Source organism: Allobosea eneae, assembly GCF_042657265.1.
Lineage (GTDB): Bacteria > Pseudomonadota > Alphaproteobacteria > Rhizobiales > Beijerinckiaceae > Allobosea > Allobosea eneae.
Genome location: NZ_JBHSLW010000013.1, coordinates 223,273 through 276,532, shown reverse-complemented (window position 1 = coordinate 276,532; position 53,260 = coordinate 223,273). Strand labels below are relative to the sequence as shown.

General features: G+C 66.0%; 47 protein-coding genes and 1 tRNA gene (1 of these 48 cut by a window edge). 22 read left to right on the top strand and 26 right to left on the bottom strand.

Annotation, left to right across the window (positions count from 1 at the left end; translation table 11 throughout):
* Positions 1–48 precede the first annotated feature (48 nt).
* From ACFPOB_RS12490 to ACFPOB_RS12480, 3 genes are all read left to right on the top strand, one after another.
* Positions 49–420, top strand: coding sequence for a carbohydrate ABC transporter permease (locus ACFPOB_RS12490; protein ID WP_377798733.1), 372 nt, complete (start codon positions 49–51; stop codon positions 418–420).
* Between the two features lie 41 nt (positions 421–461).
* On the top strand, positions 462–1,250 hold the full coding sequence (locus ACFPOB_RS12485; RefSeq protein ID WP_377798732.1) for a carbohydrate ABC transporter permease: 789 nt from the start codon (positions 462–464) through the stop codon (positions 1,248–1,250).
* A gap of 363 nt (positions 1,251–1,613) precedes the next feature.
* Positions 1,614–2,435, top strand: a complete 822-nt coding sequence (locus ACFPOB_RS12480) for a hypothetical protein (RefSeq protein ID WP_377798730.1) — start codon at positions 1,614–1,616, stop codon at positions 2,433–2,435.
* A gap of 152 nt (positions 2,436–2,587) precedes the next feature.
* On the opposite strand, the gene ACFPOB_RS12475 is transcribed toward ACFPOB_RS12480, so the two are convergent.
* Positions 2,588–3,001 carry a cupin domain-containing protein gene (locus tag ACFPOB_RS12475; RefSeq protein ID WP_377798728.1) on the bottom strand — a complete coding sequence of 138 codons (414 nt, stop codon included), beginning with the start codon at positions 2,999–3,001 and terminating at the stop codon, positions 2,588–2,590.
* A gap of 93 nt (positions 3,002–3,094) precedes the next feature.
* On the opposite strand from ACFPOB_RS12475, the gene ACFPOB_RS12470 reads away from it, so the two are divergent.
* Positions 3,095–3,997 (top strand): LysR family transcriptional regulator, encoded by a 903-nt coding sequence (locus ACFPOB_RS12470; protein ID WP_377798726.1) that lies wholly within the window; start codon positions 3,095–3,097, stop codon positions 3,995–3,997.
* Between the two features lie 399 nt (positions 3,998–4,396).
* On the opposite strand, the gene ACFPOB_RS12465 is transcribed toward ACFPOB_RS12470, so the two are convergent.
* The 4 genes from ACFPOB_RS12465 to ACFPOB_RS12450 all read right to left on the bottom strand — a co-directional run bounded on the left by ACFPOB_RS12465 (position 4,397) and on the right by ACFPOB_RS12450 (position 7,765).
* The gene (locus ACFPOB_RS12465) at positions 4,397–4,522 is read right to left on the bottom strand and encodes a hypothetical protein (protein WP_377798750.1); all 126 of its coding nucleotides are present in this window, start codon (positions 4,520–4,522) and stop codon (positions 4,397–4,399) included.
* A 6-nt stretch (positions 4,523–4,528) separates the two neighbouring features.
* Positions 4,529–5,041: a tripartite tricarboxylate transporter TctB family protein gene (locus tag ACFPOB_RS12460; protein ID WP_377798725.1), complete on the bottom strand. Its 513-nt coding sequence runs from the start codon at positions 5,039–5,041 to the stop codon at positions 4,529–4,531.
* A 100-nt stretch (positions 5,042–5,141) separates the two neighbouring features.
* Positions 5,142–6,164 carry a Bug family tripartite tricarboxylate transporter substrate binding protein gene (locus tag ACFPOB_RS12455; RefSeq protein WP_377798723.1) on the bottom strand — a complete coding sequence of 341 codons (1,023 nt, stop codon included), beginning with the start codon at positions 6,162–6,164 and terminating at the stop codon, positions 5,142–5,144.
* Between the two features lie 86 nt (positions 6,165–6,250).
* Entirely contained in the window at positions 6,251–7,765 is a 1,515-nt protein-coding gene (locus ACFPOB_RS12450) for a tripartite tricarboxylate transporter permease (RefSeq protein ID WP_377798721.1), read from the bottom strand.
* A gap of 266 nt (positions 7,766–8,031) precedes the next feature.
* Here ACFPOB_RS12450 and ACFPOB_RS12445 point away from each other — a divergent pair, with 266 nt between their 5' ends.
* From ACFPOB_RS12445 to ACFPOB_RS12415, 7 genes are all read left to right on the top strand, one after another.
* Positions 8,032–8,718, top strand: coding sequence for a GntR family transcriptional regulator (locus tag ACFPOB_RS12445; RefSeq protein ID WP_092154672.1), 687 nt, complete (start codon positions 8,032–8,034; stop codon positions 8,716–8,718).
* A 62-nt stretch (positions 8,719–8,780) separates the two neighbouring features.
* On the top strand, positions 8,781–10,517 hold the full coding sequence (gene oxc, locus ACFPOB_RS12440; protein WP_377798719.1) for an oxalyl-CoA decarboxylase: 1,737 nt from the start codon (positions 8,781–8,783) through the stop codon (positions 10,515–10,517).
* Between the two features lie 14 nt (positions 10,518–10,531).
* Positions 10,532–11,806 (top strand): formyl-CoA transferase, encoded by a 1,275-nt coding sequence (gene frc, locus ACFPOB_RS12435; RefSeq protein ID WP_092154677.1) that lies wholly within the window; start codon positions 10,532–10,534, stop codon positions 11,804–11,806.
* Between the two features lie 547 nt (positions 11,807–12,353).
* Entirely contained in the window at positions 12,354–14,528 is a 2,175-nt protein-coding gene (locus ACFPOB_RS12430) for an acetate--CoA ligase family protein (protein ID WP_377798716.1), read from the top strand.
* A 292-nt stretch (positions 14,529–14,820) separates the two neighbouring features.
* Positions 14,821–16,017: an ADP-forming succinate--CoA ligase subunit beta gene (sucC, locus tag ACFPOB_RS12425; RefSeq protein ID WP_377798715.1), complete on the top strand. Its 1,197-nt coding sequence runs from the start codon at positions 14,821–14,823 to the stop codon at positions 16,015–16,017.
* A 123-nt stretch (positions 16,018–16,140) separates the two neighbouring features.
* Positions 16,141–17,070: a succinate--CoA ligase subunit alpha gene (sucD, locus tag ACFPOB_RS12420; protein WP_377798713.1), complete on the top strand. Its 930-nt coding sequence runs from the start codon at positions 16,141–16,143 to the stop codon at positions 17,068–17,070.
* A 147-nt stretch (positions 17,071–17,217) separates the two neighbouring features.
* Positions 17,218–17,973 carry a GntR family transcriptional regulator gene (locus tag ACFPOB_RS12415; protein ID WP_092154683.1) on the top strand — a complete coding sequence of 252 codons (756 nt, stop codon included), beginning with the start codon at positions 17,218–17,220 and terminating at the stop codon, positions 17,971–17,973.
* 8 nt (positions 17,974–17,981) lie between these two features.
* Here the strand turns inward: ACFPOB_RS12415 and ACFPOB_RS12410 are convergent, their stop codons facing one another.
* Genes ACFPOB_RS12410 through gcl form a run of 5 tightly spaced genes read right to left on the bottom strand, consistent with a single transcriptional unit; the run spans position 17,982 to position 23,426 of the window.
* Positions 17,982–18,812 carry a fumarylacetoacetate hydrolase family protein gene (locus tag ACFPOB_RS12410; protein ID WP_377798712.1) on the bottom strand — a complete coding sequence of 277 codons (831 nt, stop codon included), beginning with the start codon at positions 18,810–18,812 and terminating at the stop codon, positions 17,982–17,984.
* A gap of 16 nt (positions 18,813–18,828) precedes the next feature.
* The gene (locus ACFPOB_RS12405; RefSeq protein WP_377798710.1) at positions 18,829–19,884 is read right to left on the bottom strand and encodes a 2-dehydropantoate 2-reductase; all 1,056 of its coding nucleotides are present in this window, start codon (positions 19,882–19,884) and stop codon (positions 18,829–18,831) included.
* Between the two features lie 20 nt (positions 19,885–19,904).
* Complete coding sequence (locus tag ACFPOB_RS12400; RefSeq protein WP_377798709.1) at positions 19,905–20,795, bottom strand: 2-hydroxy-3-oxopropionate reductase; 891 nt, start codon at positions 20,793–20,795, stop codon at positions 19,905–19,907.
* A gap of 42 nt (positions 20,796–20,837) precedes the next feature.
* Positions 20,838–21,623 carry a hydroxypyruvate isomerase gene (hyi, locus tag ACFPOB_RS12395; RefSeq protein WP_377798707.1) on the bottom strand — a complete coding sequence of 262 codons (786 nt, stop codon included), beginning with the start codon at positions 21,621–21,623 and terminating at the stop codon, positions 20,838–20,840.
* Positions 21,624–21,653: 30 nt separating this feature from the next.
* Positions 21,654–23,426 carry a glyoxylate carboligase gene (gene gcl / locus ACFPOB_RS12390; protein WP_377798705.1) on the bottom strand — a complete coding sequence of 591 codons (1,773 nt, stop codon included), beginning with the start codon at positions 23,424–23,426 and terminating at the stop codon, positions 21,654–21,656.
* Between the two features lie 241 nt (positions 23,427–23,667).
* Here gcl and bhcR point away from each other — a divergent pair, with 241 nt between their 5' ends.
* A complete protein-coding gene (gene bhcR / locus ACFPOB_RS12385; protein WP_377798703.1) occupies positions 23,668–24,498 on the top strand; it encodes an HTH-type transcriptional regulator BhcR in 831 nt (276 codons plus the stop codon).
* Here the strand turns inward: bhcR and sucD (ACFPOB_RS12380) are convergent.
* From sucD (ACFPOB_RS12380) to ACFPOB_RS12345, 8 genes are all read right to left on the bottom strand, one after another.
* Positions 24,495–25,376, bottom strand: coding sequence for a succinate--CoA ligase subunit alpha (gene sucD / locus ACFPOB_RS12380; protein ID WP_377798702.1), 882 nt, complete (start codon positions 25,374–25,376; stop codon positions 24,495–24,497). The two genes, bhcR and sucD (ACFPOB_RS12380), sit on opposite strands and share 4 nt — an antisense overlap.
* A 3-nt stretch (positions 25,377–25,379) precedes the next feature.
* Positions 25,380–26,549, bottom strand: a complete 1,170-nt coding sequence (gene sucC, locus ACFPOB_RS12375) for an ADP-forming succinate--CoA ligase subunit beta (RefSeq protein WP_377798700.1) — start codon at positions 26,547–26,549, stop codon at positions 25,380–25,382.
* A 572-nt stretch (positions 26,550–27,121) separates the two neighbouring features.
* Positions 27,122–27,973: an ATP-binding cassette domain-containing protein gene (locus tag ACFPOB_RS12370; RefSeq protein ID WP_377798749.1), complete on the bottom strand. Its 852-nt coding sequence runs from the start codon at positions 27,971–27,973 to the stop codon at positions 27,122–27,124.
* Positions 27,973–29,052 (bottom strand): DUF2218 domain-containing protein, encoded by a 1,080-nt coding sequence (locus ACFPOB_RS12365; RefSeq protein WP_377798698.1) that lies wholly within the window; start codon positions 29,050–29,052, stop codon positions 27,973–27,975. The genes ACFPOB_RS12370 and ACFPOB_RS12365 overlap by 1 nt, the downstream gene beginning before the upstream one ends.
* Positions 29,045–31,042 (bottom strand): Fe(3+)-hydroxamate ABC transporter permease FhuB, encoded by a 1,998-nt coding sequence (gene fhuB / locus ACFPOB_RS12360; protein ID WP_377798696.1) that lies wholly within the window; start codon positions 31,040–31,042, stop codon positions 29,045–29,047. Before fhuB ends, ACFPOB_RS12365 begins: the two co-directional genes overlap by 8 nt.
* Complete coding sequence (locus ACFPOB_RS12355) at positions 31,035–31,919, bottom strand: ABC transporter substrate-binding protein (protein ID WP_377798695.1); 885 nt, start codon at positions 31,917–31,919, stop codon at positions 31,035–31,037. The genes fhuB and ACFPOB_RS12355 overlap by 8 nt, the downstream gene beginning before the upstream one ends.
* Positions 31,920–31,992: 73 nt before the next feature.
* Positions 31,993–34,209: a TonB-dependent siderophore receptor gene (locus ACFPOB_RS12350; protein WP_377798693.1), complete on the bottom strand. Its 2,217-nt coding sequence runs from the start codon at positions 34,207–34,209 to the stop codon at positions 31,993–31,995.
* A 58-nt stretch (positions 34,210–34,267) separates the two neighbouring features.
* Positions 34,268–34,408 (bottom strand): hypothetical protein, encoded by a 141-nt coding sequence (locus tag ACFPOB_RS12345; protein WP_377798691.1) that lies wholly within the window; start codon positions 34,406–34,408, stop codon positions 34,268–34,270.
* 30 nt (positions 34,409–34,438) lie between these two features.
* Between ACFPOB_RS12345 and ACFPOB_RS12340 the strand changes: the two genes are divergently transcribed.
* A complete protein-coding gene (locus ACFPOB_RS12340) occupies positions 34,439–35,323 on the top strand; it encodes an AraC family transcriptional regulator (RefSeq protein WP_377798690.1) in 885 nt (294 codons plus the stop codon).
* A gap of 108 nt (positions 35,324–35,431) precedes the next feature.
* On the opposite strand, the gene ACFPOB_RS12335 is transcribed toward ACFPOB_RS12340, so the two are convergent.
* The 4 genes from ACFPOB_RS12335 to ACFPOB_RS12320 form a co-directional block, all read right to left on the bottom strand.
* Positions 35,432–35,507 (bottom strand) — tRNA-Thr (locus ACFPOB_RS12335).
* 119 nt (positions 35,508–35,626) lie between these two features.
* A complete protein-coding gene (locus ACFPOB_RS12330; protein ID WP_377798688.1) occupies positions 35,627–36,571 on the bottom strand; it encodes a prephenate/arogenate dehydrogenase family protein in 945 nt (314 codons plus the stop codon).
* Positions 36,568–37,677 carry a histidinol-phosphate transaminase gene (hisC, locus tag ACFPOB_RS12325; protein ID WP_377798686.1) on the bottom strand — a complete coding sequence of 370 codons (1,110 nt, stop codon included), beginning with the start codon at positions 37,675–37,677 and terminating at the stop codon, positions 36,568–36,570. The genes ACFPOB_RS12330 and hisC overlap by 4 nt, the downstream gene beginning before the upstream one ends.
* A gap of 23 nt (positions 37,678–37,700) precedes the next feature.
* Entirely contained in the window at positions 37,701–38,534 is an 834-nt protein-coding gene (locus ACFPOB_RS12320) for a chorismate mutase (RefSeq protein ID WP_377798684.1), read from the bottom strand.
* A gap of 313 nt (positions 38,535–38,847) precedes the next feature.
* On the opposite strand from ACFPOB_RS12320, the gene metX reads away from it, so the two are divergent.
* On the top strand, positions 38,848–40,026 hold the full coding sequence (metX, locus tag ACFPOB_RS12315; RefSeq protein WP_377798682.1) for a homoserine O-acetyltransferase MetX: 1,179 nt from the start codon (positions 38,848–38,850) through the stop codon (positions 40,024–40,026).
* Positions 40,027–40,028: 2 nt separating this feature from the next.
* Positions 40,029–40,652: a methionine biosynthesis protein MetW gene (gene metW, locus ACFPOB_RS12310; RefSeq protein ID WP_377798680.1), complete on the top strand. Its 624-nt coding sequence runs from the start codon at positions 40,029–40,031 to the stop codon at positions 40,650–40,652.
* Between the two features lie 124 nt (positions 40,653–40,776).
* Here the strand turns inward: metW and ACFPOB_RS12305 are convergent, their stop codons facing one another.
* Entirely contained in the window at positions 40,777–42,615 is a 1,839-nt protein-coding gene (locus ACFPOB_RS12305) for a glycoside hydrolase family 15 protein (RefSeq protein WP_377798678.1), read from the bottom strand.
* Positions 42,616–42,629: 14 nt separating this feature from the next.
* Positions 42,630–43,427, bottom strand: coding sequence for a trehalose-phosphatase (gene otsB / locus ACFPOB_RS12300; RefSeq protein ID WP_377798676.1), 798 nt, complete (start codon positions 43,425–43,427; stop codon positions 42,630–42,632).
* Between the two features lie 208 nt (positions 43,428–43,635).
* Here otsB and ACFPOB_RS12295 point away from each other — a divergent pair, with 208 nt between their 5' ends.
* From ACFPOB_RS12295 to ACFPOB_RS12270, 6 genes are all read left to right on the top strand, one after another.
* Positions 43,636–45,192 (top strand): alpha,alpha-trehalose-phosphate synthase (UDP-forming), encoded by a 1,557-nt coding sequence (locus ACFPOB_RS12295; protein WP_377798748.1) that lies wholly within the window; start codon positions 43,636–43,638, stop codon positions 45,190–45,192.
* A 120-nt stretch (positions 45,193–45,312) separates the two neighbouring features.
* A complete protein-coding gene (gene ptsP, locus ACFPOB_RS12290) occupies positions 45,313–47,580 on the top strand; it encodes a phosphoenolpyruvate--protein phosphotransferase (protein WP_377798674.1) in 2,268 nt (755 codons plus the stop codon).
* A 60-nt stretch (positions 47,581–47,640) separates the two neighbouring features.
* Positions 47,641–48,726 (top strand): peptide chain release factor 1, encoded by a 1,086-nt coding sequence (gene prfA / locus ACFPOB_RS12285; RefSeq protein WP_377798672.1) that lies wholly within the window; start codon positions 47,641–47,643, stop codon positions 48,724–48,726.
* Between the two features lie 61 nt (positions 48,727–48,787).
* On the top strand, positions 48,788–49,033 hold the full coding sequence (locus ACFPOB_RS12280) for a hypothetical protein (protein WP_377798671.1): 246 nt from the start codon (positions 48,788–48,790) through the stop codon (positions 49,031–49,033).
* Positions 49,034–49,061: 28 nt separating this feature from the next.
* Positions 49,062–49,946: a peptide chain release factor N(5)-glutamine methyltransferase gene (gene prmC, locus ACFPOB_RS12275; RefSeq protein ID WP_377798670.1), complete on the top strand. Its 885-nt coding sequence runs from the start codon at positions 49,062–49,064 to the stop codon at positions 49,944–49,946.
* 392 nt (positions 49,947–50,338) lie between these two features.
* A complete protein-coding gene (locus ACFPOB_RS12270; protein ID WP_377798669.1) occupies positions 50,339–51,379 on the top strand; it encodes a DUF4167 domain-containing protein in 1,041 nt (346 codons plus the stop codon).
* A gap of 54 nt (positions 51,380–51,433) precedes the next feature.
* Here the strand turns inward: ACFPOB_RS12270 and ACFPOB_RS12265 are convergent, their stop codons facing one another.
* Positions 51,434–52,222, bottom strand: coding sequence for an MOSC domain-containing protein (locus tag ACFPOB_RS12265; protein ID WP_377798668.1), 789 nt, complete (start codon positions 52,220–52,222; stop codon positions 51,434–51,436).
* A gap of 104 nt (positions 52,223–52,326) precedes the next feature.
* Positions 52,327–52,701, bottom strand: coding sequence for a DUF2293 domain-containing protein (locus tag ACFPOB_RS12260; protein ID WP_377798667.1), 375 nt, complete (start codon positions 52,699–52,701; stop codon positions 52,327–52,329).
* 138 nt (positions 52,702–52,839) lie between these two features.
* Between ACFPOB_RS12260 and clpB the strand changes: the two genes are divergently transcribed.
* Positions 52,840–53,260, top strand: the start of a protein-coding gene (gene clpB, locus ACFPOB_RS12255; RefSeq protein WP_377798665.1) for an ATP-dependent chaperone ClpB. 2,201 nt of this gene lie beyond the right edge of the window; 421 of the gene's 2,622 nt are visible here — the first part of the coding sequence; it begins with the start codon at positions 52,840–52,842; the stop codon falls past the right edge of the window.

Below are 53,260 nucleotides of genomic sequence, written 5' to 3'. Positions count from 1 at the left end.
CGATGATCTGCTCTTCCGTGAATCGTGAGGGGCGCATCGTCCGTCTCCGTGAGTGACGGACTCTACTCAAATCTGGAGGAAGATCAGGGTCTCAGGTCAGATGCCGCCGCCGTGGATGGAGCCGACGGACCGCTCGCCCGCTTCGGTCTCGTCACGATGCCGCTGCTTGGGCCAGTTGGCATGTTCGTGCTGATCGTACTGGCGGTCAGAGCCTTCGAGACGTTCGACACCGTGAAGGTCCTGACGCAGGGAGGGCCCGGACAAGCATCGGAAATGCTGCTTCACACGCTCTATGTGGAGAGCTTCGAATTCTTGCGAACCGGGTACGGTGCGGCGATCGGAGTCGTCTTCCTCGTTATCGTCACCACGCTGACGTTGACGCAAGCGAAGATTTTCGACAAGCGAGTGCATTACCAATGACACGCAGATACATACCGCTTGCGGCAGCTGGGCGTCACCTGATGCTTTTCACAACGGCATTTCTCATCTCGATACCGTTTTTATGGATGGTGTCGTTGTCGTTGAAACCGCCAGGCGAGGTATTTCGAAGCGGCTTCTCGTTTCTTCCTGAACAGTGGCATGCTTTCGAGAACTATCGAGCCGCTCTCACCTCGGTGCCCTTGCCGCGCTTCCTTCTCAATGGCGTCCTGATCTGCTCGACGATTCTGGTCTGCCAGATCGCGGTCTGCGCGCCGGCCGCCTACGCGCTCGCCAAGCTGGAGTTTCGCGGGCGCCAGGCCATGTTCGTGCTGGTCCTCGTCGCCCTGCTCATTCCGCACCAGGTTTTGGCGCTGCCATTGTTCGTTCTCTGCTGGCAACTCGGAATCCTCAATTCGTTCGCTGCGCTCGTTCTACCGTTCGTCGTCTCGCCTTTCGGCATCTTTCTTTTTCGTCAGTTCTTCCGCTCCATTCCCGATGATATCATCCACGCCGCCCGGCTCGATGGATTCTCCGAAATCGCCATCGTGTTCCGTATCATGCTGCCTATGGCTTGGCCGGCCGCCCTGTCCTTCGGGATCTTGTCGGTTGTGTCGCATTGGAATGATCTGTTCTGGCCCTTGATCGCCGTCCGCGACCAACATCTGATGCCGCCGACACTTGGCGTGATCGCATTTCGCAATGAGGAATCTGGCAACGATCTGGGGCCGTTGATGGCTGGAGCCACGCTCGTTGTGGCGCCGCTGGTGCTCGCGTTCCTCGCCGCGCAAAAGTGGTTCGTCGAAGGTCTCACCGCCGGGGGGGTCAAGTGAAACTCGTTGTAACTAACGCCATGCAACAGGCTTTCGAGTCGCTCTCTCGAGGGAGCGCGGATCGAAACAGCGCCGCCGGTGCGCCGATTTGCTGCCGGCTCGTTCCTACGTTCAGCCATTTTAGAAATCATGCCAATATTTCAATTACATAGGAGTTCGCAGTTCTATCCTGAATGGCGCGCCACTTTGATTTTATCATGACATGATGCGCCGGTCTTGGTCACAGACGGGTCATTTCTGCGCTGCGATGGGACCGACAGAAAACGCCCCGCGCTAGTCTCCAAGCCACTCTCCGGCTCTTGGGCGACTTTTTGATGTTGCTGAGTATTGCGAGATTTGACAGCTCCGTCCGAGGACATTGCGATGATGAATCTCTTGCCGACGCTTTCCACGCATGACTTGGACAGGGAACTGAAGAAGCCAGAAAGGCTCCGCCTCCATCCGTCGCGTGGGGCCACCGATGCTTATGGCATCGAGATTCTCGGGGCTCCGTTTGACCACATAAATCGAAATGCCCGCATCGTAATCGTTGGAGTGACGCCCGGTCCAACCCAGGCGCGACGCAGCTATGACGCCGTGCGGGCAGCCGCCGTCAAGGGAATTGACCCCCAAGCCGATCTTGAAAGAATAAAGGCCGAGGCATCATTTCGCGGCAACGTAATAGAACCAAATCTAAAGTCACTCTTGGAACATGGCGGCTTGGCCGAAAGCGCCGGCATCGAGGACATCGACAACCTTTGGACCAAAGAAGCGTCCAAGGTCCATTTCACCTCAACCATCCGATACCCGACCTTCATCAACGGTAAGCTGTTCAACAACCAAATCGACTCTCTCGAACATCCGGAACTCAGGAAGTACGTGGAAACCTATCTCGCCGAGGAACTTGCTAGCGTACCAACCGATGCCGACATCGTGGCGCTTGGCCAAAAAGGCCCGAGGATCGTCCGCCACGCAGCCCGCGCCGCAGGGATCGACTCAAGACGCGTTGTGGCACTTCCTCATCCGTCAGGCAGTGCGACTGGTGCAGTGCGCGATTTCTTATCGAAAAATAAGACGAGAAGCGTCCGGCCCTGCCGCTGCATGCTTTGTGATCGCACCCGCATCCCCAAAGGATGGGACCTATCCAGCCGTTTTGAGATGCACGATTTGGTTCACGGAACGGGCAGCTCGCAAAGGGCGGGTTAGTTGCGTCTCGAATTACAGAGGACCGGCAATGACATAGCGGTGCCCAGTTTCATCCTCTCCGGTGCGCCAATCTTAACCGTCTGTCTTTCGTTTGGTTTTCTTCTCCGCGACGAACCAGGCTGAGAATCCTATGCCAGCAAATGGACGCCGGTTCAGCGCGGATGGGCCGGATCGGCGAACGGCTCATCGGGCTCGCAGACATAGAACAGCGCCATACGTGCCGGCACATCACCCTTGTTGCGGCCCGTCATGTTGACCACCGCAGGCTCGACGAAGACCTGGCCTGCCTCGATATCGACCGGATCGCGGCCATCGAGTTCAAGCGTGAAGGTTCCCTCGAGCATATAGACGGTCACCGGATGACGATGTGAATGGTAAGGCGTAACATCGCCCGGCAGCAGGGTGGCGAACAGAACCCTGATTTCCTGATCCTGCGCTACCGGCATCCCTTGCACTGTCTCGCGGTACAGCGGCGTGAGCTTTGCCATTCCACTGTCCTGCACGCTGCGTGTGACGCCGACCGTTAGGGCGGCCGTCATGGTTTCAACATCCGATTTCTCGTACATGGCTTTTCTCCCGCTGCTCTTTCGGGAAGGCTAGGGCGTTCCATGTCCTGGCGGCAGCAGCGAGTCTGCAAAAGCCTCGCGCAAAAGTGCATAATGGCCGCCATGTTCGACTGGAGCGATCTGCGCCACCTGATTGCCGTGTCACGGTTCGGCAGCACGCTTGCTGCAGCAAAGGCGCTTGGCGTCAATCAGTCGACTGTCCATCGCAGACTGTTGGAGCTTGAGCGGCGCATCGGTCTCGGCCTCGTGAAGCGGCAGCCGGCGGGATACCGCCTGACCGAGTTGGGCGAAGCACTGATCGGCGACGTCGCAGCCGTCGAAGTCGCCGTCGCACAGCTCGAACGAAAGATCGGCGCGCTGAAGCTCGACCTGACAGGAACCATTCGCCTGACCTGCCCGGAACCGGTGATGCCGCGCATTGCCGCATCGGGCCTGCTCGACCGTTTCCATGCCGGCTATCCCGGCCTTTCCGTGGAATTCGTCACCAGCGATCGCTATCTGGACCTGACCAAGGGCGAGGCCGATGTCGCCTTCCGCTCCGGCGAGCCTGTCGATGACAGCCTCGTGGGCCGCAAGATCTGCGATTCGGTATGGGCCATCTACGCAAGCCGGAACTACATTCAGCAGCACGGCCGGCCCCGGAGCATCCCAGACCTGTCTGCACATGCACTGATCGGGTTCGACGGCATCATGCAGAATCACCGCGTCGCCAAATGGCTGCCTACGGCGGTTCCGGACGCCCACATTGTCAGCCGCAGTTCCAGCATGCTGGGCGTCGTATCATCGGTGAAGGCCGGCATCGGCGTCGCGCCGCTGCCGACGACGCTCGGCGATGCCGAGGACACGCTCGTTCAAGTGCTGCCGCCGGTCCCCGAACTGACCCGAAGCTGGTATCTGCTCACCCCGCCCGACCTGCGCAGGACGCCGCGCATCGCCGCCTTTGTCGATTGTGTGCTGGACGACGTCCCGGCGCTGCGCCAAGCGCTCATCGGATAGGACTTACTGATGCAGGAATTCATATGGCAGACACATTGACATAGCGGCGCCCAGTTTCGTCCCCTCCGGCGCGCAAAAATTCCCTGCAATACGCCAGGCGACATGAAGCTGCGGCAGAAGATCCCCGGCCGACGCCCGAAGTTCATGATACTTGGTCGAAGGAGGCACGGATGAAGCTTTCGGTCATTCTGCTGGCGCTACGATCGGCTTGATCATGGGGAGCGCCGGCGAGGTTCGCGCCGTGGTCTACTGCCAGTACGTCAACGACCCTGTCGGCTGCATTGCCGCTCCCGCGTCGTCCTACGCCCTAGGCCGGTCGCCCGCGCCGCAGCCACTCGCGGCATTGGCGCGCCGGGGGTGGGCGTGCGGCCGGGAACCCGATGAACCGTGCTGGGCCGGTCAATTGCGCCGGACGACGCTGAGATCGGCCCTGATCAGGCTGGCACTGACCGCGAAGCCTTCGCCGCCGGCCGGCCCCTCCGCGACGCAGCGCCGGAGGGCCGCCTCGAACAGTTCGCGCAGCATAGACGGTCAATAGCCGAGCGCCGTCTCCAGCGGCCCCTTCGGCAGCGGCACCAGGAACCAAACCTCGAACATCATGAAATTGACGATCGCAATGCCGAGCGAGACCGCCAGAGCCTTCCACACCGCGAACTTGCCGAAGAACACCATGAAGGCGCCGATATAGATCGCGGCAGAAACGTAGATGCCGATATAGTTCGTCGCCAGCACGAAGACGACGGCCGGAACGAAGATCGCCGCCATGCGCTTGATGCCCGGAACAGTGGTCGCAACCTTCTCGCCCTCTGCCGTGTCCGGCAGCGCATGGGCCAGATTGATCAGCGAGGCGATGCCCATCGCCATGACGATGTAGAACGGGAACAGGCCGGGTTGCGGCCCCTCGTTCGGCTTCCAGGAAATGCCGAGGCGCAGGCTGTCGGTCATCACGATCGCCGCGACGATCAGGAAGAAGATCGCGACCGCGATGTCCAGTGTGCGATGGCTGACGAGCGGGCGTTCTTCGGCTTCTTCGTTGCTGCTCATTGTCTTGCTCCTGGCTGGCTTGTGTTCCCGGCGCGTCGGCTTCATGACGGTTGGCTGATCGGAGCGCGATCCCTGGCGCCGCGCTCCGCTGCTCTCGGGCTCACTGGGTCGCGAGGAAGCCGGCCTTTTTCATCAAGTCGGAATGCAGCGCCTCCGCAGTGGTCAGCCACTTTTCGAAATCGGGGCCGGTCATGAAGGTCTGGTTGAAGGCGCCCTTTTCCATGAACTCCTTCCAGTCCGGCGTTCCCATCACCTTCTTGAGCAGATCGACATAGAAGGCGACCTGCTCGGGCTTGGCGTTCTTGGTGGTGAAGATGCCGCGCAGCATCTGGTACTCGACCGGCAAACCCGATTCCTTGCAGGTCGGAATGTCGCTCCAGGCTTCCTTCTCGGTGACCTTGGCGGTGTAGGTCGAGCGCTGCGCATCGAAGATGCAGAGCGGACGCAGTTGGCCAGCACGCCATTGGCCGACGGCCTCGATCGGGTTGTTCACGGTCGAGTCGACATGGTTGCCGACGAGTTGAACCGCGACCTGACCGCCGCCGGCATAGGGCACGTAGGTGAACTTCTTACCGCCTGTCTGCTGCTCGACCGCCGCCGTGACGATCTGGTCTTCCTGCTTCGAACCGGTGCCGCCCATCTTGAAGGCCCGGTCGTCGCCGGCTTTCACCGCGTCGATATAGTCCTTCGTCGTCTTGTAAGGCTTCTCGCTGTTCGTCCACAGGATGAACTGGTCGAGCGCCAGCATCGCGACCGGCTTCATGTCCTTCCAGTTGAAGGGCGAGCCGGTGCCGAGCGGCGTCGTGAAGACGTTCGACAGGGTGATGGTGATCTTGTGCGGATCGTTGGCGCTGGCCTTCATCTCCAGGAAGCCTTCGGCGCCGGCACCGCCCGCCTTGTTGATCACGATCAGCGGCTGCTTCATCAGGCTGTGCTTCTGGACGACGCCCTGGATGAAGCGCGCCATCTGGTCGGCACCGCCGCCGGTACCCGCTGGGATGACCAGCGTCACGGGCTTGCTCGGTTCCCATTTCTGCTGCGCCAGGGCTGGCGCGGTCAGGCAGGCGCTCGCCGCCAGCGCTATCGCAATTGTCCTTGCCTTAGACACTCCCGTCCGGATCATCACGCTTCCTCCCTTGAGGCGGCTTTGGTGCCGCGTTGGTAAAGTCATGAAGGCGAATAGCTTGCGGAAACCGGCCCGCGCGGGTCTCAGGCTGCGCGGGCGACGGCGTTGTTGCTCGAGAGTTTGGTGCGCAGCGCCTGCAGGGCCGGCCAGAACGCCATCAGCAGGCCGAGCGTCATGATCCCGCCACAGAGCCAGTTCGACCAGAACACGCCGACATTGCCCTGCGAGACCAGCATGGCCTGGCGGAAGGAGCTCTCCGCCTGGTCGCCGAGCACCGGCGCCAGCACGAGCGGCGGCAGCGGATAGCGCAGCTTGTTGAACAGGTAGCCCATCACGCCGAAGACCAGCATCATCCAGACATCGAACATCGCGTTGTTCACGGTGAAGGCACCGATGGCACACACGAAGACGATAGCCGGCGCGATGATCGAGAAAGGCACGCGCAGGATCGCGGCGAAAAAGGGCACGCAGGTCAGCACCATGATGAGGCCGACGACGTTGCCGAGATACATCGAGGCGATCAGGCCCCAGACGAAATCCTTCTGCTCGACGAAGAGCAGCGGGCCGGGCTGCAGACCCCAGATCAGCAGGCCGCCGAGCAGCACCGCCGCGGTCGGCGAGCCCGGGATGCCGAGCGTCAGCATCGGCAGCAGCGCGCTCGTGCCGGCGGCGTGGGCGGCGGTCTCCGGCGCCACCACGCCCTCGAGCTCGCCCTTGCCGAAATTGTCGCCCCGCTTCGATAAGCGCTTGGCGATGCCGTAGCCCATGAAGGAGGCCGGTGTCGCGCCGCCGGGCGTGATGCCCATCCAGCAACCCACGATGCAGCTGCGCAGAAAGGTCAGCCACATCCCCGGCAGCTGCTTCCAGGTGCGGATGACCGCGTCCATGCGCAGCTTTGCGGCGGCGCCGTTGAACTTCAGCCCGTCCTCCATCGAGCAGAGGATCTCGCCGATGCCGAACAGGCCGATGACGGCGACGAGGAACTTGAAGCCGTTCAGCAGCTCGTCCTGCCCGAAGGTCATCCGGAGGGTGCCGGTCACGCCGTCGAGCCCGACGGAGGCGAGCGCGAAGCCGAGACACATCGAGGCGATCGTCTTGAACGGCGAGCCCCGGCCCATGCCGATGAAGCTGGCGAAGGTGAGGAACTGCACCGCGAAGAACTCGGCTGGACCGAATTTCAAGGCGAATTTCGCGACCACCGGCGCCAGGAAGGTGATCAGGCAGACGGCGAAGATGGCGCCGACGAAGGAGGCCGTGAAGGCGCCGACCAGCGCCTCGTCGGCCTTGCCGTTCTGCGCCATCGGGTGCCCATCGAAGGTCGTCGCCACCGACCAGGGCTCGCCGGGAATGTTGAACAGGATCGAGGTGATGGCGCCGCCGAACAGCGCGCCCCAGTAGATGCTGGTCAGCAGGATGATCGCCGAGGTCGGCGGCATGGTGAAGGTCAAAGGCAGGAGAATGGCGACGCCGTTTGCACCGCCGAGCCCCGGCAGAACGCCGATGACGACGCCGAGCGTGATGCCGATGACCATGAGCAGGATGTGATAGGCGCTGAGAGCAACGGCGAATCCGCCGAACAGGGCGTTCAGTTCATCCATAGCGCTTCGTCCCCATAAAATGGCCTTGTTCAGGGACCGCGCAATGACCAACGCAGAGCTGACTGGCCTTGTTTGAGTTAGCCTAGGATGAAACTGTTTGGCATGCAATATGCCATATTTGGATGCGGCGCAGCATAATAATTGCTGGGTTTCGGCCGTTGCGCCACCATTTCTTTCATTATATGGTATGCCAGAAACCACCGGACTGGGACGCATCCTGTGTCCGGGCGAGGCTCGGGTAAGGCAGAACGGAAATCAACGTCGCAATGATCAAGGCACAGCTTGAAATTCAGCCGATCGAGGAGGTGCAGAGCCTCAAGAGCCGCACCTATGAGGCGCTGAAGGCCGCGATCGGCGCGATGAAGATCTATGACGCCGGCGCCGAGCTGCGGCTCGACGAGCGCGCGCTCTCGCTCCAGTTCGGCGTCAGCCGGACGCCGCTGCGCGAGGCGCTGGCCCAGCTCGAGCAGGAAGGCCTGGTCAGGATCGCGCCCCGACGCGGCATCTTCATCGTGCGCAAAACCAAGGCCGAGATCCTCGAGATGATCACGGTCTGGGCCGCCCTCGAAAGCATGGCCGCCCGGCTCGCCACCGAAGTCGCCTCGGACGAGGAGATCGCCGGGCTGCACACCCTCGTCGACACCTTCGACAGCGACGCGCTCGAAGGGCATGTGGGCGAGTACTCCGACGCCAATATCCGCTTTCACGCGGCGATCATCGCCCTCTCGGGCTGCAAGCTCATCGCGGAGATCACCAACGGCCTGTTCACGCATGTGCGCGGCATCCGCCAGCGCACGATCTTCGAGAAGGACCGGGCCAGGCGCTCGATCGTCGATCACAAGGAGATCATCGAGGCCCTGGAGACCCGCAACGGCGAGCGCGCCGAGCGCCTCGTGCGTGAGCACACGCTCAAGCTGCGCCAGCACGTCGAACAATTCGTCCAGCTCGACTGAGCCGGACCAAGACCAACAAAGAAGAATTATCGACAACAAACATCCATCTAGGGAGAAGCGGGATGTCCGCAGTTGTACAAAGCATCTCTTCTGCCGCGCCGGAAGCTGAGCGCGAGCTGACCGACGGCTTCAACCTCATCATCGATGCGTTGAAGCTCAACGGCCTCGACACGATCTATGGCGTGCCGGGCATCCCGATCACCGATTTCGGCCGCATGGCGCAGGCGGCGGGCATTCGCGTGCTGTCGTTTCGCCACGAACAGAATGCCGGTTACGCCGCCTCGATCGCTGGCTTCCTCACCAAGAAGCCCGGCATCTGCCTCACCGTCTCGGCACCCGGGTTCCTCAACGGCCTGACCGCGCTCGCGCACGCGACCACGAACTGCTTCCCGATGATCCTGATCTCCGGCTCGTCGGAGCGTGAGATCGTCGATCTGCAGCAGGGCGACTATGAGGAGATGGACCAGCTCGCCGTCGCCAAGCCGCTGTGCAAGGCGGCGTTCCGCATCCTGCACGCGCAGGATATCGGCATCGGTCTGGCGCGCGCGATCCGGGCCGCGGTCTCCGGCCGGCCCGGCGGCGTCTATCTCGACCTGCCGGCCAAGCTGTTCGGCCAGGTGATGGACGCCGAGGAAGGCCGCAAGTCGCTGGTCAAGGTGATCGATGCCGCGCCGGCCCAGCTGCCGGCGCCGGACTCGGTCAAGCGCGCGCTCGACGTGCTAAAGGGGGCCAAGCGCCCGCTGATCATCCTCGGCAAGGGCGCGGCCTATGCCCAGGCCGACGACGAGATCCGCCAGTTCGTCGAAAGGAGCGGTATTCCCTTCCTGCCGATGAGCATGGCCAAGGGCCTGCTGCCGGATCTGCATCCGCAATGCGCCGGCGCGGCGCGCTCGACGGTGCTGAAGGATTCCGACGTCGTCATGCTGATCGGCGCTCGGCTCAACTGGCTGCTGTCGCACGGCAAGGGCAAGAGCTGGGGCGATCAGCCGAAGAAGTTCATCCAGATCGACATCGAGCCGAAGGAGATGGACTCCAATGTCGAGATCGTCGCCCCCGTGGTCGGCGATATCGGCTCCTGCGTCTCCGCGCTGCTCGCGGGCATGGGCGGCGCCTGGCCGGTGCCGCCGGCCGACTGGACCGCGGCCGTCGCCAGGAAGCGCGACGAGAACGTCGCCAAGATGGCGCCGCGCCTGATGAACAACAACGTGCCGATGGACTATCACGGTGCGCTCGGTGTGCTGCGTACGATCATCGCGGAGCGGCCTGACGCCATCCTGATCAATGAAGGCGCCAACACGCTCGACCTCGCGCGCGGCGTCATCGACATGCATCAGCCGCGCAAGCGTCTCGATGTCGGCACCTGGGGCGTGATGGGCATCGGCATGGGCTATGCCATCGCCGCCGCTGTCGAGACCGGCAAGCCCGTGCTCGCCGTCGAAGGCGATTCGGCCTTCGGCTTCTCCGGCATGGAGGTCGAGACGATCTGCCGGTACAACCTGCCGGTCTGCGTCGTCATCTTCAACAACAACGGCATCTATCGCGGCACCGACGTCAACACGGCTGGCGACGATCCGGCCACGACCGTCTTCGTCAAGGATGCCCGCTACGACCGCATGATGGAGGCGTTCGGCGGCGTCGGCGTCAACGCGGTCTCGCCCGACGAACTGAAGCGCGCCGTCAACGCCGCGATGGACAGCGGCAAGCCCACCCTGATCAACGCGGTGATCGACCCGACCGCTGGCAGCGAAAGCGGCCGCATCGGCAATCTCAATCCGCAAAGCGCACTCAAGAAGAAGTAAGGGAGGACTCAACAATGAAAGCGCTCGAAGGCGTCAAGATTCTCGATTTCACCCATGTCCAGTCAGGCCCGACCTGCACGCAGCTTCTCGCCTGGTTCGGCGCCGACGTGATCAAGGTCGAGCGTCCCGGCAGCGGCGACATTACGCGCGGCCAGCTCTGCGACGTGCCGGATGCCGACAGCCTCTATTTTACGATGCTGAACCACAACAAGCGTTCGATCACGCTCGACACCAAGAACCCCAAGGGCATGGAAGTGCTCTGGGAGATGGTGAAGGTCTGCGACGTCCTCGTCGAGAACTTCGCCCCCGGCGTGCTCGACCGCATGGGCCTGACCTGGGAGAAGATCCACGCCACCAATCCCCGGCTGATCGTCGCCTCGGTCAAGGGCTTCGGCCCCGGTCCCTATGAGGACTGCAAGGTCTACGAGAACGTCGCGCAATGCGCCGGCGGCGCCGCCTCGACCACCGGCTTCCGCGACGGCGTGCCGCTCGTCACCGGCGCCCAGATCGGCGATTCCGGCACCGGGCTGCATCTGGCGCTCGGCATCGTCACGGCGCTCTATCACCGCACCCATTCCGGCCTCGGCCAGAAGGTCGACTGCGCGATGCAGGACGGCGTGCTCAATCTCTGCCGCGTCAAGCTGCGCGACCAGCAGCGCCTCGAGCACGGCCCGCTGAAGGAATACAGCCAGTTCGGCGAGGGCGTGCCCTTCGGCGACGCCGTGCCGCGCGCCGGCAATGATTCCGGCGGCGGCCAGCCCGGCCGCATCCTCAAGTGCAAGGGCTGGGAGACCGACCCCAACGCCTACATCTACTTCATCACCCAGGCGCCTGTCTGGGAGAAGATCTGCGACGTCATCGGCGAGCCGGGCTGGAAGACCGATCCGAACTACGCCAAGCCGCCGGCTCGCCTGCCTCGGCTGAACGAGATCTTCGGGCGGATCGAGCAGTGGACCATGACCAAGACCAAGTTCGAGGCCATGGACCTCCTCAACGAATACGACATCCCCTGCGGGCCGATCCTGTCGATGAAGGAGATCGCCGAGGAGAAGTCGCTGCGCGACACCGGCACCGTGGTCGAGGTCGACCATCCCAAGCGCGGCAAGTACCTCTCGGTCGGCAATCCGATCAAGCTCTCCAACAGCCCGACCGTCGTGAAGCGCTCGCCGCTGCTCGGCGAGCACACCGACGAGGTGCTGCGCGACGTTCTGAAATTCGACGAGGCACGGATCGCCGCGATCACCGAGTCCGGCGCCACCGGCGCGCTGACCCGCGAGGCGGCGGAATAGCTCCCTCCGAGCCCTCGATGGCGACTATGGGCGGCGCTTTGGCAACGAGGTGCCGCCTCTTTTTCATGCGCGCATGGTTTCGCACCGAGAGCGAACGGTGCGGTGACCGCGCGGGAATTGACGCCCTCCATCAGGGCGACCCCCGAGGGCGCGTGGCAGAGCCTGGTGCAGCGGTCGGAATTGTTCGGCCGAAGCCGGTTCGCACCGGTTGCTGTAACAGATTGGCCTTCTCGTTCGAACCCTAGGCCGAGCCGACGCCCGCTTGCTGCGCCGTCATCCCGGCACTCGCGGCGAACCGGGAGGGCTTATTCGACAGATTCTGAGGTGCTATCACTGGCATTCATAATGCCAATTTATGACGCGTGGCAGAGTCGATTCGCATTGTCGGGCCCAATCCGTCGCTTCTCGTCACTAATCCCCTCTTGACAGTTGCGCTAATTGGCATGCCAAATACCAAACAAGAACCTCGGCCGGGCGGAACGCACCGAAGCACACGGGCAGCCCGCCGAAGGATCAGCAAATAAGATTCCACGGGAGGAAGCGCATCATGAATCACGCAGCCCTCAAGATGAATCCGCGCGAAACAGACGTCGACCAGGCAACGGTTCGCAAGGTCCTGGATGGCGTCAAGGCCGATGGCCGCACCAGTCTGACGGCTCCCGAAGCCAAGCTGGTCTGCGACGCCTACGACATCCCGCTGCCCAAGGAAGGCCTAGCCAAATCGGCCGATGAGGCCGCCAGGCTCGCCGGCGGCATGGGCTATCCCGTCGTCATGAAGATCGTGTCCGCCGACATCCTGCACAAGACCGATGCCGGCGGCGTGATCGTCGGCGTCAAGAGCGATGACGAGGCGCGCCGAGCCCATGACACCATCCTGGCCAATGCCAGGAAGTACAAGGCCGACGCCAAGATCGAGGGCATCCAGGTCCAGCAGATGCTGCCCACGGGCGCGACCGAGACGCTGATCGGCGCGATCACCGACCCCTCCTTCGGCAAGCTCGTCGCCTTCGGTCTCGGCGGCGTGCTCGTCGAGGTGCTGAAGGACCTGACCTTCCGCCTCGCTCCGGTCAACGAGGCGCAGGCGCTCGACATGATCGGCTCGATCAAGGCCAAGGAGATGCTCGACGGCGTGCGCGGTGGCGAAGCCGTCGACCGCGGCGCGCTCGCCTCGATCCTCGTCCAGGTCTCGGCGCTGCTCGACGATTTCCCGGAGATCGAGGAACTCGACCTCAACCCGGTCTTCGCGACCAAGTCCGGCGCGACCGCGGTCGACGCCCGCATCGTCTGCAATTTCGAGGCGCGCAAGGAACGCTTCCGCCCGGATCAGGATGAGATCGTCAGGGCGATGAACCGCATTTTCCACCCGAAGGCGGTGGCGGTGATCGGCGCCTCGAACGAGGCCGGCAAGATCGGCAATTCGGTGATGAAGAACCTGATCAATGGCGGCTACAAGGGCACAATCGTGCCCGTGCACCCGAAGGCCGACACGATCGAGGGCATCAAGGCCTACAAGTCGATCCTCGACTATGACGGCGAGGTCGATGTAGCTGTCTTCGCGGTGCCGGCCAAGCTCTGCAATGGCGCCATGGACGAGGTCGGCCGCAAGGGCGTGCCCGGCGCGGTGATGATCCCCTCGGGCTTTGCAGAGTCGGGCGAACCCGAGCTGCAGGAAGAGCTGCTGGCGACCGCCCGCAAGTACAATGTCCGGATCATGGGGCCGAACATCTACGGCTTCTATTATACGCCGGAAAACCTCTGTGCGACCTTCTGCACGGCCTTCGACGTCAAGGGCAAGGCGGCCCTGTCCTCGCAGTCCGGCGGCGTCGGCATGTCGATCATCGGTTTTGCCCGCTCGACCAAGATGGGCGTCTCCTCGATCGTCGGCCTCGGCAACAAGTCGGATCTCGACGAGGACGACCTCTTGACCTTCTTCGAGCAGGATCCAAACACCTCGGTGATCGCGATGCATTGCGAGGACCTGAAGGACGGCCGCGCCTTCTCCGAGGTCGCCGAGCGCGTCTCGAAGAAGAAGCCGGTGATCGTGCTCAAGGCCGGACGCACCGCCTACGGCGCCAAGGCTGCCGCCTCGCACACCGGCGCGCTCGCCGGCAACGACAAGATCTATGACGACATCCTCAAGGCGTCCGGCGTCATCCGCGCGCCCTCGCTGCGCGGCATGCTCGAATATGCCCGCGGCGTGCAGGTCCTGCCGGCGCCGAAGGGCGAGAACGTCCTGATCATCACCGGCGCCGGCGGCTCCGGCGTGCTGCTCTCGGACGCCTGCTTCGACAACGGCCTGACGCTGATGAAGATGCCGGAGGATCTCGACGCGGCGTTCCGCAAGTTCATCCCGCCCTTCGGCGCCGCCGGAAACCCGGTCGACATCACCGGCGGCGAGCCGCCGCTGACCTACCAGAACACGGTCCGGCTCGGCCTCAATGACGAGCGCATCCATGCGCTGATCCTCGGCTACTGGCACACGATCGTGACCCCGCCCCTGGTCTTCGCCGACAAGATGATCGAGGTCGTGACCGAGGCGCGCGCCAAGGGCATCGACAAGCCGATCGTCGCCTCGCTGGTCGGCGATGTCGAGGTCGAGAAGGCCTGCGAGAAGCTCTACGACCACGGCATCGTCGCCTATCCGTACACCACGGAGACGCCGGTCGAGGTGCTTGGCGCCAAGTACAAATGGGCGCGCGCAGCCGGCCTGATCAAGGGCTGAGCGACAGACACCGACACCGCCGACGCCCGGGCTCCGTCCAGCGCAGGCTGCACGCACAGCGTGACCGCCGCTCCCATCCGGCAGGAGGGAGCGGCCTAGAGCATGTTCCGCAAAAGTGCATACCACTTTTGCGATAAGGGCATGGTCAACATTATAGTTTTGCGCGAATTCTTTCCGTTCGATCGATGGTCGAACGGAAAGCGCGCAGACAAATCGTTCAAGGCTTCTGTTCCGATTGGCCGGCGCCGCGGAAAGGCCCGGTCGCTCTCCCCGAACTCCGAGAGAGATCGCGATGAACATCCATGAATATCAGGCGAAGGGATTGCTCAGGGAATTCGGCGTGCCCGTCCCGGACGGGTTCCCGGTATTGACGGCGGAGGATGCCGAAGCGGCGGCCAAGCAGCTGCGCGGCCCGGTCTGGGTGGTCAAGTCGCAGATCCATGCCGGCGGCCGCGGCAAGGGCACCTTCAAGGAGCCGGAGGCCGGCGAAAAGGGCGGCGTGCGCCTGGCGAAATCGGTGGACGAGGCCAAGGCCTTCGTCCAGCAGATGCTCGGCCACACGCTCGTCACCGTCCAGACCGGTCCGGCCGGCAAGCAGGTCAATCGGCTTTATATCGAGGACGGCTCGCTGATCGACCGGGAATTCTACCTCTCCATGCTGGTCGACCGCGAGACCTCGCGGATCTCCTTCGTGGTCTCGACCGAAGGCGGCATGGACATCGAGGCCGTCGCGCACGATACGCCCGAGAAGATCAAGACCTTTTCGGTCGATCCAGCGACCGGCATCATGCCGCTGCACGGCCGCACTGTCGCCGAGGCGCTGAACCTCTCCGGCGATCTCGCCAAGCAGGCTGAGGACCTGACCGCCAAGCTCTATGCGGCCTTCATCGCCAAGGACATGGCGATGCTCGAGATCAACCCGCTGATCGTCACCAAGGACGGCAAGCTGCGCTGCCTCGACGCCAAGATCGCCTTCGATGACAACGCGCTCTACCGGCATCCGGACGTCTACAAGCTGCGCGACGAGACAGAAGAGGACGCCAAGGAGATCGAGGCGTCGAAGTACGACCTCGCCTATATCGCGCTCGACGGCACGATCGGCTGCATGGTCAACGGCGCCGGCCTCGCCATGGCGACGCTCGACATCATCCAGCTCTATGGAGAATCGCCCGCCAACTTCCTCGACGTCGGCGGCGGCGCCTCCGAGGAGAAGGTCACCGCGGCCTTCAAGATCATCACCGCCGATCCGAAGGTGAAGGGCATCCTCGTCAACATCTTCGGCGGCATCATGAAATGCGACGTCATCGCCCGCGGCGTGATCGCGGCGGTCAAGGCCGTCGGCCTCGAGGTCCCGCTCGTCGTCCGTCTCGAAGGCACCAATGTCGAGGAGGGCAAGCAGATCATCCGCTCCTCCGGCCTCAACGTCATTCCCGCCGACGACCTCGACGACGCCGCCCAGAAGATCGTCACCGCCGTGCGCAAGAATTAGGGACGGGAAGAAAGCGCGGGAGCCGAGTTCCCGCACGGGCAATGCTCCAAACAACTAAAAACGATCACGCTTTTTGCGTTGAGACGAGCCCGCGCCAACGCGACGTGATCTAGGGGAAGAAACATGTCCATCCTGATCGACAAGGCCACAAAGGTCATCTGCCAGGGCTTCACCGGCAAGAACGGCACCTTCCACTCCGAGCAGGCGATCGCCTATGGCACGCGCATGGTCGGCGGCGTCGCTCCCGGCAAGGGCGGCCAGAGCCATCTCGGCCTGCCCGTGTTCAACACCGTCGCCGAGGCGCGCGCGAAGACCGGCGCCACCGCCTCCGTCGTCTATGTCCCGCCGCCGGGCGCAGCGGACGCGATCTGCGAGGCGATCGACGCCGAAGTCCCGCTGATCGTCTGCATCACCGAAGGCATCCCGGTGATGGACATGATCAAGGTCAAGCGCATGCTGAGCGGCTCGAAATCCCGCCTGATCGGGCCGAACTGCCCCGGCATCGTCACTGCCGGCGAGTCGAAGATCGGCATCATGCCGGCCAACATCTTCAAGCGTGGCTCGGTCGGCATCGTCTCGCGCTCGGGCACGCTGACCTATGAGGCGGTGTTCCAGACCAGCTGCGAGGGGCTGGGCCAGACGACGGCGGTCGGTATCGGCGGCGATCCGGTCAAGGGCACCGAGTTTATCGACATGCTCGAACTCTTCCTGGCCGATCCTGCGACCGAGTCGATCGTGATGATCGGCGAGATCGGCGGCTCGGCCGAGGAAGACGCGGCCCAGTTCATCAGGGATGAGGCCAAGCGCGGACGAGCCAAGCCGATAGTCGGCTTCATCGCCGGCCGGACGGCGCCTCCCGGCCGCCGCATGGGCCATGCGGGGGCGATCATTTCCGGCGGCAAGGGCGGTGCCGAGGACAAGATCGCGGCGATGGAAGCGGCCGGCATCCGGGTCTCGCCCTCGCCGGCGCGGCTTGGAAAGACGCTGGTCGAGCTGCTCAGCGGCGAGGTCGCCGTCAAGAAGCGCTGCGCCGAGATCGAATGGTCATTCTGATCCCGGCTGCGAGGTCCCAGCCGACGATCAGTCGATCCGACCTTCCCCTGTGGCGCCCGTAACCATCCGGACACAGGGCCTCCATTCCGGCTGCCGCTACGGCAATCAACTTTGCCCGCCGCGTAGACGCGGCGTGCCCCCGGCGCTATGCCCTGCAGCAATGCAGGAGTAGCGATCGTGAAAGCCCCCAGCGCCACCACCACACCCGCCGCCGTGACGCAGGGCCTCGAGCTCAAACGCTTCGCGCCCGAGGTGACCTTCAAGACCAAGGTCTATGCTGCGCTGAAGCAGGCGATCATCACCATGGACATCTACGGCACGCCGGAGCCGACCTGGATCGACGAGCGCCAGCTCTCGGAGCAGCTCGGCGTCAGCCGTACGCCGGTGCGCGAGGCCGTCGCGATGCTCGAGCAGGAAGGGCTGGTGAAGTCGCTGCCACGCCGTGGCATCATGGTCCTGAAGAAGACCAAGAGCGAGATCGTCGAGATGATCCAGGCCTGGGCGGCGCTGGAGAGCATGGCCGCGCGCCTCGCCGTAGAGCGTGCCAGCGATGCCGAGATCGGCAGGCTTCGCCTCTTGTTCAAGGCTTTCGACGAGGCACACAAGCCGTCCGACCATGTCGGCGAATACTCGTCGGCCAATCTTCTCTTCCATCAGACCCTGATCGGGCTGAGCAAATCGCAATTGCTCGTCGAGATGACCGACAATCTGCTGCTGCATGTACGTGGCATCCGCCAGATGACGATCGGGCGCGAGGACCGCGCCAGCCGCTCCATCGTCGACCATCTGCAGATCATCGAAGCGCTCGAGCAGCGCGACGTCGCTCTTGCGGAGCGCCTGTCGCGCGAACACACGCTGGGCCTCGCCGCCTTCGTCGACCAGCACGCCGACATCTTCGACTGAGATGCTTGTTAGCCGCCCTGCACGAAGACGTTGGCCAGCGTGCCGATGCCCTCGATCGTCACCTCGACCCGGTTGACCGGCTCCTTCATGGCGCCGACGCCAAGCGAGGTGCCACAGCAGACCAGATCCCCCGGCAGCAGCGTCATGTCATGGGAGAGCCGGCTGACGAGCTCGTGCGGCTGGAAGATCATGTCGGCGACCGGATAGTTCTGCCGCTCCTGGCCGTTCAGCAGCGTGCGAACCGTCAGGTCGCGCGGGTCGAGGCCGGTCGCGACCACCGGCCCGAACGGCCCGAAGCCGTCGAAGCTCTTCGCCCGCACCCATTGCGGGAAGGTCGGGTCGGCGGCGATCAGGTCGAGTGCCGTGATGTCGTTGACGCAGGTATAGCCGAAGATGAGTTCGCCGGCCTCCTGCGGGGTGACCCGACTGCAATTGCGGCCGATGACGATCCCGAGCTCGCCTTCATAGACGACCTTGCCGGCATAGGACGGCGGGCGCCTTACGGTGAAGCCCGGCGCCGCCGTGCAGGACGGCGCCTTCATCAGATAGAGCGGTTCCGCCGGCACCGGCATCCCGAGCTTGCCAGCGAGCGCGTGGAAATTATTCCAGAGCGCGATGATTTTGGAGGGCGTGCTTGGCGCCAGCAACGTCACCTCGTCGAACGGCACCCGCTCCCCGGTCGGCCGCGCACCGGCAAACATGTCGCCGCTATGGATCGCGATCGTCCCGCCGACAAGCGTGCCGAACCGCTCGCGGCCCGCATACGCAAAGCGCACCCAACGCACGCTCGCCTGCTTCGTCTCCGGCCATGCGGCCGTCTCGATGGTCGCGTTCAACATGGGCAGGTCCTTCCTGTCACGACGCCGCCAGCTGGAGCGGCCGCTCCTGTGCCGGTTCGGCCGCCCCCTCTCCGGCAAGCGCCTCGGGCGGAAAGGTCGGATACAGCCCCCTCACGCTCGCCATCTGCTGGACGAGCCCGAGCACGGCGTCGATGTAAGGCGTCGGTGTCTCGACGAGACGTCCCATCTCCTGAACCGCAGTGAGCAGAGCGTCGATCTCGAGCGGCCGGCCCTTGTCCAGATCCTGCAGCATCGAGGTACGGTGCCCGCCGACGCCTGCCGCGCCGTTGATCCGGCGCTCGACATCGACGCGGAAGTGGACGCCGAGCTTCTCGCCGATCGCCTGCGCCTCCAGCATCATGCTGCGGGCAAGCCCGCGGGTGCCGGGCTCGGTGGCGACGACGTCGAGCGTCGCACGGGTCAGCGCCGAGATCGGGTTGAAGCAGAGATTGCCCCAGAGCTTGAGCCAGATGTCGTCGCGGATATCGCTGAAGAGCCGCGGCGTCATGCCGCCGGCGGCGATCGCCTCGGCCAAGCGCGTCAGCCGGCCGCTCTCCTGGCGATTGGGCTCGCCCAGGCCGAACTGGTCGCCATAGACATGCTTGATCACGCCGGGCTCGATGATCTCGGTCGCCGGATAGACCGTGCAGCCGATCACGCGCTTGGGGCCGATCGCATTCCACTGCCGGTCGCCAGGATCGACGCTGCGCAGGCGCAGATCGGCATAGGCGCCGCCCAGCCCGTGGAAATACCACCACGGCACGCCGTTCTGAGCGGTGACGACGGCGGTGTCGGGCCCGAGCAGCGGCTTCAGATCCTCCGCAGCCTCCCAGGCCTGATGCGCCTTGAGCGCGATGATCACCACGTCCTGACGGCCGAGATCGCGTGGATCGCGGCTCGCCGGCATCTGCTCGGTGAACGTCTCGGTCTTGGTGACGAGGGTCAGGCCCTTGGCGTTGATCGCCTCCAGATGGGCGCCGCGCGCCACGAGCGAGACGTCGAGGCCGCCGCGCTTGAGCATCACGCCCATATAGCCGCCGATCGCGCCGGCGCCGTAGATGCAGATCTTCATGGGCCTCCCCTTTCTTGCTTTTAGGACGTCGCGACCTGGTGGTTCGCCATGATCTCCAGCGCCCGCACCATGGCTGAGTGATCCCAGTCCTTGCCGCCATGGGCGACGCAGGCGTTGAACAGCTCTTGCGCCGTCGCCGTGTTCGGCAGCGAGACGCCGAGCGAACGCGCCGTCGACAGGGCCAGATTCAGGTCCTTCTGGTGCAATCCGATGCGGAAACCCGGATTGAAGGTGCGCTTGACCATGCGCTCGCCATGGATCTCGAGGATCTTCGAGGAAGCGAAGCCGCCCATCAGCGCCTGGCGCACCTTGGCGGGGTCCGCCCCCGCCTTGGAGGCGAACAGCAAGGCCTCGCCGACCGCCTCGATGGTCAGGGCTACGATGATCTGGTTGGCGACCTTGGTGGTCTGCCCGTCGCCATTGCCGCCGACCAGCGTGATGTTCTTGCCCATCAGCTCGAACAGCGGCTTGACCGTGTCGAACGCGCCTTGCGGCCCGCCGACCATGATGGTGAGGCTTGCCGCCTTGGCGCCGACCTCGCCGCCCGACACCGGTGCGTCGAGATAGGACGAGCCGTTCGCCTCGACCCGCTTCGCGAACTCCTTCGTCGCCATTGGCGAGATCGAGCTCATGTCGACGACGATGCTGCCCTTGTTCAGGCCGAGCGCCACGCCATCGGTGCCGAACAGCACCTCTTCGACCTGCGGGGTGTCGGGCAGCATCAGGATGACGATCTCGCTCGCCGCCGCGACCGCCTTCGGCGTCGGGTGGACTGTGACCGCCTTGGCCTGCAGCTCGGCATCCGGCGCCTTGTGATGGCTCGATATGTGCAGCGTATGGCCGCCCGTGATCAGGTGCTCCGCCATGGGGCGGCCCATGATGCCGAGGCCGATGAAACCGATATTCGCCATGCTTTCGTATCCTCCGCTCGACTGACGCGCCGACCGTCTCCGTCACGCAGCCTTCGGGTGTCCCGGCAGCCAGGTCAGGCCGTCGCGGGTGCTGCGGGCGGGCTTGTATTCGCAGCCGATCCAGCCGGCGTAGCCGATGGCGTCGAGATGCCGGTACAGGAACGGGAAGTTGATCTCGCCGGTGCCGGGCTCGTTGCGGCCGGGATTGTCGGCGATCTGGATATGGGCGATCCGGTCGAGATTGGCCTCGATCGTGCGGGCGAGATCCCCCTCCATGACCTGCATGTGATAGACGTCGTACTGCAAGAAGACATTGCTTGAATCGACGTCGTCGAGCAGGCTCAGCGCCTGCGCCGTGCTGTTCAGGAAGAAGCCCGGCATGTCGCGCGTGTTGATCGGCTCGACCAGCAGCGCGATACCCTCCTGCGACAGCTCATGCGCGGCAAAGCGCAGATTGTTGACCAGCGTCTCGTGCAGCCTGGCATGCTCGACGCCCTGCGGTGCAATGCCGGCAAGGCAGTTGACCTGCCTGCAACCCAGCTTGAGGGCGTAGTCGATCGCATCGAAGACGCCGTGCTGGAACTCGGTGATCCGGTCGGGCAGGATCGCGATGCCGCGCTCGCCCGCGGCCCAGTCGCCGGCGGGCAGGTTGTGCAGCACCTGGGTCAGCTTCCAGCGCTTCAGCCGGCCCGCCAGCTCGTATTTATCGTAGCCATAGGGGAACAGGTACTCGACACCGCTAAAGCCGGCTTCCGCCGCCGCCTGGAAGCGCTCCAGGAAGGGCAGCTCGTTGAACAGCATCGTCAGGTTGGCAGCAAAGCGAGGCATGGGTCTCTCCCTGGCGTAGACTGATCGGGCTTACTGGGCGGGCTGCAGCGCGGGCGCAGGCAGAGGCAGGTCGAGCACCTCCTCGAACTCCACGACATTGTCGATCTCGGTGCCCATGGCGATGTTGGTGACCCGTTCGAGGATGAACTCCATCACCACCGGAACCTGGTGCTCCTGGAGCCAGGCCCTGGCCTGGGCGAAGGCGGCCTTGAACTCGTTCGGACTCTTGACCCGGATCGCCTTGCAGCCGAGCCCCTCGGCGACCGCGACATGATCGACGCCATAGCCGTCGAGATCGGGCGCGTTGATGTTCTCGAAGGCGAGCCCGACCTGGAAATCCATATCGAAGCCGCGCTGGGCCTGGCGGATCAGGCCGAGATAGGAGTTGTTCACAACGATGTGGATGTAGGGCAGCTTGAACTGCGCCCCGACCGCGAGCTCCTCGATCAGGAACTGGAAGTCGTAGTCACCCGAGAGCGCTACGATCTCGCGCTCGGGATCGGCGGCGCGCACGCCGAGCGCTGCCGGCAAGGTCCAGCCGAGCGGGCCGGCCTGGCCGCAATTGATCCAGTGTCGCGGATTGTGGACGCGCAGGAACTGGGCGCCGGCGATCTGCGACAAGCCGATGGTCGAGACGTAGCAGACGTCGCGTCCGAAGGCCTCGTTTATCTCCTCATAGACCCGCTGCGGCTTCAGCGGCACGGTGTCGAAATGGCTCTTGCGCAGCATGGTGGCGCGCCGGTCGCGGCAGTCCTGCGCCCAGCCGTTGCGGTTCTTCAGCAGCCCCTTCCCTTCCCGCTCGCGCGCCACCTCGAGGAAGAGCTCCAGCGCCGCCTTCGCATCGGAGACGATGCCGAAATCCGGATTGAAGACCCGGCCGATCTGGGTCGGCTCGATGTCGACATGGACGAATTTTCGGCCCTTGGTGTAGGTCTCGATCGAGCCGGTATGGCGATTGGCCCAGCGGTTGCCGATGCCCAGGACGAAATCCGAGGCGAGCATCGTCGCGTTGCCGTAGCGATGGCTGGTCTGCAGCCCGACCATGCCGGCCATCAGCGGGTGGTCATCGGGAATCGCGCCCCAACCCATCAGCGTCGGCACCACCGGAACGCCGGTGAGCTCGGCGAATTCGACCAGAAGGTCCGAAGCATCGGCGTTGATGATGCCGCCGCCGGCGACGATCAGCGGCCGCTCGGCGCCGTCCAGCATCGCCATCGCTTTTTCGATCTGGCGGCGCGAGGCGGCCGGCTTGTAGACCGGCAGCGGCTCATAGGTCTCGTCGTCGAACTCGATCTCGGCCATCTGGACGTCGACCGGCAGGTCGATCAGCACTGGGCCCGGACGGCCCGAGCGCATGATGTGGAAAGCCTGCTGGAAGACGCGCGGCACCAAAGCCGGCTCGCGCACGGTCACGGCCCATTTGGTCACCGGCTTGGCGATGGCCTCGATGTCGACGGCCTGGAAATCCTCCTTGTAGAGCCGGGCGCGCGGCGCCTGGCCGGTGATGCACAGGATCGGGATCGAGTCGGCGATCGCCGAATAGAGGCCGGTGATCATGTCGGTGCCGGCCGGGCCGGAGGTGCCGATGCAGACGCCGATATTGCCTGCCTTGGCCCGGGTATAGCCCTCCGCCATATGCGAGGCGCCCTCGACATGGCGCGCCAGGATGTGGTGGATCGACTCACGGCTCTTCAGCGCAGCGTAGAGCGGGTTGATCGCCGCGCCTGGCACGCCGAAGGCCTGGGTCACGCCCTCACGTTCCAGAACCCTGACCGCCGCCTCGACGGCTCGCATTTTCGGCATGCCCGTTCTCCCGCAAGAAAACCTCGATTGGCATACCAAATTCCAGATGAGTGCCTCGGTCAATTTATTTCAGAATATTTTTTCAATATGTGACAGAAAATACTAATCTCTTTAAAATCAGTATCTTGACATAATTTCAAAGCGGCTTGATTTCGATCGTGCAAAATAATTTCGCTTTGATTTGGCAACGACGGGTGACCTGTGTTCTGCTACCGTCCTCGCGTCGGTCACGGAGAGAGCCATGAGCCTGGGCGAGCAACGCAAGGGACGGGGACGACCACGCTCGCTGAAGCCGGCGCTCGCCGGTGGGGCGGTGCAGGCGCTCGATCGCGGGCTGGCCTTGCTTGAGATCCTCGCCGACGAGGACGGCCTGACGCTGAGCGAACTCGGCCGGCGCTCCGGCGTCTCGGCTTCGACGGCGCACCGCATCCTGCTGACGCTGGAGAGCCGCGCTTACGTCCAGCACGATATGGAGCGCGGCATCTGGCTGGTCGGTGTCGGCGCCTTCAAGACCGGCTCGGCCTTCCTGCGCAACCGCCGCGTCGCGAGCATGGGACGCGCCACCATGCATGCGCTGATGGAGGCCAGCGGCGAGACGGTCAATCTCGGCATCGAGGACAATGGCGAGGTGGTGTTCATCTCGCAGGTCGAGAGCCACGATACGCTGCGCGCCTTCTTCCGGGCCGGCAGCCGCGGCGCGATGCATGCCTCCGGCGTGGGCAAGGCGTTGCTGGCCGAACTCCCCGAGCACCGCGTGCGCCAGATCTGCGCCTTGCGGCGTCTCGAGCGCTTCACGGATCATACGATCACCGATCTCGGCCGCTTCCTGCGCGAGCTGGCGGAGGGCCGCCGGCGCGGCTGGGCGCTTGACGACGAGGAACGCTCGCTGGGCATGCGCTGCGTCGCCGCCCCGATCTTCAACGAGCATGCCGAGGCGATCGCTAGCGTCTCCATCTCCGGGCCGTCGGTCCGCGTGACCCCGCGCAAGCTCGACGAATACGGGCCGATGGTGCGGCGCGCTGCCGACGAGATCACCCTCTCGATCGGCGGAAGGCTGCCGCAACGCGACTAACTCCTCTCGGCGAGCGCCTGCCGGACGGTCTCGCCGACCAGATGGGCGCTCGGCGCGATCCGCACGCCGGCAGCCTCCAGCGCCCTGATCTTGCCGGCAGCATCGCCCTTTCCGCTCAAAGCGAGCGCACCGGCATGGCCCATGCGTCGATCCAGCGGCGCCTCCAGGCCGACGATCAGCGCGATGACGGGCTTCGACGTCCGGGCGCCGGCGAGATACTCGGCCGCCTCCTCCTCCTCCGTGCCACCGATCTCGCCGATCAACACCACACATTCGGTATCGGCATCCTCCAGCAGGAGTTCGAGGCATTCGCGCATACCAATGCCATGGATCGGATCGCCGCCGACGCCGATCGTCGTAGACTGGCCGAGCCCTGCGGCGGTGACCTGCGCCACGACCTCGCTCGTCAACGAGGCAGACCGGGAGATGATGCCGACACCGCCCGGGCGTTCACTGCCGGTGGCCATCACGCCGAGCTTGCCGACGCCCGGCACCAGGATTCCCTGCGAATTGGCGCCGACCAATGTGGTGCGCCCGCCCTTCAGCGCCGAACGCACCCGCACCATGTCCAGGGTCGGAATGCGCTCGGTGACGGTGACGACCAGCGGCATCTCGGCCTCGATCGCCTCGATCATGGCGGCAGCCGCGTTGGCTGGCGGCACGAAGACGATGCTGGCATTGGCCCCGGTCTCGCGCCGCGCGTCCGCCACGCGCTCATAGACCGGCAGGTTCAGATGCGAGCGGCCGCCCTTGCCCGGCGTCACGCCGCCGACGACCTGGGTGCCATATTCCATCATCCGCGCCACATGGTACGTGCCGGCCCAGCCGGTCATGCCCTGGCAAAGCACGCGGGTCTCGCGGTTCAGAAAGACGGCCATGACTCAGGCTCCCTTCTGCGACAGCGCGACCGCCTGCGAGGCGGCGGTCCACATGTCCGGGCAATCGATCACCGCGCAGCCGAAATTGCGCAGGCGCGAGCGGGCGAAATCGGCGTTGTTGCCGGCCAGCCGCACCACCAGCGGCAAGGACCGGCCGCTGCGCCGCAGGGCGATGCCGAGCCCCTCGGCGATGGTGTCGCAGGGCTGCATGCCGCCGCCATGGACGTTGACCAGGATCGCGCGCGTCGCCGGGTTGTCGAGCAGCAGACGGAAGCCCTGGGCGATGTCGAGGCTGTTCGCGGTGGTCCTGATGTCCATGAAGTTGGCCGGCCGCCCCTTGGCCGCGACGAGCATGTCGAGCGTGGCGAGGCCGAGCCCGGCGCCATTCGCGACGATTCCGATCGTGCCGTCGAGCTGGACATAGTTGAGCTGATGGCGCTGCGCCTGCAACTCGGCAGCGCTGGTGTCGTCCTCGTCGCGCAGCGCCGCCAGTTCCGGATGCCGAAACAACGCGTTGTCGTCGAGCATCATCTTGACGTCGAGCGCGACGAGGGAGCCTGTCGCAGTCACGGCCAGCGGGTTGATCTCGATCAGACTGGCGTCGAGCTCGCCGAAGGCGCGCCGGAGACTATCGATCAGCGCACAGCCCTGCTCGTGCAGCGCACCCTCGAGCCCGAGCGCCGTGGCGAAGGCCGCCACCTCCTGCGTCCGCGCCTCGCTGCCGGAGCCGAGACCGAGCCGGTTGAGCAGGATTTCGCCGCGCGCCGCCTGCTCCTCGATATCCACGCCGCCTCTGGCACTGCCGATCAGCGTCAGCTCGCCCGAAGAGGCATCGATCAGCAAGGCGAGATGAAGCTCGCGCACCGCGGCAATCGCGGTTTCGACGAGGACGCGCCTGACCTTCTGGCCGGTTGGCCCGGTCTGCGCGGTCACCAGCGACATGCCGAGCAAATCGCGAGCAACAGCTGCGGCGGCAGCAGGATCGCCGGCCGGCTGAACGCCACCGGCGCGCTGGCGCCCGCCGGCATGGATCTGCGCCTTGACCAGCACCGGACCGCCGAGACGCCGGGCGACCTGGCCGGCCTCGCCAGCCTGGATCGCGACGCCGCCTGCCGGCACCTGCAGGCCGTAACGAGCGAGGAGCTGCTTCGCCTGGAATTCATGGATTCTCACGACCCGGTCCTCCGCGAGCACACGGCAGCAGGCACTGCTATCTGGCATACATTATGCCAGAAAGATGCGCATGACAATGGGATCGACTTTTGACAGCAGGAGGGAACCGGTCGGCGTCACGATCGAGGCCGGCGACGTCGTTTTTCGATCTCGATAGGCTCCTGCTTTATCCGCTGCAGCTCGCCTTTGGCAGGACGCCGACCACAGCCAGGACCACGCTGACCGGCCCTTGTTCCAGTGCCGACGCGTCTCGGACGATCAATGCCGGCTACGATCTCAAGCATCCCTTCATCGCCTCGGAAGGCACACTCGGCATCGTCACCGCCGCTGCGCTCAAGCTGCACGCGGCGGCACGCTCGCGCGCAATGGCGCTGGCATCCACGGGGCAGTTCATTCACATCAACCCGCGCACACGCCTGGTTGTCGTGGTCCTGCGACCCGCTCGAAGCCGGGCGATCGCCGCCGCCTCGAAATCAGCGACGACGCCTTCTTCGCCGCCTTGGCAAGCTATCTTTGAGCTTAGGCAACCTCCTGTGGGCCCGCGAGCACCCGATCGGCCTCAGATCGCCGCCTCACACAAAGGCGAGCGGCCGTCCTCCATGCGGATGGGCGATCACGCCGACCTCGACGCCGTAGATCATGCGCAGCACATCGGGACGCACGATCTCGTCGGGCGTGCCGCGCGCGACGAGCCGGCCGGAGTGCAGCGCTATGAGCTCGTCGCAGAAGCGGGCGGCCATGTTGACATCATGCAGGACGACGACGATGCCGAGGCCATGCTCGTGCGACAAGCGCTGCACGAGCGTCAGCACCTCCATCTGATGGGCGAGGTCGAGCGCCGCGATCGGCTCGTCGAGCAGGAGGCATTGGGCATCCTGCGCCACCAGCATGGCGAGCCAGGCGCGCTGGCGCTCGCCGCCCGACAAGGTATCGACGAGACGCTCGGCGAAGGGCTCGATATCGGTCAGCGCCATGGCCTCGCCGACCTTGTCGCGGTCGCGCCGGCCGAAGCGGCCGAGCGCCCCGTGCCAGGGGTAGCGGCCAAGCGCGACCAGCTCCTTGACCAGCATGCCGGCGGCGGGCGGCGTCTGTTGCGGCAAGTAGGCGACCCGGCGCGCGAAGGCGCGGTTGTCCCAGCTCTCGATCGGACGTCCGGCATAAGATAGGACGCCGCGCGAGGGCTGCTGCTGCCGCGCCAGCAGCTTCACCATCGTCGACTTGCCCGATCCGTTGTGACCGAGGATGCCGATCACCTTGCCAGCACCCAGGTCGAGCGACAGCGGTTCCAGCAGGACACGGCCCGCTATCGAGAAGCCGACCTCCTCAAGCGTGAACAGGGGGCCGCTCGTCTGCGGCCCCGCGTCGATCGCCTGGGGTGCGGCGCTGAAGCGCCCGGCGGCGCTCGCAATCGCTTCAGTCTGCATCACTCACCATGGTCGTGCACATCGGCGTGACCCCGGCGCCAATAGGCGGCGACGAGATGGCGGTCCTTGGGCAGCTGTTTTTCTGCCCGCAGATGCTTGCGGATGGCCCGTGCAGCGGCCTGTTCGCAACCGGCGAAGACGAAGGGGCTTCCCTGGTCCGGCAGGGCGATGCTGCGCACCGCCTGCGGCAGCAGATCGGTCGAGCCGGCCGGCGCGCCCTCGCGATGCAGCCAGGTCACCTCGATCATGGCTTTCGAAGCGATCTCCTGCTGCTCGGAGGCGTCAGCCACCTCGATCACGATGCTGGCCCGAGTAGAACTCGGCAATGTCTCGGCAATACGCGCGATCGCCGGCAGGGCCGTCTCGTCGCCGCAGAGCAGATACCAGTCGGCCGGGATCACGTCGCCGCCGCCTGGTCCGAGCAGGCCGACGCGATCGCCCGGCTTCGCTTGGCGCGCCCAGATCGAGCCCGGCGAGTCGTCATGCAGCACGACGTCGATGTCGAGCTCGCCACGGGCATGGTCGATCGATCGGATCGTGTAGGTCCGCTTCGCCAGCGCGTCGTCGCCCTCCGGCCAGATCACCCGGCTGTCGGGCCCGACGCTCGGCCAAACCGGCTCGCGCCCGCGCGGCGGGATCAGGACACGCACATGCAGGCCGCCGCTGGTGAAGTGGCCGGGGTCGTCGCAGGCGACGGTGACGCGCCGCATCGCGGGGGTGATGTCACGGGCGCCGCGCACGACGACCTCGCGGAAATACGGGATATGGGTCTCGCCGACCGCGTCGCCCTGCCAGTCCAGCGCGATGGTCTCGCCATCGGCGAATTCGACGAGATGTTCGGCGACGGAGGATTTGACGACAAAGAGATAGCTCTTGGTCGGCGAGGCGACGGTGATGTCCAGCGCATTCGCTGCAACCTTCAACTGGACCGCTCCGAATATCCCCTCAACCCGGGCATTGTCGGCCTCTCGCGTGACTGTCCCATGGTCAACGAAGTGGTCGCAGAGCCGGTCGAGCATGCTGGCCGGGTTGATGAGCGCAACCCGGGCGCTGGCGTGCAAGTTGGTATCGTCAGCCATGCCGGCTCCCTGTGCGATTCAACAGCCAGATCAGATAGGGACCGCCGATCAGAGCCGCAAACAGTCCGGTTGGCACCTGATAGGGGAAGGCGACGAGACGCGCGAGCCAGTCGGCCAGGATCAGCACGCCGCAGCCGATCAGGAGCGAGGCGACGAGCTGGTCGCGGGCCCGCGCAAAGCCGGCGAAGCGCGCCAGATGCGGCGCGATCAGGCCGATCAGGCTGAGCGGGCCGACCAATAGCGAGGCGACCGCCGTCGCCAAGGCCGCCAACGCAGCGAGGATGAGACGGCTGCCCGCGACGGAGAGGCCGAGGCTACGGCTCGCCACCTCGCCCAAGGGCATCAGATCGAGCCAGCGCGTCGCCAAGAAAAGCGGCGCGATCAGCAGCAGGCAGGCGGCCAATCCGACCCAGACTTCGATCTCGCCGGCGCGGTTGGTCGAGCCGGAGAGCCAGGTCAGCAGCACATAGGCGCGCAAATCGCCCTTGGCGAGCGCCGTCGAGACCAGGGCCATGCAGAGCGCGCCCATGGCGATGCCGGCGAGCAGCAGGCGCTGCGAGCCGATGCCGGGTCGCCCCGCCAGGACGAGCATCACAAGAAGCACGGAGAGCGAGCCACCGGCGATGCCGAGCAGCATCGAGAACGGGCTGAACGGCAGCAGCGCGAGCGCGAGCGTTAGGCCAACGCCGCCGCCGGCGCTGACGCCGAGAACCTCGGGTCCGGCCAATGGATTGGCGGTGAGGCGCTGCATCAGGCAGCCGGCGGCGCCGAGCAACGCCCCCGCGGCGCCCGCCGCAACCAGACGCGGACCACGGAAGGGCAGCAGCTCGGCGAAGAGGCCGTCCATCGCGATACCCCAGCCCTGCGGTCCGCGCCCGAGGACAAGGCCGAGCAGGGCGACAATCGCGACCGCCGCCGCGAGGCCGGCGAGTGCCGGCAGCGGACGCCCGATGCGATGCGTCGGTGTCATGGCGTCGACGGCTTGAGCAGGCGGGGCCGGCGGGACGCGGCGCATCAGCCACAGCAACAGCGGGCCGCCGAGCAGGGCGGTGGCGGCGCCGGTCGGAGCCAGATCGTTGAAGCCGGAGCCGAGCAGTTGCACCGCGCTGTCAGTGATGGAGAGCAGCAGCGCCCCGACCGCCGGCGCCGCCAGGAGCAGCCGGCGCGGCGTGCGGGCGCCGAATTCGCGCGCCAGCGCCGGGGCGGCGAGGCCGACGAAGCCGATGACGCCGACCTCGGCGGTGACGCTGGCCGCGAGCCAGATCGCCACCGCGAGCACGGCGAAGCGGGCGGCATGTAAGGCGAGGCCGAGATTGCGGGCGATGCCATCGTCGAGCCCCAGCAGCGCGAGCGGACGCAACAGCAGCGCTGCCGCGAGCCAGCACAGCAGCAGGCGCGGGCCGAGCGCCAGAACCGCGTCCCAGCTCTGCTGGTGGAGCGAGCCGGCGCCCCAGATGAACAGCGAGAGCACATAGTCGCCCTTGGCGAGGATGACGGTCGCGCTCAGGGCAGCGGCCAGCAGCGAGACGACCATGCCGGAGAGGACCACCGTCAGCGGCTCGAGCCCGCGCCGCCAGCTCAGCCCGAGCACGAGGGCGACGGCGAGGAAAGCGCCGGCGAGCGCGACGCCTTCGCGCGAGAAGACGATCGCTGCGGGAGCAAAGGCGGTCGCGATGGTCAGTGCCAGTTGCGCGCCCGAGACGACGCCGAGCGTCGAGGCGTCGGCGATCGGATTACGCAAGACACCTTGCAACAGCAGGCCGGCGAGCCCGAGCGCGGCGCCGCAGATCAACGCGGCAACGGAACGCGGGACGAGGCTGTGCCAGAGCAGGATATGGTCGAGCTGCCGTGCGAGCTCGGCCGATGCCGGCACCGGCGGGCGCATCGTCATCACGGCGGCGAGCAGCGTCGCAGCCGCCAGCGTGGCGATTAGCCAGAGACCGGGATGGCGGCCCGGTCTGGACGGTACCGCCATGGCCGCCTCAGCCATGTACCGGTCCCTTGGCCAGTAGCGCCTCCGCCAGAAGCCGGGCGAAGCGCCGCGCCGCCGGCAGACCGCCATAGGGATTGATCGAGGCGAGCGGCAGCAAGCGCCCGGCGCGGACGCTAGGCAGCGCGTTCCAGAAGGTGCTGCCCGCGAGCACCTCGAGCGCGCCGGGCGGGACCGGCGGGATCAGGGCAATCCAGGCATCAGGCACACGCGCCAGCGCCTCCAGGCCGACCGGCGCCATGGCCGAATAGCTGGTATCGTCGCTCCAGGCATTGGCGAGGCCGAGCCGCTTCAGAACCTCGCCGAACATGCTGTCGGCGCCGAAGACGCGGAAATGCCTGGGGTCGCCGAGGTTGATCGGGATGACCGGCCGCGCCGCATGCGGCGTCAGCCGCTCGCGCAGGGCGGCGAACTCCGCCTCGGCTTCGGCGATGTAGCGCTCGGCCTCATTGCTCCTGCCGAGCCTTGCGCCGATGCTTCGCATCATCGCCGCCGCTGGCTCGTAGGGCGGGCGACCAGGCACATAGATCGAGAAGCGCTCGACCGGCGCGATGCGGGCGAGCCTTGGCTCCGAGCTGACATAGAAGCTCGACGAGTAGATCAGCTCTGGCCGCGAGAGCAGCAGCAATTCGAAATTGACCGTGCCGCGCAGGCCGAGATCAGTGACGCCTGCCGGAACCGCCGGCTCGACCGCGACCTCGCGGAACTGCAGCAATTCGGGCGCGGCCACCGGCAGGGCGCCAAGCGCGAGCAGGGTCTCCAGCACCGACCAGTCGACGGTTGCGACGCGCAGGCCGACGGCATGAGCCGGGCGCGGCAAGGCAGCCACCGCCAGGGTGGCGAGCGTCTCGCGCCGTGTCGGGAGCCTCAAATTCATGGGTACCGGTCTAACATGGGCGAAAGCCGCAGCGGGAGCCGCGGCGTTTCGATGTCGTGCGGGTCCGTTGCCTCTACCACCGATAATTGGCCGAGACGGTGATGGTGCGGGCGTCGCCATAGCCGCAGCCGGACTGGCCGTTGCAGCTCTTCACATAGGCCTTGTCGAACAGGTTGGTGACGTTGAGCGCCATGCCCCAATTGCCGATCTGGTAGCGGATCGCGGCATCGACCAGGGTCGCGGCCGGCACCTTCAGCGTGTTCTCGGCATTGGCGTAGGAGCTGCCGACATAGCGGACGCCGGCGCCGAGGCCGAGGCCTTTGAAGGCGCCGTCCGGCACGGTGTAGTCGAGCCAGGCCGAGGCGGTCACCTCCGGCACGACCACCGGCGTCTTGCCGACCAGCAGCGGGCGGGTGTCCCGCGTCGTCTTCAGATCGAAGGCGGTGAAGGAGGCGAGCAGCTTCAGGTCCTTGGTGATGTTGGCCTTGGCCTCGAATTCGAAGCCGCGCGATGTCACCTCGCCGAGCTGCTGCTGGGCGAACGGGTTGAGAGCGGTCGGCGCCGGGTTCAGCACGTTGCGCTTGGTGATGTGGAAAACCGAGGCGGTGAGCAGCGCGTCCATGAAGCTCGGCTTGTACTTCACTCCGGCTTCGTATTGCTGGCCTTCCTCCGGGCGGAAGGGCTGGCCGGGGCCGCCGAGCAGGTTCGGGACAGCGTCGAAGACCGGGGTGAAGAAGGTCGCGGCGCTGACATAGGGTGCCAGCCCATTGGCGAACTCGTAGCCGAGGCCGGCGCGGCCGCTCCAGGACGCCTCCTTCTTGTCGTAGGTCGGCGAGAACAGAAGCCCTGCCGGGCTCACCGACTTCTTGTCGACATAGTCGTAGCGGCCGTTCAGCGTCACCAGCCAGCCGCCGCCGAAGCGGATCTGGTCCTGGGCGTAGAAGCCGATCTGGTGATGCTTCAGGTCCTGGTTCAGATAGACGCCGGTCGGGCCCTGCGGCGCGCCGTAGACCGGATTGGTCACGCTGATCGTGGTCGCGCCGCCCGAAGCCTGGGTATGGTCGATGTTGAAGTATTTGTAGTCGACGCCGAAGAGCAGCGAGTGCTCGAGCGGCCCGGTGACGAGCTTGCCGTCGATGCGATTGTCGACCGTGAAGGTCCTGACCCGCGTGCGCTCCTGGAAGCCGATGCGGTAGAGCTGGTAGTCGGGTCCGAGCGGCTGCAAGCGGTCGCCGAAGGGCGCGTCAGGTCCGGCATAGCCGAAGCCATAGGGGCCGAGCTGAGAGCCCTTCATCACGCCGTAGCGCAGGTTCTGGGTGAAGGTCCAATTGTTGGCGAACTGGTGCTGGAACTCGTAGCCGAGCAGCGCCTGCGTCCGCTCCTGATCGTCGATCGCCGGCTCGCCATAGAAGGCCTCGCGCCGGATCCTGCCGAAGGGCGCATTCCTCACCGTGCCGATATAGGGCAGGAAGCCGCCGCCGACATGGACCTGGTCGAGCGCCGCATACATGCCATAAGCGGTGAAGCGGGTGGCGCCATTGGGCTGATAGCTGATCTGCGGCATGATCACGCCGCGGAAATCCTTGGAATAGTCGGTGTACTGGTCGCCGCCGGAGAGCCTGCCGGTCAGGCGCGTGCTCCAGACGCCCTGCTTGTCGCTGACGCCGATATCGATGCCGGTATAGGCGTTGCCCCAGTTGTTGATGCCGGCCTCGACATAGCCGAAATTCTTACCCGTTGGGCGCTTGCTGACGAGGTTGACGATGCCGCCGGGCGTCGAGCCGCCATAGAGCACAGAGGCCGGGCCTTTCAGCACCTCGACGCGCTCGAGCAGGAACGGATCGATCTGGAAGCCGCCGAAGCCGTAGGAATAGAGCTGCAGCCCGTCCATGAAGACGCCGGTCTGCGTCGCCTGGAAGCCGCGGATGAAGATCCAGTCGGTATCGGGATCGGGGCCGAAGGTCTGGGCGGCGACGCCGGCGGTGTAGCGCAGCGCTTCGTCGACCTTGAGCGCCTTGCGGTCGTCGATCTCGTCGCGGCCGAGCACCGAGACGGCCTGCGGAATCGCGGTGATCGTCGTGTTCGCCTTGGAGCCGGTCGCCGAGCGGGTCGCGACATACCCATTGACCGGGCCGGCCGTCGTGCCGCCCTCGCCCTCGACCACGATGGTGTCGAGCTGGACCGTCGGAGCGGGCTGCGCCTGCGCCATGGCGGCGCTGGCACTGAGCATGGCGAACGAGACAGTCGAACTAAGACTAAATCCAGATTTCATCTTTTGCTTGTAGCACATTTCCAATCCCGGCCCCAGCAAATGCCGCCATTTCAGAACTGATCAAATTTAGAATCATTCAAAGGCGGAGCTCAGCTTTCTGTTCGGCAATATCAGCAACGCGCAGGGCAGGATTGATCGTTTCTGTCATGCATTGAACGATCTTGGGCGCGAGTTTACAATTGGCTTGACCACGTTGCATTTTGATCACGCGCCGCAAGGCGACTCCTCGCCGCTCCGGAGGCTAGCCATGGGTTTCCAGCCGCGCATGCGTTCGGTCCGCGAGGGCATCAGCGTCATCGGCGCGCTGAAATACAGGGTCTGGAACGGCGTCGTCGCCGATCTCTGGCAGGCCGAATGCCAGGCCGGCGCCAGCGGCGAATATGTCTCCGAGCATCCGCGCCTGTTCGTGGTCCTCGACAAGGTCGGCGGCCATTTCGAGACGCGCCTCCGTCCGAACGAGCCCGGCATTTCGAGCAGCGCCCGCGCCAACGCCATCAGCTTCATGCCGGCGGGCGTGCCGGTCTGGGGGCGCTCGCAGCAGCGCATGCGCATCCGCCATCTCGACCTGCACTTCGATGCCGCGACCGTCAGCGAGCGGCTCGGAGAGGCGCTGTCGCCCGAGCGGCTGGCGCAGCCGCGCATCGGTTTCTCGAATCCGCGCATCCTGACGCTGGCGCGCCTGATCGCCGGCGAGTGCGCCGAGCCGGACGCGCGGCACGACCTCTATGGTGATGGGCTCGTGCTCGCCGTGCTGATCGACCTCTTCGGCATACGCGCCAACGCGCCGCGCCGACGCTCGCCGCTGAGCAATTGGCAGCTCAAGGCGGTGACCGACTACATCACCGAGCATGCCGCGGGCACGATCCGGCTGCAGGACCTCGCCGAACTCGTCGGCATGTCACAGTCGCATTTCAGCCACGCCTTCAAGGCCTCGACCGGCCTGCCGCCGCATCAATGGCAACTCAAGGCCCGGATCGAGCGCGGCCAGCGCCTGCTGGCATCGAGTGAACGTCCGCTGACCGAGATCGCAGCCGATGCCGGCTTCTCCGACCAGGCCCATTTCACCCGCGTCTTCCGCCGCATGGTCGGCGAGACGCCGGCGGCCTGGCGCCGCAGCGCCCTGGGCGAATAGCGAACTAGCTCGGTCGGGCAGGCCCAAGTTTACGCCCAGGCATGGTCGACGGACGACTTCTACGCTGCGGTCCGCTTTGAATTTCGCTTATTTTTCAGGGGTTTGGAGTGGTGCCGCAAGAGGGATTCGAACCCCCGACCCCCTCATTACGAATGAGGTGCTCTACCAGCTGAGCTATTGCGGCGACGGGTGGGGCTGTATCAGCCCGACTCGATTTTGACAAGGCAGGCAGGCGCTGCAAGGCAGCAGAATTCACGCCTGATCGCGGAATGGCCCTGGATTCGCGAGCACCGCCCCTGCCCTTCAGCCCTTCCTGAGCTTCTCCGTCTCGGCCTTCTCCTGGCCGAGCGCGACGATACCGCGGCGGATGGCGCGCGTGCGGGTGAAATGCTTGTGCAGGGTCTCGCCGTCGCCATAACGGATGGCGCGGGTGAGCAAAGCCAGGTCCTCGTTGAAGCGGCCGAGCATTTCCAGCACCGCCTCCTTGTTGGCGAGGAAGACGTCGCGCCACATGGTCGGATCCGAGGCCGCGATGCGGGTGAAGTCGCGGAAGCCGCCGGCCGAGAACTTGATCACCTCCGACTGCGTCACCGCCGCCAGATCCTCGGCGGTGCCGACGATGTTGTAGGCGATCAGATGCGGCAGATGGCTGGTGATGGCCAGCACCAGGTCATGATGCTGCGAGCCCATCACCTCGACGATCGCCGCCATGCCCTCCCAGAACTGGCGGGTGCGGGCGATCGCAGCCTCGTCGGTGCCGGGCGGCGGCGTCAGGATGCACCAGCGATCGAGAAAGAGGCTGGGGAAACCGGCATCAGGGCCGGAATTCTCGGTGCCGGCGACCGGATGGGCCGGGACGAAATGCACGCCCTCGGGCAGATGGGGCGTAACCGCCTCGACGACGGCATGCTTGACCGAGCCGACATCGGAGAGGATCGCGCCGGGCTTGAGCACCGCCGCGATCTCCTCCGCAACCACGCCGCAGGCGCCGACCGGCACGCAGAGCACGATGTGGTCGGCGTCGCGGGCGGCCTCGATCGCGGTCTCGGCGATCTCGTGGCCGAGGGCGAGTTCGCGGGCGCGGCGGCGGACATCGGCGTCGTGATCACTCAGCACGATCTGGCGGGCGAGGTTGAGCTCCTTGGCCGCATGGGCGATCGAGGAGCCGATCAGGCCGATGCCGATGATGGCGAGCCGCCCGAAGAGCGGCTCGTCGCGGCGCGGCGCAAAACTGTCCGGCGCGCTCACTTGGCCTTGCCCAGGAACTCGGCCAGGGCCGCGACGACGAGGCGGTTGGCCTCCTCGCTGCCGATGGTCATGCGCAGCGCATCGGGCAGGCCATAGGATGCGACCGAACGCAGGATCAGCCCGCGCTGGGTCAGGTAGGCGTCAGCCTCCTTCGCACTCTTGCCGGCGGCTGTCGGGAAATGGATCAGGAGGAAGTTGCCGACGGAGGGCGTGACGGAAAGGCCGAGCTTCTCCAGCTCGGCCGTGGTCCAGGCCAGCCATTTGTCGTTGTGCTCGATCGCCGATGCGATGTGCGCCTCGTCGGCAATCGCAGCGACGCCAGCCTCGATCGCAGCGCCGTTGACGTTGAACGGGCCGCGGGTGCGATTCAGCGCGTCGATGATGTGGGCGGGACCATAGGCCCAGCCGAGGCGCAGGTTCGCCAGGCCGTAGATCTTCGAGAAGGTGCGGGTCATCACGACGTTCTCTGATGTCGCGACCAATTCGAGACCAGAGGCATAGTCGTTGCGCCGGACATATTCGGCGTAGGCCGCGTCGAGCACCAGCAGCACATGAGGCGGCAGGCCGGCCTGCAGGCGCTTGACCTCGTCGAAGGGCAGATAGGTGCCGGTCGGGTTATTGGGATTGGCGAGGAAGACGATCTTGGTGCGCGGCGTCACCGCGGCGAGGATCGCGTCGATATCGGCGGTGAGCTTTGTCTCGGGCACGATCACCGGCTTGCCGCCGGCGGCGAGGATCGCGATCTTGTAGACGAGGAAGCCGTGCTGCGTGAACACGCCCTCGTCGCCATCGCCGAGATAGACCTTGGTGATCAGCTGCAGCAACTCGTCCGAGCCGGTTCCGCAGACGATGCGGTTGGCGTCGAGCCCGTAGCGGCCGGCGATGGCCTCGCGCAGCTTGGTGGCCGAGCCGTCGGGGTAGAGTTCCAGCTTGCCGGCGAGGTTGCCATAAGCCGCGATCGCCTTCGGGCTCGGGCCGAGCGGGGTCTCGTTGGAAGAGAGCTTGTGCAGCTTGACGCCGGCCGGAGCCGAGGACTTGCCGGGGACATAGGCCTCGATGTCGAGGACGCCGGGACGCGGGACGGGGCGGGAAGCGGGCAGAGCCATGGGGCTGGACCTTGAAGGAGTGATCAGCGGACGGATTTGAAAGCGAAGCGGGCGGCGTGGCTGCCGATCTCGGTCAGTTCCTTGAGGCCCGCGGGTTCGAGCGCGCTGCGGATGGCTTCGACCGGGGTTTCGCCGGAAGCGGCCACCAGCAGCGCCAGATGCGAGCCGTCGGCGGCGCTGGCCGAGACCTCGGCGAGGTGCTGGGCAAGGCCGTGGCGGAGTTGCTCCGACCAGCGCTCGACGCGGGCGGCATAGAGCACGATCTCGCGCACGGCGGCGTCGGTCAGCGGCTTGGCGATGCAGTAGACCGGCGTGCCGGCGGGATGATCGGGGCGCTCGATGAAGGGCAGGCGCGCAATGATCTTGGGCTGGTCGGCGCCGATCAGACCCTGCCACCAGACGCCGGCGCTGGCGCCGAGATCCATGCGGAAGATGCCGAGATCGCCGGCCGAGTCCGCCACCGCTGCGATCACGGCGCGGGCATCCTCATGGGTGACGAAAGGCACGGTGAAGCCGAAATGGAAGCGGGCGCTGTCGCGCATCGCCGCGTCGCCGCCGGAGATGTCGGCATGGACCGAGTAGTTCGCCTGCACGAAGGTGAAGGTCGCGATGATGATGCGCCAGATGCTCTCGACCGTATCGAGCGGCAGGAGACCCTGATGGCGCAGCGCCAGGCGCTTCATCATGTCGGCCTCGCGGCCAGGGCGGAAAGCCGAGCCGGACACTTGCGTCTTCTTGATCGCGATCAGCGTCTCGATGATCTGCGAGCGCTCCATCAGCAGGCCGTGCATCGCCGCATCGATGCGGTCGATCTCGCTGCGCAGGTCGGCGAGCGTGGTCGGGGCGGCTTGCGTCATGATGGCCAGACTTCTTTAATCGTGCCGGTCTCTTAGAGCATGCCGCGCCCCGATGGAACCACGCCGTCTTTCCGGGGCGGGCCGAAGGCCTGAGCCCGGAACCCATGACCACGGCAGGTCCTTAAAAGGGCGCTGAGCGGGCAACGCCTGTCCGGTCTGCCCCATGTTCATGGGTTCCGGGCTCGCGCTTGCAGCGCGCCCCGGAAAGACGGCTAGAGCCGTCGCAACGCATCGCCGCGTTGACAGGCGGGAAGAGCCGCGCCATCGGTAAAGTCCGCTATTACGAACGGACCGGGCGACAAGACAAATCCGAATGCCGAACCGGACGCAAGCTCCCGACCTCCTCGCCGACCCGCTGGCCGAAGCCAATCGGCCTTCGAGCCTGGTCGCCCAATTCGGGCCGGACAAGGCCCTGCAGCTCGATTCCGGCGCGACGCTGGAGCACTGGCAGATCGCCTATCAAACCTATGGCGAGCTCAATGCGGCGCGTTCCAACGCGGTATTGGTCTGCCACGCCCTGACCGGCGACCAGTATGTCGCGAGCCGCAACCCGGTCACCGGCAAGGGCGGCTGGTGGACGGCGATGATCGGGCCTGGCAAGCCTGTCGACACCGACCGCTTCTTCGTGATCTGCGCCAATGTGCTCGGCGGCTGCATGGGAACCACCGGCCCGGCCTCGACCAATCCCGAAACGGGCAAGCCCTGGGGCCTTGCCTTCCCGATGGTGACGATCCGCGACATGGTGCGGGCGCAGGCGCATCTCATCGACTCGCTCGGCATCGACAGCCTGTTCTGCGTCGCCGGCGGCTCGATGGGCGGGATGCAGGTGCTGCAATGGGCGGCGAGCTATCCGACGCGGGTGTTCTCGGCGCTGCCGCTCGCCACCGCCGCCAAGCACTCGGCCCAGAACATCGCCTTCCACGAGGTCGGCCGGCAGGCGGTGATGGCCGATCCGGACTGGCGCCAGGGCCGTTATCTCGACGAGGGCACGCGCCCGGCCAAGGGGCTCTCTGTCGCGCGCATGGGCGCGCACATCACCTATCTCTCGGAGCCGGCGCTGCACCGCAAATTCGGCCGCAAGCTGCAGGAGCGCAGCGCCCCGACCTTCACCTTCGACGCCGACTTCCAGGTCGAAAGCTATCTTCGCTACCAAGGCATCAGCTTCGTCGAGCGCTTCGACGCCAATTCCTATCTCTATGTGACGCGGGCGATGGACTATTTCGACCTCGCCGCCGACCATGACGGCGTGCTGGCGAAAGCCTTCGCCGGGACGCGGACGCGCTTTTGCGTCGCCTCCTTCACATCCGACTGGCTGTTCCCGACCAGCGACTCGCGCGCCATCGTGCACGCGCTGAACGCCGCCGGCGCCTCGGTCTCCTTCGTCGAGCTCGAAAGCGACAAGGGCCACGACGCCTTCCTGCTGGAAGAGCCCAACCTGTTCGCGACGACGCGCGGCTTCATCGGCGCCGCGGCGCGAGCCAGGGGGATCTGAGCATGGCACTGGCCGATACCCAGACCAACCGCATCGACCTGCGCCTCGTCGCCGAGATGGTGACGCCGGGCTCGCGGGTGCTCGACGTCGGCTGTGGCGACGGCGAATTGCTGTCATTGCTCGCCGAGACCCGCGGCGTCGACGGGCGCGGCATCGAATTGTCGCGCGAGGGCGTCGCCGGCTGCGTCGCGCGCGGGCTCTCGGTGATCCAGGGCGATGCCGACACCGACCTCGCCGACTATCCCGACGATTCGTTCGACTACGTCATCCTCTCTCAGACCATCCAGGCGACGCGCAATCCGCGCCATGTGCTGGAGCACATGCTGCGCATCGGCCGGCGCGCCATCGTCTCCTTCCCGAATTTCGGGCATTGGCGGATGCGCGCCCAAGTCTTCTTCATGGGCCGGATGCCGGTGACTGAATCCCTGCCCTACACGTGGTGGGAGACGCCCAACATCCATTTCTGCACGATCCGCGACTTCGTCGCGCTCTGCGACACGGTCGGTGCGGAAAAGGAGCGCGCGGTCGCGCTGGACGTCGCCGGCGGCAGGGTCGGCGTCAGCGCGCCCTGGTGGTTCTGGAACCTCTTCGGCGCGCAGGCGGTGTTTTTGCTGAAGCGGGGGTAGGCCCGCACCCGTCACGCTCGGGCTTGACCCAAGCACCTTGCGCCGGAAGAGGCTCCTGTCGGCGCCTCCTCGCCACAAGATTCTCGGGTCTTCGCTTCGCTCCGCCCGAGAATGACGGCCCCCTTTAGAACGCCTCTTCCCAGTTCCGGCTCAGCCGCATCGCCGAGTTGATCAGCCCGACCATCGAATAGGTCTGCGGGAAGTTGCCCCAGAGTTCGCCCGTCTCCAGATCGGCATCCTCCGAGAGCAGGCCGAAGCTGTTTCGGCGCTGCAGGATGCGGCCGAACAGCTCCTTGGCCTCGTCCTTGCGGCCGATCGCGTGCAGCGCATCGACATACCAGAAGGCGCAGATCAGGAAGCCGGTGTGCATGAAGCCGAAATCGTCTTCTGTGCCATAGCGCAGGATGAGATCGCCGCGGCCGAGCTCGCGGCCGATCGCCTCCACGGTCGCGATGTAGCGGGGATCGTCCGGCTTGACGAAGCCGAGCTCGGCGATCAGGAGCAGCGTCGCGTCGAGATCGGCCCCGTCGAAAGTCGAGACGAAATGGCCCTTCTCCTGGTTCCAGATCCGGTCGGAGATGATGCCCTTCAGGCGCTTGGCTTCGCCGCGCCAGTACTCCTTGCGATCGGCGCGGCCGAGCGTGCCGGCGATGCGGGCGAGCCGGTCGCAGGCCGCCCAGCACATCACGCTGGAGAAGGAATGGACCACCTCTTTCTCCCGTAGTTCCCAGGGGCCGGCATCGGGCTTGTCAAAGACCGAGATCGCACGTTCGCCCATGCGCTCGAGCTGGGCGAAGAGTGCTTCCTTGCCGGGCTGGATCAGGCGGCGGTCGAAGAAGGAGTGGGTCGCGGCGAGGACGACGGCGCCATAGCCGTCGTTTTGGATCTGCGTCGCCGCGCCGTTGCCGACACGGACCGGCTGATGGCCACGATAGCCGGCGAGGTTCGGCACCTCGAACTCGCGCAGTTCGCCGCCGCGCGTGATCGGGTAGAGCGGCGGCAGGTGCTCGGCGCCGCTCTCCGAATAGGTGTCGACGATATTGGTGATGAAGCCGAGATAGTCCTCCATCGTCCGCGTCGTGCCAAGGCGATTGAGGGCGTGGACGACGAAATAGGCGTCGCGCAGCCAGCAGAAGCGATAGTCCCAGTTGCGCTGCGTGCCCGGCGCCTCTGGGATAGAGGTCGTCAGCGCCGCGACGATGGCGCCGCTCTCCTCGAAGGAGCAGAGCTTCAGCGTGATCGCGGCACGAATGACCTCGCGCTGCCACTCGAACGGAATCGAGAGCGAGCGGACCCAATCGCGCCAGTAGTCGGTGGTCTTGTCGAGAAATTCGCGCGAGGTCGTCTCGATCTCGGCGCGCAGGGCCTCGTCCGAGCCGATGAAGAAGGAGAACGGCTTCTCGACCGCAAAGGGGATACTCTCCAGCACGTAAGAGACCGGCGCGTCCGTCGTTAGCCGGATGGTCTGGTCGGCGCCGACGAAGCGGACATGGTTGGAGCCGCGCGTGATCTCGTCCGGCTCCTCGCCGAGGCCGAGGCAGGGCTTGACCACGACGCGGATGCGCGGGCGGCCGGAGATGCGCCGGACCCGACGCACGAGCTGCGGCGGCCGGAAAAAACGCTCGTAGCGGACGAAGCGCGGGGCGAAATCGAGAATCTCCAGCGCATTGCCCTGATCGTCGGACAGCACCGAGGAGAGGATCGCGGTGTTGTCGAGATAGCTCTGCTCGCAGCGGGTCATCCCGACCATCTCGATGGCGAAGACGCCCTTCTTCGGTACGGCGTCGCCGTCGTCGATCTGGTTGTCGATCAGCGCGCAGAACACCGGGTCGCGGTCGAAGCGCGGAAAGCAGCTCCAAACGATGCGCGCCTGCCGATCGATCAGCGCGGCGATCGTGCAATTGCCGATGACGCCGAGATCGAGCGAGGCCGCTCTCGGCGAGGCGGTGGTCGTCACAGTCATGCCTGTTCCTGAAGTCAGCCCTGGAGGAAAGATTCGAGCGTGAGGTCGCCGCCTTCGGCAGCGGCGAGGAGAACATGGCGCAGCGCCGTCGGCGAAGCGAGGCGATGGCGGGCGCAGGTCTCACCATCGCCGATCCGGATCGACAAGCCGTCCGCGGCATTGACGGCGGCGAAACCGTCCTCGTCGGTAATGTCGTCGCCGATGAAGACCGGGGTGCGGCCGACATAACCGTCCTGCTGCAGCAGCCACTTGATTGCGCCGCCCTTGCTGGCGGTCGCCGGAACCAGCTCGGCGACAGCCTTGCCCCGCTGCAGACGCATGGACGGGCCGATCTCGGTCGCAACCTCCTCCATCAGCGCAAGCGCTTCGTCGGCGAGCGACGGCGCCAGCCGCCAGTGCAGCGCCACCGATTGGCGCTTGTCCTCGACGATGACGCCGATATGGGCATTGGCGAAGCGGACCATCTTGCGGATCGCGGCCTTTATTGCCTCCGAAGGCGCAGCGAGCGGCGCCTCGGCGCCGTCAAGACGGATCTGGGCGCCGTGCAAGCCGGCGGTGTCGAAACGATAGGGCGTCATCATCTCGTCGAGCAGTCCAACCGGCCGACCCGAGACCAGGGCCAGCGCTCCGCCAAGCCGCTGACGAAGCGCCTCCAGCGCTCCCGGCAGGCGCCGGTCGATCTTCACATCCTCCGGCGAAGGCGCGATCTCGACCAGGGTTCCATCGAAATCCAGGAACAAAGCGATCTGCCCGGTCAGGGCAGCCGCTTTTGCGGGAGTCTTGGTGATTTCGGGGCTCGGCATCTCTGACATGGCGATCTGGTTAGAAGGCGAAGCGGGCAAAAGCACGACAGGCCGTCCCCTCATCGCCACATTCAAAGTTCAGTTTGGCACGAGGTCACCATGATCCAGTCACGACGGCGACGCGATCCGGCCGGCGAGCCCGCCTGCACACGAAACATTACGCCTGCCCGCGCGTTCTGTTCCCGCGCCATTACGGCAGCGTCAGCAAAAGTGAGGCATCATGCGTCTTGTCGTCGTGTCCAACCGCGTCACCATGCCCGATCGGGGCGAAAAGGTGGCGGCAGGTGGATTGGCGGTCGCGCTGCGCTCGGCCCTCGAACAGCATGGCGGCCTCTGGTTCGGCTGGAGCGGCGCGACGACGGCGGAGCCGGCGACCAGTGTCGAACCTGTGCGGCATGGCAAGGTCAGCTACGCGGTCACCGACCTGACCGAAGCCGAGCGGCAGAGCTATTATCTCGGCTTCGCCAATCGGGCACTCTGGCCGCTGATGCATTACCGGCTTGGCCTGACCGAGTTCAATCGCGCCGACTATGCCGGCTATCTCGGCGTCAACCGCCGCTTCGCCCGGCTGCTGATCCCGCTGCTCAAGCCCGACGACGTCATCTGGATCCACGACTACCATCTCATCCCGCTCGCAGCCGAACTGCGCCGGCGCGGCGTCACCAATCGGATCGGCTATTTCCATCACATCCCCTGGCCGCCGGCCGATGTGTTCAGCGCCCTGCCCTTCTCGGCGACGCTGATCAGCACGATGACGGCCTACGATCTGATTGGCCTGCAGACGCAGAACGACGTCGCCAATCTGGTCGGCGGGCTGGTGGCGCTCTGCGGGGCGCGTCGCGACGGCAACCGGGTCAAGGCCGGCCAGCGCGAGGCCGTGGTGCAAGCCTTCCCGATCGGCATCGATGTCGAGGGCTTCCGCAAGCTCTCCGTCGCCTCCGTCCGGGCGGCGACCCAGCCGGTGCGTGCAACCACCGCACCGCTCGGTAGCCGCAAGCTGGTGATCGGCGTCGACCGGCTCGACTATTCCAAGGGCATCGTCCAGCGGCTCGAAGCTTTCGGCACCTTCCTGCGCAATCACCCGGAGCATCGCGGCGAGGTCGGCCTGCTGCAGATCGCGCCCCCCTCGCGCAGCGACGTGCCCGAATATGCCGAGCTCGACCGGATGTCGGACGAGGTCGCCGGCAGGCTCAACGCCGCGCTCGGCGAGTTCGACTGGACACCGATCCGCATGGTGAAGAAAGCCTATTCCCGCAGTGCGCTCGCCGGCCTCTACCGGCGCGCCCAGGTCGGGCTGGTGACGCCGATGCGCGACGGCATGAACCTCGTCGCCAAGGAATATGTCGCCGCGCAGAACCCCGACGACCCGGGCGTGCTGGTGCTGTCGCGCTTCGCCGGCGCTGCGCAACAGCTCGGCGAGGCGCTGATCGTCAACCCGTTCGACACTCATGAGGTGGCCGAGGCGATCAGGACCGCGCTGGCCATGCCTCTATCGGAGCGACGGCGCCGCTTCGAGCGACTCTACGCGACGATCTCCTCGACCGACATCGACTGGTGGACGTCGCGCTATCTCGCCGCGCTCTCGGGCCTAGATATCCCCAGCGGCGACATCGTGCCGCCGGGGCGGCCCAAGACACCGCGCACCACACGCAGATCGGGCGCGAACGCCGGCTCCGCACGCCCCAATATGCCTGCCCGCTCCTCACTGTCGACGCGTGGCAAGGGCGAAACGGCAAACGCTAAGCCCTTGCCGAACGCTCCCTCCGCTGGCTAGAAGCACGTCGCCAAGGGGCGGCAGAACCCGGCTCGCGCTTGCGACTCAGCGGTTGCGGTGTCAGGTCTGCTGGGGATATTCGGCTGACATGGCCGTGGAGGCGGGCGGAGGGCTTTCTTGATGCGAGGCGCACTCGGGGGATCGGGCGTGCTCCTGCGCCGTCTCCGCGAGGTGATGGCGGCGCCGGTCAGTCCGCAGGAGCGGCTCGACCGGCTCGTCGTCGTGATCGCCGGCAACCTCGTGGCCGAGGTCTGCTCGGTCTATGTCCTGCGTGAAGACGGCTCGCTCGAACTCTACGCCACCGAAGGCCTCAATCGCGAGGCCGTCCACCTCACCACGATGCGCGCCGGCGAGGGCTTGGTCGGCCTGATCGCCAGCGAGGCGGAGCCGCTCGCGCTCTCCGACGCGCAGTCGCATCCGGCCTTCTCCTATCGGCCGGAAACCGGCGAAGAAATCTACCGCTCCTTCCTCGGCGTGCCGATCTTGCGCGGCGGCGCGGTGATGGGCGTGCTGGTCGTGCAGAACCGCGCCTCGCGACTCTACAGCGAGGACGAGGTCGAGTCGCTGCAGACCACGGCCATGATCATGGCCGAGATGATCGCAGCCGGCGGTCTCAAGGCCCTGTCGAAGCCCGGCGCCACCATCGGCCTCGACCGTCCCATCCACAGCATCGGCACCACCCTCGCCGACGGCGTCGGCCTCGGCCATGCCGTGCTGCACGAGCCGCGCGTCGCGATCACCAACCTGATCGCCGAGGATCCCGGCCGCGAGGTGCAGCGGCTGGAGGCCGCGATCGCGACGATGCGGCTCGCCATCGACGAGCTGATCGAGCGCGGCGACGTCGCCCATACCGGCGAGCACCGCGACGTGCTCGAAACCTTCCGCATGTTCGCCCACGACCAGGGCTGGCTCAGGCGCATGCGCGAGGTGGTGATGACCGGCCTCACCGCCGAGGCCGCGGTCGAGCGCGTCCAGTCGGACACCCGCGCCAAGATGCTGCGCCAGACCGATCCTTATCTGCGCGAGCGCCTGCACGACCTCGACGATCTCGCCAACCGTTTGCTGCGCACGCTGGTCGGCAAGTCGAACGGCGTCACCCGCGAGGATCTGCCGGAGAACGCGATCCTGATCGCGCGCTCGATGGGGCCGGCGGCGCTGCTCGACTATGATCGCCGGCATCTGCGCGGCGTCGTCCTCGAGGAAGGCGGCCCGACCAGTCATATCGCCATCGTGGCCCGGGCGCTCGGCATTCCCGCGGTCGGCGAGATCGCCAATGCCACCGCGCTGATCCAGGCGGGCGACGCCGTCATCGTCGACGGCCAGGCCGGCGAGGTGCAGATCAGGCCGCAGCCGGACGTCGAGAACGCCTACAAGGACAAGGCCCGCCTGCGCGCCCGCAAGCAGGAGCAGTACCGCAAGCTCAAGACGCAGCCGGCTGTGACCAAGGACGGCGTCGAGATCCAGCTGCAGATCAATGCCGGCCTGCTGGTCGATATGGCCAATCTGGAGGAGACCAACGCCTCGGGCGTCGGCCTCTTCCGCACCGAGCTGCAGTTCATGGTGGCGCAGCACATGCCGACCACGGCCGAGCAGCAGGCGCTCTACGATGCGGTGCTCAAGGTCGCGAACGGCCGGCCGGTGACGTTCCGGACGCTCGATATCGGCGGCGACAAGGTGCTGCCCTATATGGAGCGGCTGGAGGAAGAGAACCCCGCACTCGGCTGGCGCGCCATCCGCATCGGGCTCGACCGGCCGCGACTGCTGCGCGCCCAGGTGCGGGCGCTGCTGCGCGCCGGCGCCGGTTGCGACATGAAGATCATGCTGCCGATGGTGGCAACCGTGAACGAGTTCCTGCGCGCCCGCATGCTGGTGCGGCGGGAGCTCGCCATGCTGGAGCGCGACGGCCGCCCGGCGCCGGCGAGCCTGAAGCTCGGCGTCATGGTCGAGGTGCCGTCGCTGCTGTTCGAACTGCCGGAGATCGCGCGCGAAGCCGATTTCCTCTCGGTCGGCACCAACGATCTGATGCAGTTCCTGTTCGCGGCCGACCGTGAGAACAAGCGCGTCTCCGACCGCTTCGACCCCTTGAGCGCGGCGGGTCTGCGCGCTCTGCGCAACATCGTCGACGAAGCCGCCAAGGCCGACTGCCCGGTCACCGTCTGCGGCGAGATGGGCGGCAAGCCGATCGAGACTCTGGCGCTGATTGCGCTCGGCTATCGCTCCTTCTCGATGTCGTCGGCCTCGATCGGCCCGGTCAAGGCAATGCTGCGCGCGCTCGACGCCGGCAAGGCGCGCCAGCGGCTCGATGCCTGGCTCGGCTCCTCCGACGGCGCCGCAAGCCTGCGCCCGCTCCTCGCCGCGCTCGCCGCCGAGATGAAAGTGCCGGTCTAGCGACGCTTCTCCCGTCATCCGCGCACGCCTCCCCTTTTCGTTCAAGATCGTTTCCGCATCATGTCGCTCCAGCTCCCGCAAGACCGTCTCGACTCGATCGTCGCCCGCCATGCCGCGGCGAGCGACGCCATCAATCATGCGACCGAGGCGGCCCGCGTCGTCGAATTGTCGAAGGAGCTGGCCGAGCTCGATCCGGTGGTCGCGGCGATCGCGGCCTGGCGCAAGGCACAGAACGGGCTGGAAGAGGCGCTGGCGCTGATCGACGACCCCGCCACCGATGCCGAGATGCGCGACCTCGCCTATGAGGAGCGCGATGCGGCCAGGGCCGAAATCGAAGAGCGCGCGAGAGAGATCCTGATCGCGCTGCTGCCCAAGGACGCGGCCGACGAGCGCGGCGTCATCCTCGAAATCCGCGCCGGCACCGGTGGCGACGAAGCCTCGCTCTTCGCCGGCGATCTCTTGCGGATGTATCAGCGTTATGCTGCCGGCAAGGGCTGGAGCGTCGAGATCCTGACCGAGAGCGAGGGCACCGTCGGCGGCTTCAAGGAGGTCATCGCGGAGATCGCCGGCAAGGGCGTCTATGCCAAACTCAAATACGAATCCGGGGTGCACCGGGTGCAGCGCGTGCCCGACACCGAGGCGAGCGGGCGCATCCACACCTCGGCGGCGACCGTCGCCATGCTGCCGCTCGCCGGCGAGGTCGACATCGCGCTCGACGAGAAGGATCTGCGCATCGACACGATGCGGGCCCAAGGCGCCGGCGGCCAGCACGTCAACAAGACCGAGTCGGCGGTGCGCCTGACCCATATCCCGACCGGGATCGTGGTGCTGGTTCAGGACGAGCGCTCGCAGCACAAGAACAAGGCACGCGCCTACGAGCTGATGCGGGCGAAGCTCTACGACATGGAGCGCAGCCGGGCCGATGCCGAGCGCTCGGCCGACCGGCGCTCGCAGGTCGGCTCCGGCGACCGCTCCGAGCGCATCCGTACCTACAACTTCCCGCAGGGGCGCGTCACCGACCACCGCATCAATCTGACGCTCTACAAGCTCGACGAGATGATGCAGGGCCTGGTGCTCGACGAGATCATCGACGCGCTGACAGCGCAGCGCCAGGCCGAGCTGCTTACCGAGCAAGGCAGCGTGTGAAACCTTCGCCTCTCTCGCGCGTTCTGAACGCACCGACCGTTTTTCTGGGGAGGATAGAGAGATGAAAGTCCTGTTCAGCGCCATCGCCCTTGCCGCCGCCGTCGCCTTCGTGCCGGTCTCCGCGGGGGCCCAGGAGCGGACCGCCAAGAAGATCCTGAGCGGCCAGCCCGCCACGTTGCAGAAGGCCAAGACCGAATCGCAAGCGCGGCGTGATTGTCAGCGTCAGTTCCGCGGCGCTAAGGAGAGCAAGTCCGCGCTGCGGATCAAGATCAACGCCTGCGTCCAGGAAGGCATGCAGGGCAACTGACCGGCCGCGTGCCGGGCCAAGGACACGTTTGACCGGCACGGACCGACCAATCGATACGATCACGCCCGTTGCCTTACCGGCAGCGGGCGAAGCTGCATCGGCCGCCCGCAAGGCGATCGCGCTGGCGCTGAAGCGTGCCGGCGTCGCCGATTTCACCTTCGAGGCCCGCATCCTGATCGAGGACCTCGCAGGCGGCAGCGATCCGATCGACGGGGCTGCCGCCATCAGGCTGAACGATGCGCTCGCACGACGCCTCGCCGGCGAGCCGCTCTGGCGCATCCTCGGCGCTCGCGAGTTCTGGGGCCTGAGCTTTTCGCTTTCGCCGGGAACGCTGGAGCCCCGGCCGGACAGCGAAACCCTGATCGAGGCGGCGCTCGGCCATTTCGCCTCGCGCCGGCACGACGAACTGCGCATGCTCGATCTCGGCACCGGCACGGGCTGCCTGCTGGTCGCGACGCTGCGCGAGTTTCCGCACGCGAGCGGCGTCGGCGTCGACCTTGCGCCCGACGCGATCGCGACCGCAACCGGCAACGCCGCGCGCAATGGCGTCGCCGAACGGGCTGCGTTCCACCAGGGCAACTGGACTGCCGGGATCGACGAGTGTTTCGACCTGATTCTGTCGAATCCGCCCTATATCGGCAGCGCCGAAATCGCCGGCCTCGACCAAAACGTGCGCGAGCATGACCCGCTTCTGGCCCTCGATGGCGGGCCGGACGGGCTCGACGCCTATCGCGCGCTCGCTGCCGCCCTGCCCCGCCGCCTGAAGCCAGGGGGCCTCGCCATCCTGGAGATCGGCGCCGGACAGGAAGAGGCGGTCGTCGCGCTGATGAGGCAGGCCGGACTCAACCATCTCGACTCGCGCCGCGACCTCGGCGGCCACGTTCGCGCCCTCGTCTTCGGGCACGCTCCTTGAACGCTGCACAGCCAGCTGCGCGAATTTGCTTGGAAGAAGCCGCAAAACCAGCTATGCACGCATGGTCTTGAAGACAGTGTCGACAGCACATAACCTTTGGCCAGGTTCCGCAGAGCGGGCCGAACCCTCGGATCACTGCCAGACTCGACGTTACTGACATTGCGAGACCGAGGCTCCGACTGTGCGAGACAGCCGTTCGGAGGAGGAGCCGGCGAGGCTCCATTGGAAAGAGCGCGTGAAGACCCATACCGGCGCAGAGCCCTTCCAGGTCGAATTTCTTACGCGCGGCGCCGCAACCCGCCGCGCGATACGGCGTGCATGACGACCTCAAGGTTGCTTAGAATGAACACAACGCGAGACAGACGCGAATGAGACCAGGTCAGAACCGGCGCATGCGCGGCCGTAGCAACAATAACAACAACAATAATGGCAACCGGAAATCTCCCAACCCGCTGCAGCGGAGCTACGAGTCGAACGGTCCGGACGTGAAGGTCCGGGGTACAGCGCAGCATGTCGCAGAGAAATACCTGCAGCTCGCTCGCGACGCCCAGTCTTCGGGCGATCCGGTTGCGGCCGAGAACTATTTCCAGCACGCCGAGCACTACTATCGCATCCTGCTCGCTGCGCAGGAGCAGATGACCCAGCAGTTCGGACACACCTTCCAGCCGAATCGCGCCTTCGTCGAAGATGCCGACGAGCTCGAGGAGGAGGGCGAGGAGGACGCCAGCTTCCAAGGCGGACAGCCCCAGGGCGAGCGCCAGCACAACGGCGTGAATGGCCATGGCGGCCAGTCAGAGGACGGCGAAGGCGGCCAGAACAATGGCCAGCGCTTCGACCGGCCGCATCGCCAGGACCGGCAGGACCGCAATCTCGATCGCAACGGCCAGCGCCGCTTCGACCGCAATGACCGCCAGGATCGGGGCGAGCGTCAGGACCGCGGTGATCGCCAGGATCGCGGCGAGCGCCGCTTCGATCGGAACGAGGGCCAGAACGGTTCCTATATGCCGCGCCCGGAGGCCCAGCCCGGCGCCGAGCAACCGGACATCGCGCCGGTCCAGAGCCAGGGCGAGCGCCGCTTCGATCGGCCGGAACGCCAGGAACGCCCCGACAGGCCGCCGCGCGGCGAGCGTCCGTCGCGCCGCGACCGCGATCGTGACGAGGCCCGCGCCAGCAACAGCAACGAGGAGCAGGACGCTCCGGCCGGGCTGCCGGCCTTCCTGACCACGCCGACCCGTGTGCCGATCGCGATCGCCGAGGAGACCGAGGCTCCGGTCGCCGCCCCGCCGACAGCCGCCGCTCCGGCGGACGCAGATGGTGCAGAGGCCGCACCCGAGGCCAGCGAGAAGCCGAAGCGCCGGACGGCCCGGCGGCGTTCGCCGCGCGAGGTGATGGACGCTCTCGGCGGCGAAGGCGGCGAGACCCCGGCCGAGTGATCTGGCCAACGTGATGGAACAATGGAAAGGGCCCCGCCAGGGCCCTTTCGCTTTTCAGGCGACACCGAGGGCTGCCGGTTCACTGGCCTCGACCAGGGTCAACCGCTCGCCCTCGCCGAGTGTCCCCCCGGCGACGATCCGGCAATAGATGCCGCAATCGACATGGCCGTAGCCCTTCATCAGCGCCTTCGGGATTTGCAGGTCGCGGATACCGGTCACCGGATCGACATTGGTGGCGGCGCAGCGCTCGATCCGCTTGATCACCTGGAGTCGCAGGCCCGACGGCGCGACGAGTTCGCGGTCGACCAGATCGAGCTCGGCCCAGGCCGGCAGGCCCTCGACCATGACATTGCCGCGGAAGCGCAAGGGATCGACGGGAACGCCGAGCCGCGTCTCCAGGTCGGCGACGCTGGCGAGATTGATGATCGAGACGAAGCCCGAGCGTGAATCGGTGAAGCGATAGCCCAGCGGCGCCGCCAGCAGGCGTGGCTCGCCGCGCAGTTCATCCGGCATGAAGGCCTTGAAGAAGGCGGAGAGTTGCTCCCGGCCCGCTGCGGTTGCTATGGCGAACCTGGTCTCGACATCGTCATAACCAATGACGAGGTCACGACTGTCATCGTCGTAACGCGTGCGCAGACGCGCAAGCGCCTCGTTGCGCATCAGCATCAGGTATTTGATCTTGGGCTGATGCACCGGCTCGGCCGGATCGAAGCCGGAAGGGCCATTCTCGATGGCGAAGAGTCGGTCGCCGGGGACATAGCCGCCGGTCGGCAATTCGGTCCGGCTCAGGCGCTCGGGCGACAGGCCCTTCACTGGATAGCGATACAGCGAGGCGACGCGCATGGGCCCTGTCCTTCCGATTGCGAGGCGCCGGAAACTGCCACGCCAAGCGCCAGGACGCCACAGCAAGGACTGTCACGGCCGATGAAAGGATTCCATCGATCCGATCAATGCGGCTGCTCCGCGCCTTCCTCAACGCCCTCCTCATCGAGAATCGAGCGCTGGCAGCCCCAAGCGGAGAGCACGTCGTCGATCGCGTCGGCCACGAAGTAGCGCGCGGCGTCGCGCTCATAGCCCTCGGCGAGCAGGCGATCATAATCCGTATGGCTGTGCCGAACATGACTGCCGAGCGCGAGCCAGAGCGCGGTCGAGGGCGGCAGCGCCCGCATTTGCGCCCGTCCGGCCAGCGCAAGCACCGTCTCGGCGTCGAGCAGCGGGATGCCGGGCACGAGCGCCCGCAACGCCTTTCGAATCGCCTGTTGCCGCTTCGTGCCGACCATGACCGCAGGCTGGGCGCGGACCTTGACGATCGTCAATGTCAAAGCTGCCTCCCGCCCCTTACGTTGCGCGAAAGCAACACTATCTTTGAGGACGAGGGGCTGCCCATCGGGGGCCCTATCCCATCGAAAAGCAGCCGGCTCCGCCGCTTCGGGGCGCGACTGGCGTGCGGAGGCAGTTGAATGAACATTGAGAAGTATACCGACCGGGCAAAGGGTTTCCTCCAGGCCGCTCAGACGATCGCGATGCGCGAGGGCCATCAGCAATTCACGCCCGAGCATGTGCTGAAAGCACTGCTCGACGACAGCGAAGGCATGGCGGCCGGTCTAATCGACCGCGCCGGCGGACAGTCGCGGCAGGCCAAACAGCTGGTCGACGCGGCACTTTCCAAGCTCCCCAAGGTGAGCGGTGCCGGCGCATCGAGCCTGCATTTGACCCCTGCGCTGGCGCGCGTCTTCGATACTGCCGAGAAGGCGGCGGAGAAGGCCGGCGACAGCTTCGTCACGGTCGAGCGGCTGCTGCTCGCGCTGGCAATCGAGAAGGACAATGAGGCCGGTAAGATCCTGGCCAAGGCCGGCGTCACGCCGCAGGGCCTCAATGCCG

Coding starts and splice junctions, on each gene's coding strand:
- ACFPOB_RS12485 (WP_377798732.1), top strand. CDS start 462: ATGCTTTTCACAACGGCATTTCTCATCTCGATACCGTTTTTATGGATG.
- ACFPOB_RS12480 (WP_377798730.1), top strand. CDS start 1,614: ATGATGAATCTCTTGCCGACGCTTTCCACGCATGACTTGGACAGGGAA.
- ACFPOB_RS12475 (WP_377798728.1), bottom strand. CDS start 3,001: ATGTACGAGAAATCGGATGTTGAAACCATGACGGCCGCCCTAACGGTC.
- ACFPOB_RS12470 (WP_377798726.1), top strand. CDS start 3,095: ATGGCCGCCATGTTCGACTGGAGCGATCTGCGCCACCTGATTGCCGTG.
- ACFPOB_RS12465 (WP_377798750.1), bottom strand. CDS start 4,522: ATGCTGCGCGAACTGTTCGAGGCGGCCCTCCGGCGCTGCGTCGCGGAG.
- ACFPOB_RS12460 (WP_377798725.1), bottom strand. CDS start 5,041: ATGAGCAGCAACGAAGAAGCCGAAGAACGCCCGCTCGTCAGCCATCGC.
- ACFPOB_RS12455 (WP_377798723.1), bottom strand. CDS start 6,164: ATGATCCGGACGGGAGTGTCTAAGGCAAGGACAATTGCGATAGCGCTG.
- ACFPOB_RS12450 (WP_377798721.1), bottom strand. CDS start 7,765: ATGGATGAACTGAACGCCCTGTTCGGCGGATTCGCCGTTGCTCTCAGC.
- ACFPOB_RS12445 (WP_092154672.1), top strand. CDS start 8,032: ATGATCAAGGCACAGCTTGAAATTCAGCCGATCGAGGAGGTGCAGAGC.
- oxc (WP_377798719.1), top strand. CDS start 8,781: ATGTCCGCAGTTGTACAAAGCATCTCTTCTGCCGCGCCGGAAGCTGAG.
- frc (WP_092154677.1), top strand. CDS start 10,532: ATGAAAGCGCTCGAAGGCGTCAAGATTCTCGATTTCACCCATGTCCAG.
- ACFPOB_RS12430 (WP_377798716.1), top strand. CDS start 12,354: ATGAATCACGCAGCCCTCAAGATGAATCCGCGCGAAACAGACGTCGAC.
- sucC (WP_377798715.1), top strand. CDS start 14,821: ATGAACATCCATGAATATCAGGCGAAGGGATTGCTCAGGGAATTCGGC.
- sucD (WP_377798713.1), top strand. CDS start 16,141: ATGTCCATCCTGATCGACAAGGCCACAAAGGTCATCTGCCAGGGCTTC.
- ACFPOB_RS12415 (WP_092154683.1), top strand. CDS start 17,218: ATGCCCTGCAGCAATGCAGGAGTAGCGATCGTGAAAGCCCCCAGCGCC.
- ACFPOB_RS12410 (WP_377798712.1), bottom strand. CDS start 18,812: ATGTTGAACGCGACCATCGAGACGGCCGCATGGCCGGAGACGAAGCAG.
- ACFPOB_RS12405 (WP_377798710.1), bottom strand. CDS start 19,884: ATGAAGATCTGCATCTACGGCGCCGGCGCGATCGGCGGCTATATGGGC.
- ACFPOB_RS12400 (WP_377798709.1), bottom strand. CDS start 20,795: ATGGCGAATATCGGTTTCATCGGCCTCGGCATCATGGGCCGCCCCATG.
- hyi (WP_377798707.1), bottom strand. CDS start 21,623: ATGCCTCGCTTTGCTGCCAACCTGACGATGCTGTTCAACGAGCTGCCC.
- gcl (WP_377798705.1), bottom strand. CDS start 23,426: ATGCCGAAAATGCGAGCCGTCGAGGCGGCGGTCAGGGTTCTGGAACGT.
- bhcR (WP_377798703.1), top strand. CDS start 23,668: ATGAGCCTGGGCGAGCAACGCAAGGGACGGGGACGACCACGCTCGCTG.
- sucD (WP_377798702.1), bottom strand. CDS start 25,376: ATGGCCGTCTTTCTGAACCGCGAGACCCGCGTGCTTTGCCAGGGCATG.
- ACFPOB_RS12370 (WP_377798749.1), bottom strand. CDS start 27,973: ATGCAGACTGAAGCGATTGCGAGCGCCGCCGGGCGCTTCAGCGCCGCA.
- ACFPOB_RS12365 (WP_377798698.1), bottom strand. CDS start 29,052: ATGGCTGACGATACCAACTTGCACGCCAGCGCCCGGGTTGCGCTCATC.
- fhuB (WP_377798696.1), bottom strand. CDS start 31,042: ATGGCTGAGGCGGCCATGGCGGTACCGTCCAGACCGGGCCGCCATCCC.
- ACFPOB_RS12355 (WP_377798695.1), bottom strand. CDS start 31,919: ATGAATTTGAGGCTCCCGACACGGCGCGAGACGCTCGCCACCCTGGCG.
- ACFPOB_RS12350 (WP_377798693.1), bottom strand. CDS start 34,209: ATGTGCTACAAGCAAAAGATGAAATCTGGATTTAGTCTTAGTTCGACT.
- ACFPOB_RS12340 (WP_377798690.1), top strand. CDS start 34,439: ATGGGTTTCCAGCCGCGCATGCGTTCGGTCCGCGAGGGCATCAGCGTC.
- hisC (WP_377798686.1), bottom strand. CDS start 37,677: ATGGCTCTGCCCGCTTCCCGCCCCGTCCCGCGTCCCGGCGTCCTCGAC.
- ACFPOB_RS12320 (WP_377798684.1), bottom strand. CDS start 38,534: ATGACGCAAGCCGCCCCGACCACGCTCGCCGACCTGCGCAGCGAGATC.
- metX (WP_377798682.1), top strand. CDS start 38,848: ATGCCGAACCGGACGCAAGCTCCCGACCTCCTCGCCGACCCGCTGGCC.
- metW (WP_377798680.1), top strand. CDS start 40,029: ATGGCACTGGCCGATACCCAGACCAACCGCATCGACCTGCGCCTCGTC.
- ACFPOB_RS12305 (WP_377798678.1), bottom strand. CDS start 42,615: ATGACTGTGACGACCACCGCCTCGCCGAGAGCGGCCTCGCTCGATCTC.
- otsB (WP_377798676.1), bottom strand. CDS start 43,427: ATGTCAGAGATGCCGAGCCCCGAAATCACCAAGACTCCCGCAAAAGCG.
- ptsP (WP_377798674.1), top strand. CDS start 45,313: ATGCGAGGCGCACTCGGGGGATCGGGCGTGCTCCTGCGCCGTCTCCGC.
- prfA (WP_377798672.1), top strand. CDS start 47,641: ATGTCGCTCCAGCTCCCGCAAGACCGTCTCGACTCGATCGTCGCCCGC.
- ACFPOB_RS12280 (WP_377798671.1), top strand. CDS start 48,788: ATGAAAGTCCTGTTCAGCGCCATCGCCCTTGCCGCCGCCGTCGCCTTC.
- ACFPOB_RS12270 (WP_377798669.1), top strand. CDS start 50,339: ATGCGCGGCCGTAGCAACAATAACAACAACAATAATGGCAACCGGAAA.
- ACFPOB_RS12265 (WP_377798668.1), bottom strand. CDS start 52,222: ATGCGCGTCGCCTCGCTGTATCGCTATCCAGTGAAGGGCCTGTCGCCC.